54 protein-coding genes and 2 pseudogenes (1 of these 56 running past the window's edge) are annotated in these 57,671 nt (G+C 47.8%); 38 read left to right on the top strand and 18 right to left on the bottom strand.

The features are described from left to right. Positions 1 to 1,047, top strand: partial view of a complex I subunit 4 family protein gene (locus tag V7051_RS03125; RefSeq protein ID WP_333873432.1) — the 3' portion only. The gene continues 555 nt to the left of window position 1, outside the view; the window shows 1,047 of its 1,602 coding nt (coding positions 556-1,602); the start codon falls outside the window, past its left edge; it ends in the stop codon at positions 1,045 to 1,047. Next, positions 1,040 to 2,572 (top strand): complex I subunit 4 family protein, encoded by a 1,533-nt coding sequence (locus tag V7051_RS03120; protein WP_333873431.1) that lies wholly within the window; start codon positions 1,040 to 1,042, stop codon positions 2,570 to 2,572. The genes V7051_RS03125 and V7051_RS03120 overlap by 8 nt, the downstream gene beginning before the upstream one ends. 148 nt (positions 2,573 to 2,720) lie before the next feature. Here V7051_RS03120 and V7051_RS03115 read toward each other — a convergent pair whose 3' ends face one another. Then, positions 2,721 to 2,894, bottom strand: coding sequence for a hypothetical protein (locus tag V7051_RS03115; protein ID WP_333873430.1), 174 nt, complete (start codon positions 2,892 to 2,894; stop codon positions 2,721 to 2,723). A 127-nt stretch (positions 2,895 to 3,021) separates the two neighbouring features. After that, positions 3,022 to 3,228 carry a DUF2281 domain-containing protein gene (locus tag V7051_RS03110; protein ID WP_333873429.1) on the bottom strand — a complete coding sequence of 69 codons (207 nt, stop codon included), beginning with the start codon at positions 3,226 to 3,228 and terminating at the stop codon, positions 3,022 to 3,024. Positions 3,229 to 3,404: 176 nt separating this feature from the next. On the opposite strand from V7051_RS03110, the gene V7051_RS03105 reads away from it, so the two are divergent. Then, a complete protein-coding gene (locus V7051_RS03105; protein ID WP_333873428.1) occupies positions 3,405 to 3,749 on the top strand; it encodes a type II toxin-antitoxin system RelE/ParE family toxin in 345 nt (114 codons plus the stop codon). Then, the gene (locus V7051_RS03100; RefSeq protein ID WP_333873427.1) at positions 3,736 to 4,059 is read left to right on the top strand and encodes an addiction module antidote protein; all 324 of its coding nucleotides are present in this window, start codon (positions 3,736 to 3,738) and stop codon (positions 4,057 to 4,059) included. The genes V7051_RS03105 and V7051_RS03100 overlap by 14 nt, the downstream gene beginning before the upstream one ends. An 83-nt stretch (positions 4,060 to 4,142) precedes the next feature. Here V7051_RS03100 and V7051_RS03095 read toward each other — a convergent pair whose 3' ends face one another. Further along, positions 4,143 to 4,421, bottom strand: coding sequence for a hypothetical protein (locus tag V7051_RS03095; RefSeq protein ID WP_333873426.1), 279 nt, complete (start codon positions 4,419 to 4,421; stop codon positions 4,143 to 4,145). Positions 4,422 to 4,747: 326 nt separating this feature from the next. Between V7051_RS03095 and V7051_RS03090 the strand changes: the two genes are divergently transcribed. Next, a complete protein-coding gene (locus V7051_RS03090) occupies positions 4,748 to 4,912 on the top strand; it encodes a hypothetical protein (RefSeq protein WP_333873425.1) in 165 nt (54 codons plus the stop codon). 17 nt (positions 4,913 to 4,929) lie between these two features. Here V7051_RS03090 and V7051_RS03085 read toward each other — a convergent pair whose 3' ends face one another. From V7051_RS03085 to hemL, 7 genes are all read right to left on the bottom strand, one after another. Further along, positions 4,930 to 6,204 carry a hypothetical protein gene (locus tag V7051_RS03085; RefSeq protein WP_333873424.1) on the bottom strand — a complete coding sequence of 425 codons (1,275 nt, stop codon included), beginning with the start codon at positions 6,202 to 6,204 and terminating at the stop codon, positions 4,930 to 4,932. After that, positions 6,194 to 7,300, bottom strand: coding sequence for a nucleoid-associated protein (locus tag V7051_RS03080; RefSeq protein WP_333873423.1), 1,107 nt, complete (start codon positions 7,298 to 7,300; stop codon positions 6,194 to 6,196). Before V7051_RS03080 ends, V7051_RS03085 begins: the two co-directional genes overlap by 11 nt. 226 nt (positions 7,301 to 7,526) lie before the next feature. Next, positions 7,527 to 8,621, bottom strand: coding sequence for a 5-(carboxyamino)imidazole ribonucleotide synthase (locus V7051_RS03075; RefSeq protein WP_333873422.1), 1,095 nt, complete (start codon positions 8,619 to 8,621; stop codon positions 7,527 to 7,529). Beyond that, on the bottom strand, positions 8,618 to 9,118 hold the full coding sequence (gene purE / locus V7051_RS03070; RefSeq protein ID WP_333873421.1) for a 5-(carboxyamino)imidazole ribonucleotide mutase: 501 nt from the start codon (positions 9,116 to 9,118) through the stop codon (positions 8,618 to 8,620). Before purE ends, V7051_RS03075 begins: the two co-directional genes overlap by 4 nt. Before the next feature lie 212 nt (positions 9,119 to 9,330). Beyond that, positions 9,331 to 10,659: a DNA recombination protein RmuC gene (locus V7051_RS03065; protein WP_333873420.1), complete on the bottom strand. Its 1,329-nt coding sequence runs from the start codon at positions 10,657 to 10,659 to the stop codon at positions 9,331 to 9,333. 78 nt (positions 10,660 to 10,737) lie between these two features. Further along, positions 10,738 to 11,121 carry a YidH family protein gene (locus tag V7051_RS03060; RefSeq protein ID WP_333873419.1) on the bottom strand — a complete coding sequence of 128 codons (384 nt, stop codon included), beginning with the start codon at positions 11,119 to 11,121 and terminating at the stop codon, positions 10,738 to 10,740. 390 nt (positions 11,122 to 11,511) lie between these two features. Further along, positions 11,512 to 12,792 (bottom strand): glutamate-1-semialdehyde 2,1-aminomutase, encoded by a 1,281-nt coding sequence (hemL, locus tag V7051_RS03055; RefSeq protein WP_333873418.1) that lies wholly within the window; start codon positions 12,790 to 12,792, stop codon positions 11,512 to 11,514. A gap of 416 nt (positions 12,793 to 13,208) precedes the next feature. Here hemL and V7051_RS03050 point away from each other — a divergent pair, with 416 nt between their 5' ends. From V7051_RS03050 to ribA, 6 genes are all read left to right on the top strand, one after another. Then, positions 13,209 to 16,757: a response regulator gene (locus V7051_RS03050; RefSeq protein WP_333873417.1), complete on the top strand. Its 3,549-nt coding sequence runs from the start codon at positions 13,209 to 13,211 to the stop codon at positions 16,755 to 16,757. Continuing rightward, positions 16,754 to 18,613, top strand: coding sequence for a GGDEF domain-containing response regulator (locus tag V7051_RS03045; RefSeq protein ID WP_333873416.1), 1,860 nt, complete (start codon positions 16,754 to 16,756; stop codon positions 18,611 to 18,613). The genes V7051_RS03050 and V7051_RS03045 overlap by 4 nt, the downstream gene beginning before the upstream one ends. A 15-nt stretch (positions 18,614 to 18,628) precedes the next feature. Further along, on the top strand, positions 18,629 to 19,387 hold the full coding sequence (locus V7051_RS03040) for a ParA family protein (RefSeq protein WP_333873415.1): 759 nt from the start codon (positions 18,629 to 18,631) through the stop codon (positions 19,385 to 19,387). Positions 19,388 to 19,447: 60 nt separating this feature from the next. Further along, complete coding sequence (locus V7051_RS03035; RefSeq protein WP_333873414.1) at positions 19,448 to 21,958, top strand: glycogen/starch/alpha-glucan phosphorylase; 2,511 nt, start codon at positions 19,448 to 19,450, stop codon at positions 21,956 to 21,958. Positions 21,959 to 22,125: 167 nt separating this feature from the next. Next, complete coding sequence (locus V7051_RS03030) at positions 22,126 to 22,743, top strand: class I SAM-dependent methyltransferase (protein WP_333873413.1); 618 nt, start codon at positions 22,126 to 22,128, stop codon at positions 22,741 to 22,743. A gap of 75 nt (positions 22,744 to 22,818) precedes the next feature. Next, positions 22,819 to 23,427, top strand: a complete 609-nt coding sequence (gene ribA / locus V7051_RS03025) for a GTP cyclohydrolase II (protein ID WP_333873412.1) — start codon at positions 22,819 to 22,821, stop codon at positions 23,425 to 23,427. An 8-nt stretch (positions 23,428 to 23,435) separates the two neighbouring features. Here ribA and V7051_RS03020 read toward each other — a convergent pair whose 3' ends face one another. Further along, positions 23,436 to 24,620: a M20 aminoacylase family protein gene (locus V7051_RS03020; protein ID WP_333873411.1), complete on the bottom strand. Its 1,185-nt coding sequence runs from the start codon at positions 24,618 to 24,620 to the stop codon at positions 23,436 to 23,438. 522 nt (positions 24,621 to 25,142) lie between these two features. On the opposite strand from V7051_RS03020, the gene V7051_RS03015 reads away from it, so the two are divergent. From V7051_RS03015 to V7051_RS03000, 4 genes are all read left to right on the top strand, one after another. Continuing rightward, positions 25,143 to 25,928, top strand: coding sequence for a hypothetical protein (locus V7051_RS03015; protein WP_333873410.1), 786 nt, complete (start codon positions 25,143 to 25,145; stop codon positions 25,926 to 25,928). A gap of 495 nt (positions 25,929 to 26,423) precedes the next feature. After that, the gene (locus V7051_RS03010) at positions 26,424 to 27,221 is read left to right on the top strand and encodes a hypothetical protein (RefSeq protein ID WP_334181119.1); all 798 of its coding nucleotides are present in this window, start codon (positions 26,424 to 26,426) and stop codon (positions 27,219 to 27,221) included. 352 nt (positions 27,222 to 27,573) lie between these two features. Beyond that, complete coding sequence (locus tag V7051_RS03005; protein ID WP_333873408.1) at positions 27,574 to 28,242, top strand: hypothetical protein; 669 nt, start codon at positions 27,574 to 27,576, stop codon at positions 28,240 to 28,242. A gap of 393 nt (positions 28,243 to 28,635) precedes the next feature. Continuing rightward, positions 28,636 to 29,514, top strand: a complete 879-nt coding sequence (locus tag V7051_RS03000; RefSeq protein ID WP_334181118.1) for a hypothetical protein — start codon at positions 28,636 to 28,638, stop codon at positions 29,512 to 29,514. A 193-nt stretch (positions 29,515 to 29,707) separates the two neighbouring features. On the opposite strand, the gene V7051_RS02995 is transcribed toward V7051_RS03000, so the two are convergent. Beyond that, the gene (locus V7051_RS02995; RefSeq protein WP_333873406.1) at positions 29,708 to 30,445 is read right to left on the bottom strand and encodes a hypothetical protein; all 738 of its coding nucleotides are present in this window, start codon (positions 30,443 to 30,445) and stop codon (positions 29,708 to 29,710) included. A gap of 117 nt (positions 30,446 to 30,562) precedes the next feature. After that, positions 30,563 to 30,826, bottom strand: coding sequence for a hypothetical protein (locus tag V7051_RS02990; RefSeq protein ID WP_333873405.1), 264 nt, complete (start codon positions 30,824 to 30,826; stop codon positions 30,563 to 30,565). A gap of 779 nt (positions 30,827 to 31,605) precedes the next feature. Here V7051_RS02990 and V7051_RS02985 point away from each other — a divergent pair. The 8 genes from V7051_RS02985 to V7051_RS02950 all read left to right on the top strand — a co-directional run bounded on the left by V7051_RS02985 (position 31,606) and on the right by V7051_RS02950 (position 38,885). Further along, positions 31,606 to 31,878 carry a hypothetical protein gene (locus tag V7051_RS02985; protein ID WP_333873404.1) on the top strand — a complete coding sequence of 91 codons (273 nt, stop codon included), beginning with the start codon at positions 31,606 to 31,608 and terminating at the stop codon, positions 31,876 to 31,878. A 253-nt stretch (positions 31,879 to 32,131) separates the two neighbouring features. Next, a complete protein-coding gene (locus V7051_RS02980; RefSeq protein WP_333873403.1) occupies positions 32,132 to 33,340 on the top strand; it encodes a hypothetical protein in 1,209 nt (402 codons plus the stop codon). 38 nt (positions 33,341 to 33,378) lie between these two features. Then, entirely contained in the window at positions 33,379 to 34,344 is a 966-nt protein-coding gene (gene corA / locus V7051_RS02975; RefSeq protein WP_442919619.1) for a magnesium/cobalt transporter CorA, read from the top strand. Positions 34,345 to 34,488: 144 nt separating this feature from the next. Then, positions 34,489 to 35,388 carry an NAD(P)-dependent methylenetetrahydromethanopterin dehydrogenase gene (locus tag V7051_RS02970; RefSeq protein WP_333873401.1) on the top strand — a complete coding sequence of 300 codons (900 nt, stop codon included), beginning with the start codon at positions 34,489 to 34,491 and terminating at the stop codon, positions 35,386 to 35,388. 352 nt (positions 35,389 to 35,740) lie between these two features. After that, complete coding sequence (locus tag V7051_RS02965) at positions 35,741 to 36,103, top strand: IS110 family transposase (protein WP_333873400.1); 363 nt, start codon at positions 35,741 to 35,743, stop codon at positions 36,101 to 36,103. Positions 36,104 to 36,239: 136 nt separating this feature from the next. After that, positions 36,240 to 37,334, top strand: coding sequence for a sterol desaturase family protein (locus V7051_RS02960; RefSeq protein ID WP_333873399.1), 1,095 nt, complete (start codon positions 36,240 to 36,242; stop codon positions 37,332 to 37,334). After that, positions 37,276 to 38,241 carry a 4-hydroxy-tetrahydrodipicolinate synthase gene (gene dapA, locus V7051_RS02955; RefSeq protein WP_333873398.1) on the top strand — a complete coding sequence of 322 codons (966 nt, stop codon included), beginning with the start codon at positions 37,276 to 37,278 and terminating at the stop codon, positions 38,239 to 38,241. The genes V7051_RS02960 and dapA overlap by 59 nt, the downstream gene beginning before the upstream one ends. 2 nt (positions 38,242 to 38,243) lie before the next feature. After that, a complete protein-coding gene (locus V7051_RS02950; RefSeq protein WP_333873397.1) occupies positions 38,244 to 38,885 on the top strand; it encodes a MarC family protein in 642 nt (213 codons plus the stop codon). Positions 38,886 to 38,903: 18 nt separating this feature from the next. Here the strand turns inward: V7051_RS02950 and V7051_RS02945 are convergent. Further along, a pseudogene (locus tag V7051_RS02945) lies at positions 38,904 to 39,035 on the bottom strand (winged helix-turn-helix domain-containing protein); the annotation flags it as partial. Between the two features lie 64 nt (positions 39,036 to 39,099). Between V7051_RS02945 and V7051_RS02940 the strand changes: the two are divergent. From V7051_RS02940 to V7051_RS02880, 13 genes and pseudogenes are all read left to right on the top strand, one after another. After that, a complete protein-coding gene (locus V7051_RS02940; RefSeq protein WP_333873396.1) occupies positions 39,100 to 39,408 on the top strand; it encodes a transposase in 309 nt (102 codons plus the stop codon). After that, positions 39,345 to 40,274, top strand: coding sequence for an IS3 family transposase (locus V7051_RS02935; protein WP_333873520.1), 930 nt, complete (start codon positions 39,345 to 39,347; stop codon positions 40,272 to 40,274). The genes V7051_RS02940 and V7051_RS02935 overlap by 64 nt, the downstream gene beginning before the upstream one ends. 644 nt (positions 40,275 to 40,918) lie before the next feature. Continuing rightward, positions 40,919 to 41,269 carry a hypothetical protein gene (locus V7051_RS02930; RefSeq protein ID WP_333873395.1) on the top strand — a complete coding sequence of 117 codons (351 nt, stop codon included), beginning with the start codon at positions 40,919 to 40,921 and terminating at the stop codon, positions 41,267 to 41,269. A gap of 99 nt (positions 41,270 to 41,368) precedes the next feature. After that, complete coding sequence (locus V7051_RS02925) at positions 41,369 to 41,860, top strand: potassium channel family protein (protein ID WP_333873394.1); 492 nt, start codon at positions 41,369 to 41,371, stop codon at positions 41,858 to 41,860. A 165-nt stretch (positions 41,861 to 42,025) separates the two neighbouring features. Next, a pseudogene (gene corA / locus V7051_RS02920) lies at positions 42,026 to 42,985 on the top strand (magnesium/cobalt transporter CorA). 1,097 nt (positions 42,986 to 44,082) lie between these two features. Beyond that, positions 44,083 to 44,172 carry a K(+)-transporting ATPase subunit F gene (kdpF, locus tag V7051_RS02915; RefSeq protein ID WP_333873393.1) on the top strand — a complete coding sequence of 30 codons (90 nt, stop codon included), beginning with the start codon at positions 44,083 to 44,085 and terminating at the stop codon, positions 44,170 to 44,172. Then, positions 44,172 to 45,917 (top strand): potassium-transporting ATPase subunit KdpA, encoded by a 1,746-nt coding sequence (gene kdpA, locus V7051_RS02910; RefSeq protein ID WP_333873392.1) that lies wholly within the window; start codon positions 44,172 to 44,174, stop codon positions 45,915 to 45,917. The genes kdpF and kdpA overlap by 1 nt, the downstream gene beginning before the upstream one ends. 130 nt (positions 45,918 to 46,047) lie before the next feature. Next, positions 46,048 to 48,117, top strand: coding sequence for a potassium-transporting ATPase subunit KdpB (gene kdpB / locus V7051_RS02905; protein ID WP_333873391.1), 2,070 nt, complete (start codon positions 46,048 to 46,050; stop codon positions 48,115 to 48,117). A gap of 88 nt (positions 48,118 to 48,205) precedes the next feature. Further along, a complete protein-coding gene (gene kdpC / locus V7051_RS02900) occupies positions 48,206 to 48,781 on the top strand; it encodes a potassium-transporting ATPase subunit KdpC (RefSeq protein WP_333873390.1) in 576 nt (191 codons plus the stop codon). A gap of 121 nt (positions 48,782 to 48,902) precedes the next feature. Next, positions 48,903 to 50,273, top strand: coding sequence for a porin (locus V7051_RS02895; RefSeq protein WP_333873389.1), 1,371 nt, complete (start codon positions 48,903 to 48,905; stop codon positions 50,271 to 50,273). Between the two features lie 300 nt (positions 50,274 to 50,573). Beyond that, positions 50,574 to 51,482, top strand: a complete 909-nt coding sequence (locus V7051_RS02890; protein WP_333873388.1) for an MCP four helix bundle domain-containing protein — start codon at positions 50,574 to 50,576, stop codon at positions 51,480 to 51,482. 137 nt (positions 51,483 to 51,619) lie between these two features. Next, positions 51,620 to 54,364, top strand: coding sequence for a sensor histidine kinase KdpD (locus tag V7051_RS02885; RefSeq protein ID WP_333873387.1), 2,745 nt, complete (start codon positions 51,620 to 51,622; stop codon positions 54,362 to 54,364). Then, a complete protein-coding gene (locus tag V7051_RS02880) occupies positions 54,357 to 55,058 on the top strand; it encodes a response regulator (RefSeq protein ID WP_333873386.1) in 702 nt (233 codons plus the stop codon). The genes V7051_RS02885 and V7051_RS02880 overlap by 8 nt, the downstream gene beginning before the upstream one ends. A gap of 113 nt (positions 55,059 to 55,171) precedes the next feature. Here the strand turns inward: V7051_RS02880 and V7051_RS02875 are convergent, their stop codons facing one another. Further along, on the bottom strand, positions 55,172 to 55,486 hold the full coding sequence (locus V7051_RS02875) for a CcdB family protein (protein WP_333873385.1): 315 nt from the start codon (positions 55,484 to 55,486) through the stop codon (positions 55,172 to 55,174). Continuing rightward, on the bottom strand, positions 55,486 to 55,734 hold the full coding sequence (locus V7051_RS02870; protein ID WP_031437372.1) for a type II toxin-antitoxin system CcdA family antitoxin: 249 nt from the start codon (positions 55,732 to 55,734) through the stop codon (positions 55,486 to 55,488). Before V7051_RS02870 ends, V7051_RS02875 begins: the two co-directional genes overlap by 1 nt. A gap of 389 nt (positions 55,735 to 56,123) precedes the next feature. Here V7051_RS02870 and V7051_RS02865 point away from each other — a divergent pair, with 389 nt between their 5' ends. Next, complete coding sequence (locus tag V7051_RS02865; RefSeq protein WP_333873384.1) at positions 56,124 to 56,345, top strand: AbrB/MazE/SpoVT family DNA-binding domain-containing protein; 222 nt, start codon at positions 56,124 to 56,126, stop codon at positions 56,343 to 56,345. After that, on the top strand, positions 56,342 to 56,773 hold the full coding sequence (locus V7051_RS02860) for a putative toxin-antitoxin system toxin component, PIN family (protein ID WP_333873383.1): 432 nt from the start codon (positions 56,342 to 56,344) through the stop codon (positions 56,771 to 56,773). The genes V7051_RS02865 and V7051_RS02860 overlap by 4 nt, the downstream gene beginning before the upstream one ends. Positions 56,774 to 56,927: 154 nt before the next feature. Here the strand turns inward: V7051_RS02860 and V7051_RS02855 are convergent, their stop codons facing one another. After that, on the bottom strand, positions 56,928 to 57,164 hold the full coding sequence (locus tag V7051_RS02855) for a hypothetical protein (protein ID WP_333873382.1): 237 nt from the start codon (positions 57,162 to 57,164) through the stop codon (positions 56,928 to 56,930). Further along, positions 57,161 to 57,574, bottom strand: coding sequence for a hypothetical protein (locus V7051_RS02850; protein WP_333873381.1), 414 nt, complete (start codon positions 57,572 to 57,574; stop codon positions 57,161 to 57,163). The genes V7051_RS02855 and V7051_RS02850 overlap by 4 nt, the downstream gene beginning before the upstream one ends. Positions 57,575 to 57,671: the final 97 nt, after the last annotated feature.

Genomic DNA, 57,671 nt, shown 5'->3' with positions numbered 1-57,671 from the left:
GCCGGATTTTTGTTGCTGGCTTTCGGTTTAATCGATGCCGAACATGCGCTGACTTTCGATTGGCTGACGCTTAAACAGAATAATGCTTATCTGCATGATGAGGTCCTGATTTTTGTTTTGCTGTTTTTCGGCTTTGCGGTTCGCATGCCGTTATTCCCATTTCACGGCTGGTTGCCGGTATTGGCGGAACAAGGCACCGTCGCCAGTGCGGTCATTTATCTGGTGGGTTTGAAACTGGGCATTTATGCGGTTATTCGTTTCATTTTACCGATGGTGCCCGGTGTTGCCGAACAATGGGCCGGATTTGTGGTCACGCTGGGCTTGATCAGCATTTTTTACGGCGCGTTGCTGGCGCTGATGCAGATAAACATTCGCCGCTTATTGGCTTTTGCGGTCATCAGTCAAACAGGAATGCTGGTCATCGGCACATTCTGTTTTAACGAGAACGGCCTGGAAGGCAGCCTGTTGCTGTCAGTGGCATATGGTCTGGCGATGGCGGGCATGTTGTTCAGCGTCGGCCTGATTTATGAGCGCTGTAGAACCGCGTATCTGCCGCGTCTGGGCGGATTGTTCGATACCAACGGCACTCTGGCGTTGTTGTTTTTGATTTCTGCGCTGAGCACCATGGTCATGCCTGGTACGCCCGGATTCGATGCGGCGCATTTACTGGTTGAAGGGATTATTGAGGAAGACGGCTGGTTGCTTGCAATTGCAATTTTGGTTGGCAACGTTATGTCTGCGGGATTCCTGTTATGGGCATTCCAGCGAGTTTTCATGGCAAATCCCAAGCGTGCCAGACAGCCTTATAATTGCGCGCACCATCCGGTTTGGAAAGAACGCTTCATTACTGTGATGATTTGCCTGTTGCTGATCGGTACCGGTTTTTATACGACGCCGTGGCTGAATTTTATAGACCAGGATGCGGCCGCTATCGGCAAGCAATTTCCTATGCATGGCGCACAATCGCCTGTCGACGATAAAGAAGTTCAAGCTCCTCGCATACCTGCTGTAGGCGATACGAGTACTAAGGACGGCCAACATGAGTAATGCAAGTTTTCCCGTTTTAAGCCTGATTATTTGTCTGCCTTTATTAGGCGCATTTACTGTAGCCGTTACTCGTAACATCCGGCTGGCCAAGAACATTGCGCTGTTATTTGCCGGGCTGGAATTAATCGCAACAGGGGGAGTGGTGCGGTTGTTTAATGCCGATATCGGCAAGAGCTTTCAACTGGTCGAACGCTACGTCTGGATACCGAACCTGAATATCGAATACCTGATCGGCATCGACGGTATTTCAGCATTGTTTTTGCCGATGTCCGCGTTGTTGACGTTAATGGCGATCATCGCTTCATGGAATTCGGTGCAATATCTGACCCGTTTCCATTTTGCGCTATTACTGGCATTGGAAGGCATCACCATCGGCGTATTTTTGGCGTTGGATATGGCGCTGTTCTTTTTGTTCTGGGAACTGACCCTGCCGCCTATTTTCTTCTTGATCGGCTTATGGGGTATCGGTTCGGAACGGCGTAGCGCGGCAATGAAATACACCTTGTTTATGCTGTTTGGCGGCGTGCCGTTACTGTTTGCGATCATCATCTTGGCAGTCAATCACGCCACCGTAACGGGCGGCAGTATTCCGCAAGACCTGGCTTTCAGCCTGCCGGTATTATTGGAAACGCCATTGCCCGATAACCTGCAAACGTTGGTATTCTTGTTATTACTGCTCGGTTTTGCGGTTAAAGCGCCATTGGTGCCGTTTCATACCTGGTTGCCCACTGTCGCAATGGAAGGTCCGACGCAGTTAACCGCACTATTGACCGGCTTGAAACTCGGCGCTTTCGGCATCATCCGTTTTGCGATGCCGATGGTGCCTTCCGCTTCTGTCCAGTACAGCTGGGTGTTGGGCATATTCGGCGCGATAACGTTGGTGTACAGCGCATTGATTGCGTTACAACAAACCAACTTGCGCCGTTTATTGGCCTATGCCAGCGTCAGCCATGTCGGCCTGGTCATCGTCGGTATTGCATCCTTGAATATGCAGGGCATACAGGGAGCAATTTTTCAATTGCTGAACTTCACAATGGTTGCCGGTTCCCTAATGTTGGTGGCCGGTTTTATCCAGCATCGCTTGGGCAGTACCGAGGCCATCCATCTGGGCGGCTTGGCTAAAGTAATGCCGCGGCTGACCTGTTTTTATTTTTTGTTTGCGCTGGCCAGCATAGGCGTACCCGGAACCAGCGGTTTCCCGGCCGAATTATTGTTAATAGTCAGTACCATGCTGGCGCACCCCGGCATCAGCATCGCAGCCTTGGTTGGGGTAGTGCTCAGCGCGGCTTATATGCTGTCGTTTACCCGCCGCGCTTTCTTCGGTCCCGTCACCCAGGATAGCGTCAGGCAGGTGCAGGATTTGCGCCCGCGTGAATTAATGCTGCTTTGCATATCGGCATTGTTGATATTGGGTTTTGGCTTTTTTCCGAATAATGTACTGAAAATCAATCGGGCAACGGCAGAGGTTTGGTTAAGCCGGTTAACGGATCAGCCGGTAGTGGCTAACGGGGTTGAGCAGGATTAAATCTACTTATACTTGTGTAAAGCTTGGAAATGGCGGGTGCGAAAAGCATGCTTGCATAACTGCTTGGTTTACCAAAACAAATTTATATCGTAATGACGGAAGACAGTATCGGCACTGGCTAGATTTAGATTTTCCAATTTAGACTGAATTAACAGCAGTCTATCGAAAGGTCTTTATGGTGGGCAGGTAAATCAGTCAATGCAAAAATATGATGCGTTTCAATAGGTAATATTTGCAAACCATTATTAACGCGTTGCTCTTCAATTAAAGTGCTGAGCGGTAACGCAAGATCGAGTTTCCCTAATTGATGCTTAATTTGCATTTCCCAAATGCTAACGATGCTTAAAAATATATCGTTGTTTATGTCGTAATACGCCGCTAATACTTTTTCAGGGATTTTTCTGGCGCATTTCTAAGCTATAAAAAAGCATGAGTATCCAGCAAGATATTCATTTTTCACCTAGCCAAAAGTCATCGGCTAACGGTTCATCAAAATCATCATGAAGCACAATTTTATCTTTATATTCGCCTACGGTTCTTTTTTTAATGAACTGTTTTTGTTGTTGTTTGCGTAAAAAAGCAACAGAATCGGAGACTTGCTTTTGCAATTCCGGCGGTAAGATTTCAATTTCCTGTAATAGTTCTTGGCTGCGCATTAGCATTCTCCCGTTTATTTATTAATATAACCCATTGCGGTCTTTAATAGCCTATTTCAATTATTCTACATCGCCAAAGGCCCAGCTATCCTCTCAAATCTCCATTAAAAACAGCTTGCATTCAAAATTTCTGCGTACTAAAGTTCGCTTTGATATAAATCAAAGGGAATAAACCAGTGACCGGCGCAACAATGCCAAAGCGGGTTATCGTATATGCCAAGGAAAGCGGAAAGGAGCCTTTTACCGAGTGGCTTTATAGCTTGCGGGATGCCATTGTTCGAAAACGCGTCCTTGCTCGCGTTTCCCGTTTGCAACAAGGCAACTATGGAGATTGTGAGCCGGCCGGCGAAGGGGTTAGCGAATTGCGATTATTTTTCGGTTCCAGCTACAGAGTTTATTTCGGAGAACAGGATAACCAAATTGTCGTCCTGCTCTGCGGTGGCGACAAGGGAAGCCAAAGCAAAGACATTAATCAAGCCAAAATCTATTGGCAGGAGTATCTAAACCATGAGCACTTATAGAACGATTGGCGAAGTTGAAGAACAATACCTTCGCGACCATCCGGAGGAAGTGGACGATTATATTACCGTCCTCTTCGACGAATATGCTGAAAGCGGGGATACCGCTGCCTTGTTGTCCTCCCTGCGTGTGGTCAGTCGAGTAAAAGGGGTAAGCCGAGTTGCGGAAGTTTCCGGCTTAAGCCGCAAGGGTGTGCAAAAAGCCCTTTCAGAAAACGGCAATCCTCAATTTAGCAGCGTCAACGCCATTATGCATGCGATGGGCTACCGGCTGACTCCGCAAAAACTTCCTGCGGAGAATCATACTTCTTAATCTTTAAGGAACGTGTTGAATTTGTTCGTGCTGTTGAAGTTCGGTAGAAGGGGCGCGATGCGCCCTTTCACAGTCTGCTGAAATCATGCCACCTCACGCGCCGCCTCTTCAATAACGCTATCAGGTACACCAAGCTTTTTTAGTGCCGCAATCAACTTGGCTTCCTTGCTCAAGGCAAACTGCGCCTCGTCGCGGCGCAAACCCTCGCTGATGTATGACTTTAATAATGGCTGATAGCCGGAAAAGCCTTTGCAAGGTGCAATAACTTTCATGGATTCCACCACATCGACCGGAATGCGTAAAGTAATCGAAGTCATGGGGCGGTCTTTAGTTAAGCGTTTTTTAACTGTGTCAGAAATCATAAGCATTGCGCTCCGTTAGCGTGGTCTTGCGGGCCGAAATTATCCGGATAAACTCACCTTCAACCTCAATATGCACAACAAACAGCAAGCGGCCTTTTTCATCGTAGCCGATAACCGCACAAGCGATTCATGATTACGGACTGCATCAACCAGTTTTAAAAATGGGCCAAAGAAAGCTTCGGCAGCTTGGTCGAAAGTAATTCCAGCATATTTGATTGCATTCGCCGCGGCTTTGCGGGCATTCCAAACAAAGCTGACGCCGTTTTTCTCGTAGTGAACATCCATGTAAACAAGATTAATATAATGTATTGCCTTTGTAAATACAAATGGCGGATAGCTTGTTTGGTTTATCGAATTATGGAGATGGTGAAATCAACCAAATCCAGGCAATAGCTCTTCGTCAGCTGATTCTTTGGTGTTCCGTGATGGCAAGTTTGGAGTTCATCGCGCTATTGAAGTTTGAAAATGCCAAGCATAAAAAGCATGCCTGACCTACAGGACTACTTGGCTATCTCACTAATAGATAATGAATAACGCACATCCAATTTATTTGGGATTTTAATAGAATATATATTATTGCGACCCATAAAGGAATCCAAGATAACCGGCGATACAACTTTAGATCTTTCTTCAAAGTTAAATTTGTTTTTTCTAGCGACTCAATTACTTCTTTTAGTTCTTGCTTTATGCCGGAAAACTCTTCATTTCTTTCTTTGTAGTATTCTGAAAATGCCAAGTCACAACTTGACTTTATATTTAACAAATTCGTTTCTTGGGCTTTAATAGCTAACAACATTAAATAGGTAGTTAACCCGCTCCCGATGAAATAAAACCAGTTTGCAATCGATGAGTCTTGTTTTTCAAGCATCACAACTCCAGCAATAACAATCGGTAAGCTAAATAATTTGGCGCTTAAGCTGGCGACAACATCTGTCATTTTTTGAGAAAATGAGGCTTGTTTTTCTGCAATTTCTGTTTTTAGCTTTTGAAATGAGAATCCATTGATATAGTTTTCCCAAGATTTTCTGAAATTCTCTAGTACATCGTCCCAATGATGTACTAAATAATTAAAAGAATCTTTGTCAGTGGGGGATTTTTTGATAATTTCAGCAAGCGCTATACGAAATGTAGCGATACGCTCTAAAGCATGTAAGCGATTATTTGCTTGCTCATTGATGATGCTATCAATAATGCTAATATCGGGATTGAATCCCAGCATTTCAGTTGATAATCGTGTCTCCAATACTACAGGATAAAATGTCTTATCTTCGTTACTTGGAACAACAAACACTAGACGAAATGGGCCAGAAGTTATTTTTTCATCATGATAATGAGCGATTTCTCCTAGTTTATTAATTAAATTACAAATGGCTAAAACATTAGTTAATTCGACAGTGCTATCTGTATCGCCAACAAGTAAATCTTCTTTAATGAGATAGGTGTTTGATGTTAATGAACCACGTGATAATGATTCGGCTGTAGCAACCCATTGTTCGAGACTGTCATAGAATTTTCCATTCTCAGTTTGAGGTAAGCTAACAGTGATTGTTATAAGGGCATTAATGGTTATTTGTGGGAAGTCTTCATTTGATTCAGTTTCGTATACGTCTTTATCAATATCTATCCTCAAATCGAACTTTTTGCACTGCCATAATTCTTCAAGTAATGATTTAATTTTTTGTGAGCATCGTAATTCACCACTAAACTTTGAACCTGTAAATGTTGGTCGGTTCAGCAGGCGGTAAAGTGCTACTAGTTGTTTAAATTCATTATTAAGGGACATCGGAACGAGTCTCTAATACTTCGGTAATTTGTTTGATAAGATCATCTGAGCAGCGGATTGTTAATTTTCCTGTGTTTTTATCATAGAACAAATCACTGCTATCCTTTGTACCTACCGCATTCTTTTTGAAATTAATCTCCCAGTTATCAGTTTTAGAACGTATCCGAGTGTATTTTGATAAACCACTTTTACTGACATTAAATTCAGCTGGTATTTGCCAATCTTCGCTACTGGCAAACTCGATAAAATCATTTAGTAAAATATGATTATCCGCTGGAACAACCTTTCTGATTGAATGCTCAATCCCTGCCAATGTCGCGGTTTTTTCGCTGTCCAAACAGCTCTGAAAATATTCAACTAGCGAATCATTAACTTTTGCACTAAGTTGTTTTAACTCATCTTTACTTTTACAGTATGTTTTTGCACATTTAAATGCGTTATTAGTTGCAATAGTCGGTGATACCCCGTTTACACAATCCATTCCTCTAATAAAATAACCAGACACTTCATGATTAGAGCGGGGACTAACAAAACTCAGGTAATTTAAGGTTACGTCATCTTCAGAAATTAATGCTGAAATGGGTTGTTTTGATTTTTGAAATCGATCCAAGTTAATTCGCGCAGCTTGATGAATCTTTGAAAGATCAATTTCGATAATATCTTCTAATTTAAGTTGTTCATTAATCCGTATGGCTCCTTTATTCTTAATCATAGTGATTAATAAAAACTCTTGACCACTAGAATTAGAATAATCTGCAAATACTAAATATCCACCAGTTGCCGATTGCTGTCCCTTCGATTCACGAGCAATTTCATCAGCCCCTTGTTTGCTGAATCCAAAAAATGTAGATTCTATTTTATTATCAACAAACGAATCGGTATATTGAGCAAACTGATTGGTTGAGTCTTTTCTTGAAAATGTACCGTAAACAGCAGTATTTTCTTTTGTGCCATAAAGCTTGTCGAGTTCGCTTATTAATTTCACCACTATTTCGTCTGTGGCGGGCAAAAGAGTTGATGCAGGATTGACGGATGCTACAGTAGTGCCAGCAGTTTTAATAAGCTCATGAATTACGGCGTAATGTACTGTTATCATTTACATTCCTTTAAAGAATTGAGCATTAATAAGAAATATTTACTGGCTAGTCTTGCATAATACATGATGGGGCAAGTGTGGGTTTGATTAATTTTGATGACAAAATGAAGCGCGTAGTATGGGTAGAACGCCGTGAAATCCATCGTAATGGCATTGAATTATGATGGGTTTCGTTATCACTCTACCCATCCACCGTGCTTAAGCTTTTCTAACCGCTAAGCAGGTATTACGAATCATCAACCTGATCGGCCAACTCGGCCAATTTCTTAACCAACTCCGATAATTGCTGCTGACTCTCCGCACGTACCGTCGCATGAGCCACTTTGCGCCCTTTGCGCGGCGCTTTATCGTAAAGATGCAAATGCGCATGGGGAATTGCCAATAGTTCTTCAGTCTTCGGCAGTCCGCCGATGAAATTCACCATGGCCGCATTGCCTACCGGCGCTGTTGAGCCTAACGGCAGATCCAGAATCGCCCGCAGGTGATTTTCAAACTGGCTGGTTTCCGCGCCTTCAATCGTCCAATGGCCGGAGTTATGTACCCGTGGCGCGAACTCGTTGGCAACCAGCTTGCCGTCTACGTCAAATAACTCCAAAGCCAATACGCCGACATAATCCAGCGCTTCCAGCAAGCGGGACACATAAGTTTCGGCCTGTTGTTGCATCGGGTCGCCGGCGCGGCATTCGGAAATGCGCAGGATGCCGCCGCGATGCAGGTTTTCCGAGAGCGGGTAGAAAGCAACCTCGCCTGAAACGCTACGTACCGCGATGATCGATACTTCGCGGCTAAACGGCACGAAAGCTTCGACAACAGCCGGTACGCCTTGTAATAGTTCCCAAGCCTGCGTTAAATCATCGGCCGATTTGAGCAGCGACTGGCCTTTGCCGTCGTAGCCTTGGGTGCGGCTTTTTAAAATGGCCGGATAGCCGATGCTGGTCATGGCTTGTTGCAGGCTTTCAAGGCTGTCTACCGCTGCATAATTCGGCGTAGGGATATCGATGTCATGGAAAAAAGTTTTTTCGACTAATCGATCTTGGGCAACGGCTAAAGCTTTCGGAGAGGGATACACTTGGGTGTGGGAAGCGAGAAACCCGGCGACTTCAGACGGTACATTCTCAAATTCGTAAGTGACCACATCGGCGCGTTCCGCTAATTGGGCCAGTAATTGAGGGTCGTTGTAGTCGCCGATCAAGGGTTCGCCCAGCTTGTTGGCGCAGGCATCGGCGGATGGATCGAGAAAAATAAAATCCAACCCTAATGGCGTGCCCGCCAGCGCTATCATTCTGGCAAGCTGACCTGCGCCCAATACACCAACTTTCATAAATCGTCCTCTGCTCGTGGATCTGCGTGTGCAAGTACCGATTCGGTTTGCTCGCGTCTGAAATCGTTTAATGCGCCCTTATATTGGGCATGTTTGTTACTGATAATGGCCGCCGCCAACAAGGCTGCGTTGATCGCGCCCGCTTTGCCTATCGCCAAGGTACCGACCGGAATACCGGCGGGCATTTGTACGATGGATAACAGCGAATCCATGCCGTTCAGGGCTTTGGACTGTACCGGTACGCCCAACACAGGCACGGCGGTTTTTGCCGCAGTCATGCCGGGTAAATGCGCTGCTCCGCCCGCTCCGGCGATAATGACTTCCAGGCCTTTGGCTTCGGCTGTTTCGGCATAATCGAACAGTTTATCCGGGGTACGGTGCGCCGAAACGACTTCAACCTCATGCGGAATGCCGAGCCGTTCCAGCGTTTCCGCTGCAAAGCGCATGGTTTCCCAGTCAGAGGTCGAGCCCATGATGATGCCAACCAGTGCGGTCATGTGTAACTCCTTATTAAGCAGGTAATCATAAATTTCCAATAGCCATGTCGGCCTGAATAAGTCTGTTTGAGCGGGAGCGAAAACAGGCGTTTCCGGCGTATCGCAGAGCAAGCCGGAAACGCCTCCCTTGCGCTATGCTTGAGAAGGCCTAATGCCTTTACCGGGATAGCGGACGACAAAACGGCGTAGTATCTCATAAAAGCCGATAAATTCTAGTTCTCGTCAATGTCACTATCGAGTCCGGCCTGTTCGGTGATACTTTTGGAGAAGGTCTTTTTGACTTTAACGCCCAGCTCGACAAAGCTGCCGGCTTGACGGATCAGGTTGCCGTTGCCTTGGGTTAATTTATTCATCACGCCGTCATATGTGCTGTTGACGGTGCTTAACTGCTTGCCCAGCTTATCCAGATCGTCGACAAAGCCGCGGATTTTGTCGTAAACGATCCCTGCCTTATCGGCGATGGCGCGGGCATTCTCATTTTGGCGTTCATAGCGCCAGATGTTTTCAATGGTGCGTAGCGTCGCCAGCAAAGTAGTCGGGGTGACCACGATGATTTTATGCTCGAAGGCATCGGTAAATAAGCGTTCGTCGGCTTGAAAAGCGGCGATGAAGGCCGATTCAATCGGCATGAATAACAGTACAAAATCCAGCGACCTGAGGCCTTTCAAGCCGGAATAATCCTTGCTGCTCAAGCCTTTGATGTGGTCCCGCACCGCATCGGTATGCTGTTTTAATGCAGTGATCCGTTCCAGGTCATCTTCGGTCGAACAATAACGCTCATAAGCCAGCAAGGACACTTTGGAGTCGATCACCACATCTTTGTCCTCAGGCAGCCGGACGATTACATCCGGCTTGAACAGCCTGTTTTGTTCATCCCGGAACGCACCTTGCGTTTCGTATTCGATGCCTTTACGCAACCCCGATTTTTCCAGCACTTTTTCAAGTATCATTTCGCCCCAGTTGCCCTGGGCTTTTTTGTCGCCTTTCAAGGCGCGGGTCAGGTTAAGGGCTTCCTGGTTCATTTGCGCGGTATCGCGCCGCAATGAGACGATTTCTTCGCGCAGCGAAATGCGATCTTTGTTCTCGTTGTCGTAAACCGTTTCTATGCGTTGTTTGAACTCGCCGAGCTGTTCCCGTAGCGGCGTGACGATATGATCCAGGCTGGTTTTATGGTGTTCGGTGAACTGCTTGCTGCGGTCGTCGAAAATCTTGCCTGCCAGGTTTTCAAATTGGGTGTTCAGGCGTACTTCCGCATCCAGCAACAATTTTAATTTTTCCGCGGTATTTTTCGCCTGTTCATCCATGCGGGTCTGCAATTCGGCATTATGGGTTTTGGTTTCTATAAACAGTTGCTGCAGCTGTTTAAATTCGGTCTCGCGGCTTTGCAATTGTCTTAGTTTTTCTTCGGCGACAGCAAGATCGGTCGACAGTTGCCGGATCAGGGTTTTATCGTTACCGGATAGCAAGCGCATGATCAATGCGCCGAGCAATAGGCTGATTAACGTCAATACCAGCGGAGGAATGTTATTGATAAAACTCATGTGTACGGGTTTGGATTTGAACTGACGGCTTCAAGAAATAGTCTCAATTGAATCTGATAGGGTCTGGTTTAGGTTATATCAGTTTGAAGTAAACAGGAGGTAACCGGACAATGCAATTCCCAGAGACCCCACCATCAAGGAAAGAATGACTGCGATCTTCCTGGAGTATGCCGGCGGTAAGTCAGTAAGCGTAAGCGTCGCAATGAAGCGGGCATGCTGCACCGCAGCCACGAAAATAGCCAATGAACCCACGACGACAAAAGCAATACCTAGACCTGCTGAGAGCAGCGACGAAGTGCTGTGTTGATAGGGCTGAGTTTGCAGTGACAGTAGGCGAACGAAGAGGCCGAAGCGGGCAACAACAAAACCGATGGCTATGATTGTCAGACCGGTACGCAGCCACGCAAGGAGCGTGCGCTCGGCGGCGAAGAAGACGCGGGGATCGGAGTCTGAGATTGCCATGGTTTATAAGGCTTAACGTGATATATAAGGATTGCTGTCGTATAAAAAATATAATTTTTCGTATATCCCTTATAAATCCATCTAATGAATTGTTTTGATTGAATCGAGTTTAAACCAATAGAACAGAGTGTACAAACAAATACGTTATTACCTTAACGCCTATCAGCTTGTCATCCCTGACTTCCCTGCAACTGCTCCTGCGTCCATGCAATTGTGGATTCCGGCATAAATCTGTCTGGAACGGATTTGCAGTGACCCCGAACGGCGTCAGATAGGATAGACCCGTCAGAGTGCGTAGAGAATCCATGCCGGATGACATTTTGGGCATTCTTAATTATGAAAGCGTTGCTGCCAACGAATATCATCGGTCATGGTCATTTTTGCCCAAGGTTACAAACGCTTGAAGATGGCTTCTGCAATATTCAGGGTTTTATCCAGGATTTCATCGTCGTGCGCAGCCGAAACAAAACCGGCTTCAAAAGCTGATGGCGCCAAATAAACGCCCTGTTCCAGCATGGCATGGAAAAAACGTTTGAACAGGTTTTGATTGCACTGCATGACTTGGGCAAAGCTCGTTATTTGCTGTTCTGAGCTGAAAAACAGTCCGAACATGCCGCCAACGCTGTTCGTGGTCATAGCGATACCGGCTTGAGTGGCATGCGCTTTCAGGCCTGAAGTTAGTTTTTCGGTTTTTTCGGTTAAGGTCTGGTAAAAGCCGGGCCGGGCTATCAATTCCAGTGTTTTTAAGCCGGCAGCCATCGCGACAGGATTGCCGGACAGCGTACCGGCCTGATAAACCGGACCGAGCGGTGCAAGATATTCCATGATTTTACGCGAGCCGCCGAAAGCGCCGACCGGCATGCCGCCGCCGATGATTTTGCCCAGCGTGGTTAAATCGGGCTTAATGTTATAAAGCCCTTGCGCACCGTTTAAGCCCACTCTAAAACCGGTCATCACTTCATCGAAAATCAGCACGCTATTATATTGGTCGCAGACTTGACGCAAGCTTTCCAGAAAACCGGGCACAGGGGGAATGCAATTCATATTGCCGGCAACCGGCTCCACGATGATGCAGGCGATCTGCTCGCCCAGTTCGGCAAACAGCGCTTTGACCGACTCGCTGTCGTTGTAAGTCAAGGTGATGGTATTTTCAGCGACTGAGGCCGGAACGCCCGGCGAGCTGGGAACGCCAAACGTCAACGCGCCGGAACCGGCCTTGACCAGTAACGCATCGGAATGGCCGTGATAGCAGCCTTCGAATTTAACGATTTTATCCCGGCCGGTGTAGCCGCGGGCGAGTCGTATGGCGCTCATGGTCGCCTCTGTGCCGGAACTGACCATTCTGACCATATCAATGGACGGCATCAGCTCGCAAACCCGTTGGGCCATCAGCGTTTCAATTTCGGTCGGTGCGCCAAAACTCAGGCCCTTTTCGGCGGCTTGCTTGACCGCCGCAATGACTTCCGGATGGGCATGACCCAAAATCATCGGCCCCCAGGAACCGACATAATCAATATAACTATTGCCGATGCTGTCGTAGATGTAAGCGCCTTGGGCATGGTCGATAAAAACCGGGGTGCCGCCTACGCCGCTAAAAGAACGGACAGGCGAATTGACGCCGCCGGGAATTACAAGTTTTGCATCGGAAAATAACGCGGTTGCTTCAGTCATGGTTTCTTTATTTGATGATGTGGATGCCAAGCCTGCCGAGGGCCGGCAAGCCGAGGGTTGATTTTAATGGCGTAAAGAATAGGATAACTTAGCCGCGATTGAAAGCATATCGTTTCATATTCAACAATTGTATTGAAAAATAACGGTTTTAAAGCTACGCTCCAATCCTGATATTCGGAGAATATCGGAAAAGGTCGAAACTATTCAAATTATTTTCGATAACGGCCGGAATGCTATTTGCCCCTCGTTTTATAACTGGTTGGCTATCACCCTCAAGTTTAATAGCAGGCAAAAAATAATCGCGTCCTTACTTATAGGGCGTAGGCGAAGATGAAAACTTTGACCGAGAAATGGTGATGCGCTGATCAATCAGGCTCACTCGTTATTAACATAATAATAAAAATCAGAAGAAATTTATGTCAAGTTCATTGTCTCCACAATATCCGAAACGTAACTTTCTTTTTTTGTTAGGCGGTGTCATTGCCGTCATTGCTGTTTCCGAAACGCTGGTCATGTTGGTATTGGAGGTGATTCGGCGACAGGAAATTGTATTATCGCCATTGCAGGATGCTGTTTTTAATATTGCGCTGCTGACTGCGCTTAGTTCATTACTGTTATGGTTTCTGGTGATACGATCTCTGGCCGTGCAAGCTGTCCAGGATCAGGCGGCATCCAATAGGGAACTGCTGGAGGTTCTGGAGAATCATGTCCTGATCAGTATTGCCGATATTCAGGGGCGTATCGTCTACGCTAACGACATGTTTTGCAAAGTGTCCGGTTATACGCAGAATGAACTTGTCGGACAGGATCATCGTATTGTCAACTCCGGCTATCATGACCAGGATTACATTCACAACATGTGGCGCACTATCACCGCCGGCCAGGTATGGCACGGAGAGTTCTGCAATCGCCGTAAGGACGGGCAATTGTACTGGGTGGACAGCACTATCGCGCCTCTACTGGATAAGGCCGGTAAGCCTAAGCAATATATTTCGATACGTCGGGATATTACGGCGCAAAAAGCGAATGAACTAAAGTTGACGGCGCTCAAGCGTGCGCTGGATGCCAGCAGTGAGATGATACTGATCACCAATGCGGAAGGACTCATTCAATACGCCAACCCGGCGCTGTGCCTATTCACCGGCTGGTCGGAGGATGCGCTGATGGGACAAAAACCCTACGTGCTGGACAGTCCTACCACCGACCGTCAAGCCTTGACCGCGATGCAAAGCAGGCTTCATTCCAGTAAAGCCTGGTCGGGGCGGCTGCGGGGCCGCCGTCGAGGCAAGGCCCACTCTTCTCACCTACATTCGGCAGGCGATGTTTCCGTGCTTGAGCGTGAAAATGATAGCCGCGACTCCGGACAAGCCGAGGACGCTCTGGAATATTGGGCCAATATTAATATTACGCCGATTCTGACCGCAAACGGCACGTTGTCCGGTTATGTACAGATTCAGCATGATGTCAGCAAGCTGGTCGAACAGGAGGCGGCTTTGCAAATCGAAAGCGACGATACTGCCGCCCGCCTGACGATTTCCGAGACCCTGCATCAATCTCTGGCACTGGAGCAACGATTTGTTCAGGTTCTGGATATCCTGTTCGGCCTCAAGTCTTTCGATCTGCAACGCAAGGGTTGTGTGTTTCTCCAGGCACAGGATGATGATTATCTGGAGAGGTTCGTCGTACACGGCGAGCTTGACCACATGGAGCAACGCATAGCTTTTGGCGACGGTTTGTGTGGCCAAGTCGCTGTTTCAAGGAAACTGATCGTTATTGATAATTGCTCTCTAGAGGACGTAGGCGCGGGGCGTGAGCTTTGCTGCGAGCATCAGCCCCACGGCCACTACATTGTGCCTATCGCTTCCGGCGAGGACATTCTGGGCGTACTGTTTGTTTTTACTGATACCTACCCCGTGCAAAACGAGTCCCGCATCGCCATGCTCAAGGAAGTCGGCGAAATGATGTCGCTCGCATTGCTCCAGGATCAGGCCAATGCCTCGCTGGAAGCTGCGCGTGACGCCGCCTTGCAGGTCGCACATACCAAGACCGAATTTCTCGCCAATATGAGTCATGAGATTCGGACCCCGATGAACGGCGTATTGGGCATGCTGGATCTGTTGCAGGATACGCAATTGTCTCGTGAACAATGGGACTTGATCGAAATCGCGGCGAATTCGGCAGAATCCCTGTTAACGATCATTAATGATATCCTGGATTTTTCCAAACTGGAGGCGGGTAAAATCGAATTGGAGCTGATCGAGTTTAACCTGCCCGAATTGGTGGAAGAAGTTTGCACATTGCTGTCCAGCCGCGCTCACAGCAAGGGCCTGGAATTAAACTGCTTTCTGCCGGCAAATCTACTGCAACATTGGTATGGCGATCCCACCCGTATCCGTCAAGTGCTGACCAACCTGATCGGCAATGCCGTTAAATTTACCGAGAAAGGTGAAGTTTCGGTAAAAGTAAGCGTGCCTGAGCGGGACGATACCCGATTCTGTTTTGAAGTCATGGATACCGGTATCGGTATCAGCGCTGAGGCCCAAGCACGCCTGTTTCAGGCTTTCTCCCAGGCGGACAGTTCCACCTCCCGGCGATACGGCGGTACGGGATTGGGGCTATCCATCAGCAAAGATCTGGTTGTGCTTATGAACGGCAGCATCGGTGTTGAAAGTTCCCTGGGGCAGGGAGCAAATTTCTGGTTTACGCTGCCATTGTCTCCGGCAGATAACGATGATCCGATCCCGCAGGCTAACTTTATCGGCAAGCGGGCGCTGATAGTCGATGATAACGCGACCAATCGCATGATTCTGAATCATTACTTAAGCAGTTGGGGCTTTACTTTAAGCGAAGTCGACAGCGGACCGGCGGCACTCGTCGAACTCGAAGCCGCCGTGCTGCGAAACGAAGCTTACGATTTACTGCTGTCGGATATGCAAATGCCGGATATGGACGGTTTCGCACTGGCTCGCGCTATCGCCCAAAAACCGGCTATCGCCGGCATTCCTCGCATTCTTTTATCTTCAGGCGGCATCGGCTCGGAATCTGAAAGACTTGAGTCGGGGTTTACACAAAGTCTGTTAAAACCGGTACGGCAATCGCAGCTTTTTGATGCGATTATTGATGCATTACAGCTTTCCAGCCAGAAAACCGCTCAAGTGGATAGAGTAAAAGAGGTGTTGCTCGATTACAGTAACAAACGGGTGTTGGTGGTTGAAGATAACAAAGTTAATCAAAAAGTGATTATGTCCCAGCTCGCCAAGTTCCAGCTTAAGCCGGATTTGGCCAATAACGGGCAGGAGGCGCTGGACCGGTTGGAGCGTCAATCTTACGATTTAGTGTTTATGGACTGCCAAATGCCGGTCATGGACGGTTACGAAGCCACACGCATTTTACGCGAACGGGAAGACGGCAAGTCCCATACGCCAATCACCGCGCTTACTGCTCATGCCTCGGCAGGAGAGCGCGAAAAATGCCTGTCCGCAGGCATGGACGATTATCTTAGCAAGCCTGCCAGTCGCGCCGATCTGGCAGTGGTTTTGGCGTGCTGGCTGGACATGTCTTTCGACTCCGCGCACAGTGAGTTCGCCGATTCCGCTCAGGTTTTTCCGTTTCAAGCGGAATCGGGGAGTTGGGATGAATCCGCCGCACTCAAACGCCTGGATGGCGATAATGATTTGTTGATTGAGATGATAGATTTATTTCTCGAAGAAGCGCCTGTGTCTGTGGCAGAATTGGAAACAGCTCTGTCTCGATCCGATCTTTTGGCGCTGGCCGATGCAGCCCATGCGATTAAAGGTATGGCCGGGCATTTTTGTGCCGAACAAATAATCGGTCTTGCGGTAAACTTGGAACATGCCGCCCGTAAAGCCACAGATGCGGATTTTCAGTTGATGACCCATAGCTTGATCCAGGCCACGAGGGATTTAGTCGAAAATCTGCTAAAAAGAAAAGAACAAAATCAATGAATGCCGAATTTAATCTTAACGAACTGAAAATTGCCGATCGCCTGCCTTCCCCTTCGGGAACGGCATTGGCTATTATGCAACTCGTGCAACAAAGCGATGCCACCGTGCAACAGGTAAGCCAACTGGTTAAAGTCGATCCTGCTCTCAGCGGGCGTATTTTGCGCTTTGCCAATTCGGCGGCTTTCGGAGCCAGACGCCCGATTGCCGATGTTCAAACGGCAGTCATGATGATGGGCATGCAAACGGTACGCAACTTTGCACTGAGCCTTTCCCTGATTAGCAATAGCAGCAAAGGCCATTGTCAGCGCTTTGATTACGAAGCCTACTGGTCGAGATCTTTGGCTATGTCGGTATCGATCGCGGCGATCACTGCCCGGGAAACTACTGTGGTACCTGCGGAATCGTTTACGTTGGGATTGCTGAGCGACATAGGCAGTCTCGCCATGGCAACCGCTTGGGCGGATCTTTATGATGAATGTCTTAATGTGGCAGAGGGTGAGCAGCTTCTTGCCCTGGAGGGTGAGCGTTTCGCTATCGATCATAACGCCTTGAGTTTAATATTGCTGGCTGATTGGGGATTCCCATCGATATTTCTGGATGCCTTGAAACTGAGCTTTAAGAAGAAAGTATCAGGGCTTGACCGGACTGCGCATTTTGCCCGGCAACTGATTTTGGCCAGATTGATTGGAAACTACTGCGTCGCCGATGAGGCCTATCGTGCCGAACTGTTGCCGGATTTAAAACTGGAGGGATACCTCCATGCTCTGGACGAACCGTCCCTGCTCGCGTTTATCGATGAAACCATTGAGCTTTGGCATGAGTGGGGCAAATTAATTGACGTAAAAACAGAGGTGCGCCAACCTTTGCTAAAAACGGTTACCGCCATGGAATCGGTACCGGGTTTGGACCTATTACTGGTCGATGATGATCCGATGATGCTGGCGCGTCTTTCCAAACAGCTTGCGGCGGCGGGTAATCAGGTTGCAGTATGCCGCAACGGCGAGTCTGCGTTGAAATATGTCATTGAGCACGGGCCGCAATTGGTCATTACCGATTGGCGTATGAAGCCCATGGATGGCCTGGCCCTTTGTAAAGCCTTACGCGCATCGACGTTCGGTAAAAATATTTACCTGATTATGCTGACTTCGACGGAAGAAGAGGATGCTCTGGTTGAAGCTTTCGATGCAGGTATCGATGATTATGTAACCAAGCCGATCAGCCTGCGCGTACTGCTGGCGCGTCTACGGGCCGGTCAGCGCATTATTACGCTGCAAAATGAACTGGAAAAAGAGAGCAGGGACATCCAGCGCTATACTGCCGAGCTGGCGGCAGCGAACCGCCGTCTTAAACTGATGGCGAATACGGACATTCTGACCGGCTTACCTAACCGGCGTTATGCGCTGAACCGTCTGGAACAGGAGGCGGCGACTGCGCTACGCGGTAATCAGCCTTTGAGTGTTTTAATGCTGGATTTGGATCATTTCAAATCTGTCAATGACACGTTGGGCCATGATGTCGGCGATCAGGTGCTGATCCATGCGGCCAGCCTGATGCGAACAACTGCGCGCACTAACGATGTTGTCTGCCGGCTGGGTGGCGAAGAGTTTCTGATCATCGCCCCCAATACTGACGGTACCACAGCCTTGTTATTGGCCGAGCGCATTCGCAATTCCCTCGAACGAAACCAGCCCGAGGGACTGGTATTGCGTTACCCGGTTACGGTCAGTATCGGCGTGGCGGGCTCTATGGGCGCCAAGCCCAGTTGGAAAGAATTGATGAAAAGATCGGATGACGCGTTATATCTTGTCAAACAAGGCAATCGCAATGGTGTACAGCTTGCCCCACCATCAGCATAATCACGAGACCATATAATGAATGTATTAGCTGTCTATAGCATCAAGGGGGGCGTTGGCAAAACCTCAAGCGCGGTTAACCTGGCCCACACAGCCGCTCGGACCGGTTACCGTACTTTGGTTTGGGATCTTGATCCGCAAGGAGCCAGTAGTTATTATTTTCGGATCAAGCCCAAGATTAAAGGCGGCAGCAAAGACTTGATCGCCGGAAAACGCGAATTGGACGGCCTGATTAAAGGCACTGATTTTGAAAACCTGGATTTACTTCCGGCCGATTTTTCGTTCAGAAACCTGGATTTGGTTCTGGATGCCAAGAAAAAGCCGACTCAGCAACTGAAAAAACTTCTGAAGCCGTTGGCGGAAGAATACGATTTTATCTTCCTGGATTGCCCGCCCAACATTTCACTGTTATCCGAAGCGGTATTTGAGGCGGCCGATATATTACTGTCGCCGATAATCCCCACCACATTGTCGTTAAGGACATTCGAACAACTGCAAAAGTTTATCGAAGATAATGATTTGAATAAGCTGGTGCTTATCCCGTTTTTCTCGATGGTCGACCGGCGCAAAAAAATGCACCGCGATATTGTGGACGATCTGCTGGCGACGCATCCCGATATTTTAACGACGGCCATTCCATACGCCAGCGATATCGAACGTATGGGGCTGGAGCGTATGCCATTGGGAGGCTATATCAAGAAAAGCCAATCTACGGTTGCTTACAATGCATTGTGGCTGGAAATCCTGGCCCGTATTACCAACAAAAATAAAATATGACAGGCAATAATGGAACACCGCTTAAATTAATACCTTATCCGTATAGCTCTTGGAGTAACCATGCCTAATAAACGATTTGTTATGAGCAAGCCAATATCCTCAATCACAGATGTCGCCACATTGGGAGTAACAAAAGAGGATTTTATTGATGATTTTAAACAATATTATGTTCATTCATTGGGGCGGGATGAGAATTTTCGTTCATCGCCTTTCTATGCCTGTGAAGCACTGTCATTATCCATTCGCGACCGGTTGATGGAGCGCTGGAAAACCACTTATAAAACCTACAACAAAATGGATAGCAGGAAGGTGTACTACCTTTCAATGGAATTTTTGATGGGCAGAACCTTGAGTAATGCGATGCTTAATTTGGGCATTATTGATCCGGCGACTCAGGCTATGCATGATTTGGGTATTGAAATCGAAGAGCTGATTGACAGGGAACTCGATGCCGGACTGGGTAATGGCGGATTGGGGCGGTTGGCCGCCTGTTTTATCGACAGTTGCGCGACATTGCAATTGCCGGCGATAGGTTATGGTTTGCGTTATGAATACGGCATGTTTACCCAAAAAATCGTCAATGGTGAGCAGGTCGAAAAACCGGATCACTGGCTGCGCTACGGCAATGTCTGGGAAGTCGAGCGGCTGGAATATTCACTACGTATCAAGCTTGGCGGCCATACCGAAATTCAGACCGATGAACAGGGCAATCAGAGGGTATGCTGGATTAGCACTAATGATGTGTTGGCCGTCCCTTTTGACACGCCGATACCGGGTTATCAAAACAATACCGTCAACACGTTGCGATTATGGAAAGCCGTGGCGACCGAGGAGTTTAACCTGGATGAGTTTAACGCAGGCGATTATGCCGAATCGGTAGCCGCAAAAGTCATTGCAGAGCACATTACCATGGTGCTGTATCCCAATGACGCCAATGAAAACGGCAAGGAATTGAGGCTGCGGCAACAGTATTTTCTCGCTTCAGCCAGCTTGCAGGACGTTCTCTCTCATTGGACCAGACAGCACGGCCATGATTTCAGCAATTTTGCCAAAAAAAGCTGTTTTCAGTTAAACGATACCCATCCGAGCATAGCCATTGCCGAATTGATGCGGCTGTTAATGGATGTGTATGGCCTGTCATGGACTACCGCCTGGGGAATTACCCGGCAAACCATGGCTTACACCAATCATACCCTGTTGCCTGAAGCACTGGAAAAATGGTCGGTCAAGCTTATGCAAAGATTGTTGCCAAGATTGATGGAGGTTATTTTTGAAATCAATGCCCACTTTATGTCGGAAGTCGCAGCGCATTGGCCCGGCGACAGAGCCAGATTGGGCAGAATGTCGATTATCGAGGAAGGCGAAGAGCAGCAGGTACGCATGGCTTATCTCGCGATAGTCGGCAGTTTTTCGGTCAATGGCGTCGCCCAATTGCATTCGCAGTTATTGCAGCAGGGCTTGTTTCGCGATTTTTATGAATTATGGCCGCACAAGTTTAACAATAAAACCAACGGCGTAACCCCACGTCGCTGGCTGGCTTCTTGTAATCCCGAGTTAGCTGCGCTGATAACCGAAACTATCGGCGACGGCTGGATAACCCATCTGGACGAATTAAAAAAGCTGGCGCCTTTTGCCGAGGATGTCACATTCAGGAATCGTTGGCGCGCGATAAAACAACGCGCAAAGCAGCGCCTGATTGCGCACAGAAAGCAGCAAAATGAGGGACCTGATTTAAATCCTGATGCACTGTTCGATATACAGGTTAAACGCATCCACGAATACAAGCGTCAGATCTTAAATGTCCTGCACGTGATTCATCTTTATGACCGCATTAAACGCGGCGAGACGCTGAACTGGGTTGCGCGTTGCGTATTGATAGGCGGTAAGGCCGCACCCGGTTATGCGATGGCAAAAAGAACCATTAAATTAATCAATAACGTCGCCCAAGTCATTAATTCGGACCCCGATGTCGGCGATAAGTTAACCCTATATTTTTTACCCGATTACCGGGTTTCAGGGATGGAGATGATCTGCCCTGCGGCCGACCTTTCCGAGCAGATTTCTACCGCAGGCAAAGAAGCTTCCGGTACCGGCAATATGAAACTGATGATGAACGGCGCGCTCACTATCGGAACACTGGATGGCGCTAATATTGAAATAAGGGAAGAAGTCGGCGATGAAAATTTTTTCCTGTTCGGGCTGACCGAAGAGCAAATCGAAACCAGGCGGCAGCATTACGATCCCGTTGCGATCATTGATCAGGATGACGATTTGCAACGGGTGATGAACCTGCTGGAAAGCGCGCATTTTAATCAGTTTGAACCGGGAATTTTCGACGACCTTATCGCATCCGTTAAAAGCAAGTATGATCCGTGGATGACGATTGCAGATTTTAGAAGTTATATCGATGCGCAAAAACGCGTGGAAGCCGCCTATCAGGATAAAGACCATTGGACTCGTATGAGCATATTGAATTGTGCAAACAGTGGCAAATTTTCTACGGACAGGACCATCAACGACTATAACAAAGATATCTGGAAACTGGAGCCAGTGCCTGTGCAATATCCCTAAAATATTGCTCTAGCCGAAGCTCTATCAGTGCAAGACAAGAAAAGCAACGATAAAAACTTCGTGTCTTTGTGGTGCATTAATCAATCTATTTACACTCATATTATTGTTGATGACAATCAAGCCTGCGCTGTACTATGCAGCACCCGATTAATTACCTTGAAACTATTATGAAGACAGACAGTACCGCCATTAAAAAACGATATGACCGCATTGCTCCGTATTTCGAGGGTATGGAAGCGGTCATGGAAGGGTTGTTTTTTAAAAGCTGGCGGGAAAAATTATGGGCCAAAGTTGAGGGCCATCATGTTCTTGAAGTCGGCGTGGGGACGGGCAAGAATTTTGACTATTATCCCAAGGACGCCAGGATAACCGCGATTGATTTTAGCGAACAAATGCTAAAGCAGGCGGAGCAGAAACGGGACAGGAAAAACGCCAATGTTGAGCTGGAGTTAATGGATATCCAGTCTTTATATTTTGCCGATAACAGTTTCGATACGGTGATTTGTTCCTTTGTTTTTTGTTCGGTACCGTCGGCGGCAAAAGGATTGAAAGAGCTTTACCGGGTATGCAAACCGGGCGGACAAGTTTTATTACTGGAACATGTGTTAAGCTCAAATCCGGTAATTGCGGCTGTCATGAACCTGCTTAACCCTGTGGTTGTCGCGCTGGTTGGAGCAAACATTAACAGGAATACCGTCAAAAACGTTAAAGCCTGCGCTTTTACCTCGGTGCATGTTGATCAACGCAGCAGTGATATTATCAAGCTGATTGAAGCCAGAAAATAACGGATATTAAACTTTTTAACTGGATAGTTGCCAAATTGGGTAAAATACAATGAATTTTTGGATTAGTTTATTTAAGTGAAGCCACAATTAGAAAATCTGGTACAGACGCCGATCCCAACCAAACACGGCGAATTTATCCTGCATTATTACAGCAATACCATCGATGACAAAGAGCATGTCGCCTTGGTTAAAGGCGATGTTGCGGGCAAAGAACATGTGCCGGTACGCATTCATTCCGAATGTTTTACCGGTGACGTCTTAGGTTCAAGGCGTTGCGATTGCGGCGAACAGCTGGATATGGCGCTGCAAATTATCGATAAAGCCGGTTTCGGTATCTTGATTTATCTGCGTCAGGAAGGACGCGGCATCGGCTTGTTGAAAAAACTACAGGCTTATAATTTACAGGATCAGGGTATGGATACGGTTGATGCGAATATCCATTTGGGCCATCTTGCCGACGAAAGGGAATACAATATTGCCGCTTTGATGCTGGAAAACCTGAACGTAAAATCGATCGAGCTGATCACCAACAACCCCAAGAAAATAGAAGAGCTGAAAAAACTCGGTATTAACGTGGCAGGCCGTATTCCGGTTGAGTCCGTGGCTCACGATGACAACGTCGGTTATTTAAAAACCAAAGCAAAAAAAATGGCGCACATGCTGTTCGAGTCCAAAAAAGACTAAAGTAGCGTCTAGCGATTTGACTCGCCTAACACCGTTTCAACCAGTTTTACCCAATAAGCTGTGCCGATCGCCAATATCTCATCATTAAAATCATAATGCGGATTATGCAGCAGACAGCTGTTTTCGGAAGAGCCATTGCCTATCCAGGCATAGCAGCCGGGTTTTTCCTGCAACATAAATGCAAAATCTTCCGAACCCATGCAGGGTGACGGTTGACGATCGACACAATCATCACCGGCTACAGCCAGTGCTGCTTGCAGCGCCAGTTCCGTTTCAGCTTCCGCATTAAAAGTCACCGGGTAGCCTGGATTTTCCGGGTTGAATTTGATCTCTGCGCTGACTTCAAAACCCTCGCAAGTTGCATTGACCAGCCGGGTGATTTTATCGGCAATGGTTTTTTGAGTTTCGCTGCTAAAGCAACGGAAAGTGCCTCTTAACAGAACCGATTCCGGTAGCGCATTCCAGGTATTGCCTGCATGGACCTGGGTAATGCTGACCACTGCCGGATCGGCCGGATTAACAGTTCGACTGACAATAGTCTGTAACGAGGTAATCAACTGGGCCGACGCGACTATTGCATCATTGCCCAAATGCGGCATTGCGGCATGGGTCGCTTGTCCGCTGATAATGATTTCAAAGCAATCGAATGACGCCATCATCGCGCCGGATTTAACCGCAAAATGCCCTGGTGGAATATCGGGGAAATTATGCAGCCCGAAAACGCAGTCGGCCGGAAATTTTTCAAACAAGCCGTCATTAATCATCCGTTCGGCTCCGGCGCGGCCTTCTTCGGCAGGTTGGAAAATAAAATACACTGTGCCGTTAAAGTTGCGATGTTCGGCTAAATAACTTGCCGCACCCAGCAGCATCGCCGAATGGCCGTCATGGCCACAGGCATGCATTTTGCCGTCATGGCGGGATTTGTAGGCAAAAGTATTCTTCTCCTGAATGAACAAGGCATCCATATCGGCGCGCAAAGCTATTTTCTTAGCGCCGTTCCCGGCAGTCAGCGTTGCGACAACGCCAGTTTCGCCTAATCCCTGATGAACTTCCAAGCCGAAACTCGCCAGCTTATCGGCAATAAATTCAGCGGTTTGTATTTCCTCAAAAGCGGTTTCAGGAAATTGATGCAGATGCTGCCGCCACTGTCGCATTTGTGCATGCAGCTGCTGGATATCGTTTGCGATAGACATGGAAACTCACGTGAACTTGATGATGGCTACTATGCTACAACTAAGTTTTGATAAACCGTAAGGATTTTTAGCAAGGCGCTTCGTGATCCATAAGCTCGATACTGAAATGCCATGCTGCGTCTTATGTTTGAACAAGCGTAGTTCAGGAATCCCGTCCTTTTTTAATTTCAACTTTATATCTGCTGACAAGTTTTTACGGAAGAGCATAGGGTTATTTTCTCGTACAATACGGCAAGATGGGAGAGTTTTACAAAGCTAGGAAACTAAGGTGGTTTTAACAACTATCTGAATTATATTCATCGAAGTTCATATCATACATGGCTGGTTACGGCGAGGATTGCCGACTGGCCGCATTCGTGTTTTCATCGATTTGTGGAACAGGGTGTTTACCCGGTTAACTGCTGCCGTTTTGGCGATTTCAGTATTCATGCAAGCAAATGACTTAAAGGATGCATTTCATTCCGCAGAATACGCTGTCCGGGTAGCATGTGATAAGCGTGATGGGTTGTAGGAACGAACATCATGACCTCGATGAAGAAAGAGGCGGATGATGCCGCTATTCCAGCGGACCAGGTTCAAGCAGCTCTTGAGACGATTTTGGCAAGTAGGGTATTTATTAATGCCCCGCGCATGTGCCGTTTGTTGCGCTTTTTGGTCGAGAAGGCGATCTCCGGCGCTGTCCGGGATACCAGCGAATATGCTATTGGCATAGAGGTCTTTGACCACGATCCATCTGCTTATAGCACCAGTGAAGATCCTGTTGTCCGGGTTCAGGTTGGTCGTTTGCGCAAAAAGCTTAAAGTTTATTATGCAATCTTGGGAGCCGACTCCAGCATCGAAATATCTATTCCGATAGGCAGTTACATGCCGGTTATTCAACGCAAAAGTGTTCTGGATATCGCTCCCAAGCAATCCGGCATATTGGCAATCCACCCATTTAAATGTATTTCGCATCATCAGGATGCCGTAAATTTCACGCAAGGTTTGAATGAGGAACTTATGCATCAGTTATTTAAAGCATTTGGGAAAATAATTGTAACATATTCATTTGTCACATCCGGCGATGCCGACTATGAAAGCTGGATTTTAAAAGATATTTACGGTGCCGGCGTAAAGCACTTACTCGAAGGAAGCATCCAAATTGACGAAGAACATCTTCGAGCTTCAATTCGTTTGATTGATGTTTCAGCTGGGTGCATAGCTTGGACAGAACAATTTGATCGACGTGTTTTTTTTGCCATTTCACATCAGGAAGAACTTGCCTTATCTATTTGCAGGGCATTAAAGCGTTTTTTTTGTCACCAGTAACGGTGTCTCGCGGGCATTGTATTTCAAAGTCACGCAGCCTCATCAAGCTTGATCAAACCGTTTACGCGGTGATGTTACGGTAACACTGATAGAGCGTTACCGTAACGATACTTACGTTAGACGCCATTATAGCGTTATTGTTTGGCGCGTGATTTTAATTACTAATGTTGTTGAGCTTATTATTTATAGTAAGTTATTGTAAATAACGAGATAAATTCTATTTTCTTATGCGCAGATTGCGTGTATTTACTTGAAATGATGATATTTACTTATACGCCTCTTAAATAAGCTGGGGTAATAACCCCAGCTTATTTTTTATTACATCAATATTCATGAAAAGTAGGCTGTTTTTTTAAAACAGCATGTCAGATTTAATGGCTGGCTCAAATGAATCCAAAATTTTAGATAATTATTAAATGCACTAATTATGAGTATCGTATTTAGAAGTATAAAAGCACGATTAGGTCTGCATTTCATAAACGTGATGGGCCGGTAATGAGCATCATGACTGCAATGAAAAACGGGAAGAATGATGTCAATGCCATTCCTGCGGGTGAGGTTCGGACCGCTCTTGAGACGATTTTGGCAAGCAGTGTGTTTATTAATGCGCCACGCATGTGTCGTTTGTTGAGCTTTCTTGTCGAGAAGGCAATCTCCGGGGCTGTGCGCGACACCAGTGAATATGCTATCGGCATAGAGGTTTTTGATAGAGATCCGGCTGCTTATAGTGTCAGTGAAGATCCTGTAGTCCGGGTTCAGGTCGGCCGATTGCGTGAAAAGCTTAAAGTTTATTATGCGACGTTGGGGTCTGGTTCAGGCATCGAAATATCCATCCCAATAGGTAGTTACATGCCGGTTATCAGGGCTATGAATGCGGTGGATATTGATTTCAAGCAGTGCTGCATGTTGGTAATCCATCCCTTTAAATGTATTTCGTATCATGGAGATAACGTCCATTTCACGCAAGGCTTGAATGAGGAACTTATGCATCAGTTATTTAAAGCATTTGGGAAGATAATTGTACCGCATTCTTTTTTCACGTCAGGCGATACCGATACTGAAAGCCGGACATTAAAAAATGTTTCCAACGCTGGAGCAAACCATCGACTTGAAGGAAGCGTACAAATCGACGCAGAAAGCATTAGAGCCTCAATTCGCGTGGTAGATGTTTCGGTGGGTTGCATTACTTGGTCAGAACAATTTGATCGAGATGCTTTTTTTGCGATTACGCTTCAGGAAGAGCTTGCCTCATCTATTTGCGGCTCATTAAAGAGCTTCTTCGGGCACGAGTAACGGCATCTTCGTTCAAACTAAGCCGTCTTATGCATAGAGGGCCTGTAACATAAAGATTCATTTATTAAGCCGCTGATATTAAATGTTACTGTAACGATACTTATGTTAGAGTCGCTAAGGCTTTATTGTTTAGCCGTGTGATCTTAATTACTGAATACCGGTAACGATGTCACACACAGTAAGTTGACCTGGATAGCTTGAAAATAAACACATACCGATCCTGCTTAGCTTGCAAATTTATTTACATTTACTTTGCCGTTATATTGGGCTGACCTTGAGCACTTGCCAGCCACCAGTGAATATTAGCGACATTAATGAAGTAAAAAACTCAACTTTAATTTTGGAGATAACAATGGCAACACCATACGGCGTCACAATCACTATGAGTGCAAGTACCGTTACAAATCTTATAAACGGCAATTTCAATCTATATGGCTTCAAGGCAGTACAAACTACTCAATCGGGGGGCGCGCCGCTCGTTTGGTTTAAAACGTTAAATTATTCAACCACCACTGCCGTTTCCTGGCAGGAACAGTATCAAGCCTACACGTCTAACAGCAGTATCATTGCAAATGGCCAAATCATAGCAAGCAACTCTAACAATATTAACCTTGGTCAAACCATGAATGTTGCTACGGGCGGGATAGGTACCGTGGTTAATGACGGCACTGATTTAGCCATTTCAATTTTAAACCAAACAACAACCCAATACACATGCGGTATTTCACAAACAGCGACTGACGGTTCGATGAATCCGCTCTGTGCATTTCCGCTGTATGGCGGCAACATGGATGTTATAGCGCCCATCGAGAAAATTTTACTTATGTTCTCCTCTAATCAGATCAACACCGGAACGGTAATCCAAAAAGCTTACAGCCCCGGTATTTTTATCGATCTGACGGCTAATAATAACGTAAATGTGGCATATGATCTTAACGCAGGTTGGTCGTGGGGCGGATATTCATGGGCGCAGTCAGTTACGGCTAACGCATCAATGTCTCCATTGCTCATCCAATCATAGTAGACCGGTTACGCAAAAAATCTCTTTAATATTTCGTATAAATATTGAAGAGAATCATGTGTGTCGGTCGGCTATGTTGAAGTAAGAAATTGAGTCTGGTACAAATCCAGTTCGATTGATTTTGCTCCTCTACCCCCTCATAGCGTACGTCGCCATGAGGGGGTTTCCTTATTCGGTTTTATCGCGCAAAATACATGTCCATAACTTTCTCTGCGTAAGTTGTAATCGGCTGGCGCATTATTTGATTTATTTTTAATGCGTTACATCAAACGGTTGTACAACCTGGCTTGGCGGATATGTGCGGATACGGCGAGTGCTGTGGCGGCAGGAGGGAACCGCTGTTTTTGTAAAAGCTTGTGTTGGACAACCCCGTTAAAAACCACGCAGCCGTTAATGCTTACGACGCCCCAGTCGTCCGGCTTCCACAAAACTGACGACCAATTAACCCGCCGCGATTTCGTAAAGCTTTGCATTTTAGCAACGCAAAAAACGTTGCGTGTTAACTCTCAGCCTTATCTCTTCTGGGGACTACTCGATTTCAGTCCAGCAGTACGTGCCATGTCGAGCCCGGCATATAATGCGACGATTACTATAAATATGAATGCGGATACCATTCAAAAGCTACTCGCAGGCCAATACATTTTATACGGATATAAAGCAGTACAAAGTACGGACAAAGCGGGTAGGCCGTTGGTATGGTTTGATACGCAAAGCTATTCAACGACAACTGTCGTCAGTTGTTCTGATACGTATCGAGTTTACACCTCCAGCAGTCCTATCGTGTCGGGGGAGCAAATAACCGTCGGCTTTTCAACGGATATTTTGTGCGGACAAACATTGCAAGTTATTGATGGAGGGGTTGGGGCGGTTGTCAACATGGGAAATCCTAGCGATGTCTCTATTGCCAACCAAACGACAACAGAATTTACCTGCGGCATAATGCAGGAACAAACTATCAATGGAAATCCTTCGGCTTTTGTACCCTATTGCGCCTTTCCATTGAATGGATTAAATCTCCAGGAAATACGACCTCTTAATAAAATTCTTCTGATGTTCTCTACGGCAAAGACAAATAACGGTACGGTAGTCGTAGATAGCGCAGATAGTACTGCTCTTGCCGGAGCTAATGGGCCGGGGATAATCATAGATTTTAGCGCGATGCCCTCGTGTACGGTCACATACGACGTGAATCTGGGCTGGGACTGGGGCAACTATGCCTGGGCACAACAGATTCCAGCAAATGAGAACCTGACTCCGTGGCTAATCGAATAACACCCACATCTGCCTAATAACGCTTAGATTCAACTCATCAGTGCAAGCGGCACTGATCGGAAAGACAAAGATTAGCCGGGACAACGCAAAACCCAGCGTATTTGTGATGATGGTTGTGGGTTTCAGCTCTCGCCTCGACCCACTATCAAATCCGTTGATGAACTCAAAATACAGCGACAGGAAGCGAAGATTATTACGCAGGTATTAGTACGCCGGGTGCTAAAGGATTTACTTGCCATGGAAACGCATAAAAGCCCGCACCGGCAATGAGTTGAGCCGCAAGCGTCGCAGAACATGCACTTAGGAAAGCTTCTATTACGGCAGCATTATTCGGATTATTTATGACGTTCTGTATGGCTATCAGACACGCTGGGTCGGCTAAATTATTCGCATCCAAATAAGTGAATACCTGTACGTCAACTGCATTACCGGGATAGTTGCCTCGTTGGGCATCTACAGGCGCTCTACAGATATTAACGGGATTCCAGGTCATGATTGAGAAAAAGCCCCCGACTCTCGTTTCCGCATTAGCCGCATCATTGAGTATAACTGGCGTCCCCCAATCAAAAAAGGCGGCTTCCGGTGCGGCAATAGGAAGAGCTTGAAGAGCATTTACATAATTCAGGACCTGTTGAAGCCAAGGCCGAGGAGGGATTTGGTTGTTAATAAAATTAACCACGTCTCCAGCATTGTTACATGCTTCTGACATTGCAATCATTAAAGGATCCAACACGATATTGAGTATGTTTTGAGGAACGATGTGACCTTGATGATCTAATACATTAGTTCCCTCCACCAGTCGGTAATTAAAATTACCCGGGCGACCATAGTTAAACAAAAATGAATCGAAATTGTTGCCTGGTAGCGGATACGGATCCCTATCGCGATAAAGCGGATTCCATCCGTGTATGTTGTCAGTATTGCCAGCCATAATTTAAGCCTCTAAAAAGTTTTAATATTTAATGAAACAAGCACCAGATACGAAACCACAGGCCTGGTGGAGCGGGAAAGGTGGCGGGTACAACTCTGCCATTTTGCTAATTTGAGCTTATGCTGTTTGTACGCTTATGGTATCGGCATTGACTGTGATATTGAGTGTCGTAGGATAACCCCTTGCTTCCACCGTTATTGCTATTTGGGTAGGTTGGGTTGTCTTGTAGACAGTTAATAATGAGTTCCCATCAGCTACATTTTGTGCCGTACCAAAGTTAGCCGTGCCGTTTAGCCCCCACCTGACATCGCCGATTGTCACCGCAGTGGTATTTTGAGCATCGGTTCCGCCAACTATGTTTACTATTACACTTGTTACCATTTCTGTTCCTCACTGAGTGTTATGAGCGGCCATTTAAAAGCCACATTCTGAAATACGGAACACCCATGTCAATTTCAATAAAAACAAGAATCCAGCAAATCAATAAGGTGCAATGGGTCAGACTCGATTGACCTGCGGTAGATTCGGGTTCATTCCTCACATGGTGGTGATTCGTAAGACTTTGAGTTGCGACGAGTCAACCTGAAATGATTTTTGTCTAATCGTTCGCGCTGCTGTCAATCTCGCGTTAAACAATAATGCCTTACCGACTTTAAGGTAAGTATCGTTACGGTAACAGTCTTTAGACGCTAGCGAGGACCCCGTGCGACAAGCGAAGCATAGCAAGGTGAGGGCTGCATATGCTGGCCTAACATAAATAGTCATTCCATTGTTTCAGACTGCCTGCCATAACCTGAACCCTTCCGGAAACCCTGATTTTTCGCCCAGATGTACATCCTGCCATTGGCTGCGCTAACGCGTTTTGATTCCCAAAATTTATATTTTCTTTATAAAATTGAACTTAATCTTTACGGCTTTCTTAAGGCATTTTTATTAACATGTAACTAATTTTTTGATGGCCGGTTTCACCTAAGCGGCTGTTTTTAAAAACCAATAAAACACCGGTTGCCGGAATTAACTCAAGCGTTTTCCTTGCAAGTTGTTACGAGGCGCTTTTATGAATATCAAATTTATTAAAGTTCTTTTGATCATGGTATCGAGCTTTTACGGTTCGGGCTGCATTTTCAAACACATTTCATTCAGTGGATACGCTATCGGGATTGGATACAGATAAGGAGGCCGCCGGCGCGAATGCGAACACTATCGATCGCTATCCGCTACCTTCAAGTAAGGTTTACATCGGATTTTGCCAACGAGAAGGATTGCTTCGGCATCCCGGAGTGATTGCCAAACAACAAATATTACATCGCTACGGAGATTTCTGGGTGCGCTTTGAGATACAGGCGCGTGGCGGTTCGGAGTGGCTTGTGCAGTGTAGCCTGGAAACCGGGAAAATCATCCGTGAGCAGAAGTTGCTCGATGCTTCATCCTGACAGATCGGTGCTGTTGAGCCATAGACGTTCTATCCGTACCTGATACCGAACGGCGACTTGATATTCAATCAAATAACGCACTAAATTAAGCGGATAAAATTTATACGTTGATTAGTAGTTGGCTATAGAACTTTAATGTCAGCATCGATTGATGCGACGAGGTAGCGAAGGACATCGGCAACAATTAAAATCTAATTGAGTTTTACTGCCTGTAGAATGCAAACTTAATTTTTGCCAAATTCAATGGAACGACATGATTTTTAATCTCTACCAGTCGGTAGTGCTAACCAAGACCGTTGCAAGACGGCTGACGATACTGGCTTTATGCGGCCTGCAAGGCTGTTTTTCACCCTTGGCGTTGGATCGCGCGGTAATCGAGTACGACAAGGCCACCGCTGATATTCTGTCCAAACAACTGCTGTTAAATATTGCCCGTTCCCATCAGCATCAGCCCATGCATTTCACCGGCGTTTCCAATATTGCCGCGACGTTTAATTTTCAATTCAATGCCGGGGCGACACCTGCGTTTACCGGTGAAACCGGCTCGTTACTGACGCCGGTGTTTGGCGGCACGATGTCTGAGAATCCGACTATCAGCATCGTGCCCATTGAGGGCGAGGAATTTACCCGCCGGTTGTTAACGCCATTTCAGGAAAACAAATTGACCATGCTGTTGCGGCAGGGCGCTGATGTGGACTTGATTCTGCGCCTGTTGGCCGGTGAGTTGCGGATTTACAGCAACGGCCAGAGCGGCGTCTATCTAAATAGACCCGCCGATGCCGAAGGCTACCGGTTGTTTCGGCAAGCCGTACTGCATTTATCGGCTATCCAGGACAGACACAAGCTGTTTGTCGAGCCGTTGATGTTTGATCAGCATTGGACCGTGCCGGCCGACTCGTTGACGGCGGAACAAGTGGCTGCGCTGCAAAAAGAATTCAAGGTCGAATATCAGGTTGAGAGCAAGATGGTTACATTAAGTAAGCGGGTGACCGGGCATATCCTGTTGACCAATTACGACCCGACGACGCTAAGCAACGAGGAGCGGATGCATTTGCAGGAAGAAGCCGATCAAGGTGCAGTTAATGATGTCAATGTCGATATCCGGCCCGGTTATCCGGGCGGCGAATGGCCGATACACGGGGTTTTTCGCTTGCGCAGCTTTCATAATGTGCTGAATTTTATCGGTCAGTCCATCAGTGACGAGCCGGAATATACCGTCGCCAAGCACCCGCAAACGCCTAACGTCAGCGAGAATCCGGTGAACACCATGGCTTTGCTGGTTAGCGATAGCGAACCGGCCGCCGATATCAGCGTACAGTTTGGCGACTGGCATTACGCGCTCAAGGATGAAATCGGCTACCAATGGAACCGCGAAGGTTTTCGGTTGTTATGCCAGATTTTTCAAATGACCATGACCGACTTGGCGCAGCAAGGCGCGCCGTCTATTACCATTGCTAAATAACACAGGAGAAACTTTTGACTGGGCAAATCGACAACAGCATGGTCATGAAATGCGTGGCCTATCAAAACGGCGTCAGTATCGGCGATGTGACCATCGAAGACATCAGCGAGGTGCTGAAACGGGAAAATACCTTTGTCTGGCTGGGTTTGCGCGAGGCAAACAGCGAACTGTTAGCCAAAATCCAGGAGGAATTCGGACTGCATGATTTGGCTATCGAAGATGCCTGCGCAGCGCATCAGCGCCCGAAAATCGAGGAGTACGGCGACTCGCTGTTCATGGTGTTGCACACCGCCCATCTTGCGGAAAACCAGGTCGAGTTTGGCGAAACCCATATTTTCCTGGGGCCGCGCTTTATGGTGACGGTCAGGCACGGCGCTTCGCGCAGCCACAGCAAAATCAGAGAGCGTTGCGAGGCTATGCCGCAGCAACTGGCCAAAGGGCCTGGATTTGCGTTGTATTCGGTCATGGATTTTATCGTCGATAACTATGTGCCGGTTATCGACGGTCTACAGAAACGGTTCGATGTGCTGGAGGAGGCGATTTTTCAATACCGGCCCAGTCGGCAAACCATAGAAGGCCTTTACGAGCTAAAGCGCGAGTTATTGCAGTTGGAAAGCGCGATTAATCCGGTCATCGATATTTGCAACGAGCTGATGCGCTTTCACAGCGGCGTTATTCCCAAAGATGTCGGCGTGTATTTTCGCGATATTGCCGATCACATCAAACGTATCGATCAGGCGATTCACGGCATGCGCGAAATGTTGGTCGCAGCGATGCAGGTTCACCTGACTTTCGAATCGGTGCGGCAGAACGAAGTCGTCAAAGGCTTGGCCGGTTGGGGGGCGATCCTGGCGATACCGACCATGGTCTTCAGCTGGTATGGCATGAATTTTAAATACATGCCGGAACTGAATTGGGAATACAGCTATCCGGTAGTGATCGGCGGCGTGGCGTTGTGCAGTCTGCTGCTGTATTTGCGCCTTAAAAGGGCAGGATGGCTGTAATTTTAAAATATAGCCACGATGCCTTAGACTATCACCATGGACAGCATTATCCTTGCTCCGCGTTGAGCGAAGCGGGTCATTTTGGTAGGGAGAGAGTCCTTGCCTCGTATTCAAACATCTAACAATAATCATAAGAGAATATTCATGACAAAACGAATCCTGTACTTTTTGACGCCAGGTGAAAACATCAGCCCATTTGATGTGACGCTCGCCGCCGATGCCGGTTTTGATATGGTGGTGCCGCTGACTAAAATTGAAGCTAAGAATGTAGCGGCCGTCGTTCAGGATGCCATTTTCTGTCGCCCACCGAAACGTTTCAACGACACCGGTATCTTTATCGGCGGACGCGACGTTCATATGGCGACAGATATGTTTCAGAGCGCCAAAAAGGCGATGGTCGATCCTTTTCAAGTCGGTGTATTTGCCGATCCCAACGGCGCTTATACCACCTCAGCGAGTGTAGTCGCGCTGGTTGCCAAGGTTCTTAAAGAACATCACAGCATGGATTTAAACGGACGCAAGATTGCGGTGTTCGGCACCGGGCCGGTCGGTATTTGTACTGCAATTCTTGCCGCCAAACAGGGTGCAAGCGTCAAACTGTGCCAGTTGCTTGCCGATGATGACAGACGGGCCGCGGAAAATTTTTGCCAGCGTTATGAGACCGATGTCGAATGGGTTTCGGCCCAGACTAACAAAGAAAAAACGGACGAAGTGGGCGATGCCGAAGTCATTATTTGTGCGGCAAGAGCCGGCGTGCGTATTTTGGAAGGCTCATTGAACAATGCCAAAAACTTGCTGGCGGCGGCGGATACCAATGCTGTGCCTCCCAGCGGGGTATTGGGGATAGGTTTGCATGATATGGGCGCGTCTGTCGAATATGCTCACGGCAGCTTCCGCAGTATCGGGCCTCTGGCTATCGGCAACCTGAAATATAAAACGCAATTCGGTTTGTTTGAAGAAATCCAAAAATCAAGTAAAGCGGCGCTGATTGATTTCCCCGAAGCTTATGCATTTGCGTTGTCTTTGCTTGAGAAGCAGGCGTAAAAATTATCGGATTGGTCTCTTAGGGACGCGCTGAACAAATCGATTCCGTTCATGGTTCGACAAGCTTACCACGAACGGAATCAACAGCTTACCGTTCGTCCTGAGCCTGTCGAAGAAATTGATTCGCGTGGCCAGCGGTCAAGCCATAACATTTTCTGACAAGAATCGATCTTTCAGGCCTGCCCCAAATTCAGCGCATTATCTTTCAAGCGATCAAAATATCCATTTCCTTACGCCCGCCTCTCGTCTATTTTTATAAAATCTTTATATGTTCACCCTAACGCTTTAGGTAAATTTTATAGGGGATTAAATAAGATAGATCCCGTCTTAACAACAAGGTGAAAAACATTCCATGACACTTCAAACCTATTTTGGTCTTGATAATGATGAAAATTCATGGCTGCTCGTTCAGCGTAGCGAGGGAGCAACCGTATTTATACGGCGATTCAAAAATACGGTGGATGGACTTGATCAGCTTTCGAAGTTCATAAAAAGCCGATGTGAGAAGCCGAGAATTTATATTAAATCGACCGGCTGTGTTGCATTGGGTCTTTTGAAATATCTGTGTGTCATTCCCGGTATTGAGGTCGTATTTATTTCTCCGGCAGGCTTTAAACAGTACCAAACCTGTTTGCCGAAAAGCATCATCAGAAATTCTAAAGCCACCTCCTTTGAAGCGGAGATACTTGCCGATTGTGCTGAACGCATGATCTAAGCGGCACTGTTCTGAAGCTTCGATTACCCAAGAGCCGATGCCAATTGCCCGGTTCTTTGGCGAATCATGATGAAATATTGGTCACTGCGCTTACTGGCACCAAAGTTCGCGCAGTTTTGTAGCAAGGAAAAATACAATGTTTAGCGAAATAACGTCACTGATCACCTTTGTTGAAGCCAATTTAACAGGGTTCTCAAGCATCTTGGGAGACTTGGCGACATTTATCCTGCTGATTGCTTTTGTCGTACTGTCGGCCCTTGAGTTTAGCTTTCCCAAACGCAGATTACCTGTTGAACAGTTGCGTCAGTCTTATCAAACCAATGCGGGCCTGTTTATTTTTAACAGTTTTATTATCTCGGCGACGCTGGCGCCTTTGTTGATGGTGGCCGACCGCTATTCAGGCTGGGGGCTGCTGAGTTATATCGACAATCCAGCCTGGAAAGTCCTGCTGTCATTTGTATTGCTCGATTTGCTACTCTATGGCTGGCACAGGATTAGCCACAGTTTTGATAGCCTGTGGATGTTCCATAAAGTGCATCATAACGATCCTTATTTAAATGTCTCGACCGCATTTCGGTTGCATAGTGTCGAGCTGATGATCATTACCGTACTGAAATCGGCTTACGTTGTTCTGCTCGGCGTAGATAAAACAATGGTAGTTACTAATGAAATCCTATTGACCTTGTTCGTCATGTTCCATCACAGCAATATTTCATTTCGCGGTGAGAAGCGTTTGGGACAGGTTTTTATCACGCCCTATTTGCACCGCACGCACCATTCGACGGAACGCAACGAGCATGACACCAACTACGGCGCGGTTTTCTCAATATGGGATCGTTTGTTCTGCACATTCGCAGAACGGGAGCCTCTGGAAATAGGTATTAAAAACAGCTCGCCGCAAACCGTTTTCGGCTTGGTAAAGTTCGGCTTTACCCCGGCAAATCCAGCGTCGGTACCGGCATGCGAGCTGGAAGCGATGATTGCCGAAGCGGCCTATTACAAAGCCGAAAAACGCGCGTTTGCGCCTGGAAATGAGCTTCGCGACTGGCTGGAAGCAAAAAGGGAAATCATCAGGATGGTTTATGGCGACCGGCCGGGCAGGCGGCCGCAACCATTTGAATCTTATGCACTTGCGGTTTCATCAATACCGTTTATCCGGAATGGAAAATACCATGAAATTATTGAAAGGTTCTATAGCAGCGCTTATTACCCCCTTTACCGACGATGCTGAACAATCCGTCGACAGGGAAAAACTCGCCGGACTGGTCAAGCTGCACGCCGACAGCAAAACCGCAGCGGTTGTACCTTGCGGAACAACCGGCGAATCGCCGACCTTGCTAAAAGAGGAATGGAACGCTGTCCTGTCGACAACGATCGAGGCGGCCCGGGATACAACGCTCAAAGTTATTCCCGGAACCGGCTCGAACAGCACGCGGGAGGCGCTTAGATTGACCGAGCGTGCGGCCGAACTGGGCGCCGATGCCTGCCTGGTGGTAACGCCTTATTACAACAGGCCCAGTCCGGAAGGCATACTCGCGCATTTTCAGGAACTGGACAAAGTGGGCATACCGCTGATTCTATATAACATACCCAGCCGAACCGGTATCGATCTTGGCGCCGACCTGATTATCGAGCTGTGCGAAAAATGTCCGTCCATAGCCGGGCTAAAAGCATCTAACAGCGATCTTGATCAAATTACCGAAGTTATTTACCGGTCTGCCCAACTTGACCGGCCTTTCTCGGTATTTTCCGGCGATGATTCGCTGATCTTGCCCATTCTTTCGGTGGGAGGAGTCGGTGTGATTTCGGTGGCGGCCAACATTATGCCGCGGGTGATGGACGAACTGGTCGCCAGTTTCATGCGCTCGGATTTGAATCAGTCCAGGACTATCATGCATGCTATTCATGGTTTTTGCCGCGCCTTGCTAAAATCGGGTTCAAATCCGGCGCCCATTAAATCGATCATGAACCGTACCGGTATGAAAGTAGGCTCATGCCGAAAACCCTTGGTGGATTTATCGGAGGACAAAGCGGAAGCGCTTGTTCATGAGCTACAGATGATGCTTGCCAAGCTTTCCGGGCATCATATCCCTTACGATGAAGTCCTAAGTAAAATTGTTGACACTGCCACGGAATAACGATGACGGAGTTAGACGAATTCATCAAATTGCTGGCGGGGTTGCTGTCGGTGGTGGACCCTATCGGCGCGATCCCGTTATTCATCAGCCTGACCGAGCATCGAAGTTCCGAGGAGCGGCGGCATATCGCCTGGGTTTGCGCAATGTCGGTGGGTGCCGTGCTGATGTTTTCATTGTTCGGCGGCAAGTCTATGCTGGAGTTATTCGGTATCGGTATTCCCTCGTTCCAGATTGCGGGCGGTATTGTCATTTTGTTAATGGGGATTTCGATGCTCAAGGCTTCGCATGACCGCTCCCGGAACACGCCTGAAGAACGGGCCGAGTCGGTCGATAAAGCATCCATCGCCGTGGTGCCGATGGCAATTCCGCTGCTCAGCGGTCCCGGCGCGATGAGTAGCGTGATTGTTTACCATAACCTGAATCCGTCCTGGAACCATGATTTTCTGGCCAGTTGCGTTATTACTACGGTGGCGTCGCTAGTGTTGATCTGTTTGCTGATGGCGGAAAAAATTGCCGATTGGTTGGGTACAACCGGCATGAATGTGATCACGCGCGTATTCGGTTTGATTATTTTATCCATCGCGGTGGAATTTATTACTAAAGGCTTGGCGGCTGTTTTTCCTATGCTGGGGCAAGCTCCGTGACCGGCACATTCTATCAAGCTAATTTTCTTCAGTGTTAAGACGATACCCCACCCCCGCTTCAGTCAATAAATAGTGTGGCCTGGTCGGATCGGCCTCTATCTTGTGGCGCAGCTGTCCCATGTAAATCCTCAAGTAGTGACTATGTTCGACTGAAATGGTCTAATTAAACCGGACACTTCTAAAGACAGATTTATAATGTCAACAGAGGTGAAAAATGAACGAACAAAATAAACATAAACGTTCCAAATACACTCTTGAATTTAAACAAGATGCGGCAAAGTTGGTTAACGAAAAAGGCTATACGCACAAGCAAGCAGCGGATAATTTAGGCGTATCGCTGGGCGCTATTGGACGTTGGGTAAGAGCCGAAAAAGGGCCAACGGTATCTCCAACTAAGAAGAATATTCTGAACTTAACTGACCAGTCGGAATTAATGCGCTTACGTAAAGAAGTTGAACAATTGCGGATGGAGCGCGAAATATTAAAAAAGGCCGCAGTCTTCTTTGCGCAAGAACTCCAATAAAATACGGATTTATTAGAGAGCAACAGAAGACTTTTCCCGTTACCGTGTTGTGCAAAGTCATGCTGGTCAGTACCAGCGCCTTTTATGCGTGGGCTAAAACGCCTGAAGATACTGATAAAAAAGTTCTGCAAAAACAGCTTGAAGTTAAAGCAATTCAGTTATTTGAGGAGAATAAGAAAACTTATGGTTCCCGCCGTTTATCCGAAGCCTTCATAAAAGAAGATATTCAGGTCGGACGCTATAAAGCGAAACAATTGATGAACAAATTGGGCTTGAAACCGCGCTATCCAAAACGATTCAAAGTCACCACCGACAGCGATCATAATGATGCAATTTCCCCTAACCTATTAAATAGGCAATTTGATGTCACTGCTCCCAACAAGGTCTGGACGACCGACATTACTTACGTCTGGACGCTTGAGGGTTGGCTCTATGCCGCGATAGTTATCGACTTGTTTTCCAGGCAAGTGGTGGGCTGGTCGATTGACGATCATATGCGGACTTCGCTATGTGTCAATGCCTTGCAGATGGCATTTTGGAGGAGAAAGCCAGAGCCTGGCCTACAGCATCATTCTGATCGAGGCAGCCAATACGCAAGCCACGAATACCGAGGGCACTTGGGGATAATGAAGATGCAACAAAGTATGAGCCGTAAAGGTGACTGCTGGGACAATTCGCCGACAGAGCGATTTTTCCGAAGCTTAAAGCACGAGCAACTTAACTATGAAAAATTCAGGACTAAAGAGTCGGCAAAGCTGAGCATTATTGATTATTTGGCTTTTTATAATGGTAAACGCATGCACTCAAAACTAAGCTATCAGTCCCTGCTGGAATTTGAGCGGGAATTCTATAGGAAGACTGCTTAAGAAAGTGTCCTGTTTTAGTTGACCATTACAAATGCTCATGAGTGATACTTCAAAACTTCACAGTCTTTCATCAGAGTTCAAATCAAAACAGGAAATAACGGAGATAAAGCAAGGTAGGAAATGTCCATCGGTAAATCCTTCAATAGGGTGTCAACGACGGCTTTATAGTAAGTTTTTCAAAATAAAGATTTCGTAAAGGCGAGTTTACTAATAAGAAACAGATCGTTTCACTTATCGGCACAATTGATGGCTATGATTTGAATCCAGTCAGGCGATTATTTGAGTAAGTCGCAGTATTTATCGACCGAATCAGACGTAGAGCTTATGCGTCAAGTTAGAAACTTAAGTTCACTAGATATTAAGGGCATGGACTAAGTTACTGTCTCTAAAAATATTTTTCTCATTTTTATCTTTCCATTTAAACACATTATCCTTTCCCTTGATTAACAAGGAACCTTTGCTTGATAGCTACGGCGGCTCATGTTAGCCAGAAAAAAATCAATAATTTTTACGACTTTTTTATAGCGTTTTTTATATCGTGTAACCCATTGGTTGATGACCGGTTTTGCCTAAACGATATAAAACATCAATCGGGCCGGGATTAATTCAAGCGAATTTCCTACAAGTTTTTGTGAGGCGCTTTCATGAATAACAAGTTGATTAAAAAAGTTTTGATCTTAGTGTTGAGCCTTATGGTTCAAGCTGCATTTTCAAACTTAGCTCATTCAGCAGATGCTCTATCCGGGGTGAAGTCCGGAACGGCCGGTAGCGCGGATACGAATATTAACGACCGTTACGCATTGCCGCCCAGTAAGGTCAACATCGAACTGTGCAAACGGGAGGCGTTGCTTCTGCATCCGGGACTGATTGAGAAACAACGAATGCTGCATCGGCACGGAGATTTTAAGGTTCGATTTCAGATACAGGGGAATGACGGTTTGGAGTGGTTTATGTTATGCGACTTGGCAACCGGGAAAGTCACTGATTCATTTTGATGTGTTTCCACTGATTGGCTTGGATCAGTCTCTGCGATGCAGAGCGGATCATTTGTAATTGCAATTAATCGAGTAACAAATTAGAGAAGGACAAAATATATGTATTGGTTAACCGAATGTCATAATGCGATTCAATGGGGAAACAGCCTCAGGGGCGATCTCTTCAGGTCCAAGCAACTGTCTTATCTGGTCTTGCTTGCGGCCTTGGTGACTTTGGTTGTCGGATTAATGCTTTTCCTGGTTGATCCCAATATCAAATCGCTCTTTGACGGCATTTGGTCCGCCTGGGTGACAATGACCCATGTGGGCTTTGGCGATGTGGTTCCGGTCTCCTTTTTCGGGCGTTTGCTCGCAGCGGGATTGATTTTGTTTGGTCTGGTGTTGTTTTCACTGTTCACAGCCGTGGTTTCGGTGGCCCTGATCGGCAGGAACATGCATGCCTTAGAGATGGATATTGAGCAAATCGGACAGAAGGCCGGTCGCATTCAAACCGGAGAAGACCGGATTCTCGATGAGTTGGCGAGATTGCATAAGCGTATGGAAGCGTTGGAGAAGCAGTTGCTATCGAACACCGAGACAACAACTGACTAGTTCCGGCCTTCAATGAAGAGTCAGCATAAAAAATTCAACTCATATCCGGCATCTGGAGCAAAACCTGCCTTGGTAGTCTCTTTTAAAAGACCTGAAATTATCGGCGAGACTCCGTCCTTGAAGCGTGAGAAGCTTTTGAACGGACAAATCGACAGTAGCCGGGTCATGAGATGTGTAGCCTATCAAAACGGCGTCAGTATCGGCGATGTGAGCATTGCAGGCATCAGCGAAGTGCTGCAACAGGAACACACTTTTGTTTGGCTGGGTTTGCGCGAGGCAAACGGCGAGCTGTTAGCCAAAATACAACAGGAATTCGGGTTGCATGATTTGGCTATCGAAGATGCCTGCACCGCGCATCAGCGCCCGAAAATCGAGGAATACGGCGAATCGCTGTTTATGGTGTTGCATACCGCCCATCTCGCCGAAGATTAGGTCGAGTTTGGTGAAACCCACATTTTCCTGGGGCCGCGTTTTTTGGTGACGGTCAGGCACGGCGCTTCGCGCAGTCACAGCAAGATCAGGGAGCGTTGCGAAGCCATGCCGCAGCAATTGGCCAAAGGGCCTGGATTTGCGTTGTACTCGATCATGGATTTTATCGTCGATAACTATGTGCCGGTTATCGACGGCTTGCAGGAACGGTTCGAGGAGCTGGAGTCGGCAATACTTGAATACCGGCCCAGCCGGCACACTATAGAAGGCCTTTACGAATTAAAACGCGAGTTGTTGCAGCTGGAAAGCGCGATTAATCCGGTCATCAATATTTGCAACGAGCTGATGCGTTTTCATAGCGGAGTCATTCCCAAAGATGTCGGCGTATATTTTCGCGATATTGCCGACCACATCAAACGTATCGATCAGGCGATTCACGGCATGCGCGAAATGTTATTCGCTGCGATGCAGGTGCATCTGACCTTTGAAACGGTGCGGCAGAATGAGGTCGTTAAGCGCTTGGCCGGGTGGGGTGCGATCCTGGCGATACCGACCATGGTCTTCAGCTGGTATGGCATGAATTTCAAGTACATGCCGGAACTGGATTGGAAATACAGCTATCCGGCGGTTATCGGTGGCGTAACGTTATGCAGTTTGCTGCTGTATTTGCGCTTGAGAAGGGCCGGTTGGCTGTAAAGTTAAAATGCTCAGGCGATGCGCTAGGGTAATCGGCCGTAAATCGTTTACGGTCGCTGTCTATCATAAAAAGACTTTACCTAAATTCTGCACAGCAGAATTTAGGTTTTATATTTTCTTTATATTGAAGTCCTAAATTTATACGGAATATTTTTTACTGATTTTTATATAAATTGAAATATTAACTGATGTTACGCACGGACCGTATTTCTCCCGTTTGCCGCGCCGAGCACCGGAGCTTTTATCGAGAACAGCCCGTTAGGGGTGCGGCAGGGAGGCCGCACGTCAGCAGAGGGGCAGGAGCCCCTTCTGCTGACCCTCGATAAAAGCGAGGAGCGCAGGAAGCAAGCGGCAACCGGGCCGCCTTTTCTTTGGTTACTTTCTTTTGGCGGAGCAAAAGAAAGTAACTCGCCTTCGGGTGCGACAAACCCGATTCAAATAACCGTCGCGCTAGCGACACTTTTAATAAAATTGTTAGACAGTCTTCTAAATTCGAATAACTGCGTAACATCAGATATTAAGATTTAAGTTTATTCCGAGGTAAATTCTATGGATCCAAAATCTGTCCTCACCGCTGCGATTGTCTTTGCCGTCGAAATTATTCTTTTCTATGTAGTGCTGGCTAAGTTATCAATCGATTGAAGCCTGTGTTGCTCGTAAAGTCATTACGAAGGTGGTTGTTATGGTCATACACTTGGTATTGACGATGCTGTTTTTGAGCGGGCTCCCAATTTGGAGATTAGGAACCGGCTCAAACCAGTGTCGGTATAGCAATTAAGAAAATTTTGCCCTTTGTCGAAGCAACAACTCCAATACTTACAGCACCACAACATGCAAACATCTGTATATAGAACTTATCCGGACATCTAGTAGGTGGCGGTACGGATTTATCATGATCCGCGAACGGGGGATACTCCCAACGTTTCGATTACTCGACAAGACTCTCCTAATTCTAGAGATTCCACCAAAGTAAACGCTACTCAACAGCCGAATTCGACGATTTGGGCGTTATAACGATATATAACTATTTTTACAGTTTTTTTATAACAACAACGCTACATTACATATTCGGAATATCCATAAAAAAAGAGGTAACTATGACTTTTATCTACGGCTTGAGCGGCTTGCTCGCATTCGCTTTATTCATTTATCTGCTGGTGGTGTTATTTTACCCGGAGAAATTCTAATGATTACAAACGGTTTATTGCAAATCATTTTATATTTTGTCGTCCTGTTGCTGTTGGCTAAGCCTTTGGGCGTTTATATGGCGGCGGTGTATGAAAATCGTCCGCTAGTTCTTAAACGTATCTTGGGACCCTTGGAAACAGGGTTTTATCGTTTGAGCGGCGTTAACCCGGAACACGAGATGGGCTGGAAAAATTATGCGGCCGCGTTGCTCTGGTTTAACTTATTCGGCGGGCTGTTTGTATTTGCACTGCAAGTGCTGCAAGCTCATTTGCCGCTGAACCCGCAACAAATGGCTAATGTAACGGTTGACTCGTCATTTAACACGGCGGTCAGTTTTATCACTAACACTAATTGGCAAGGTTACAGCGGCGAAGCGACGATGAGTTATCTGACTCAAATGCTGGGACTGGGCGTACAAAATTTTCTCTCGGCCGCCACCGGCATGGCGGTTTTGGTCGCCTTGATACGCGGCTTTCAGCGCACTCATGCGGACGGCATCGGCAACTTCTGGGCGGACCTGACCCGCGGCACTCTGTATATCTTGCTGCCGCTGTCGTTATTGATAGCGGTGGTGCTGGTTGGTCAAGGCGTGGTGCAAACCTTCAAGCCTTACCAAACTGTTCCATTAGTTGAGCAGGTCAGCACGGCAACGGAAACTGCGACGCAAACCTTGGCAGTGGGGCCTGCCGCCTCGCAAATCGCGATTAAACAACTGGGTACCAACGGCGGCGGTTTTTTTAACGTTAACTCGGCTCATCCTTACGAAAATCCAACGCCGTTGACCAATTTCCTGGAAATGCTGTTATTGATACTGATCCCGTCAGCGCTGTGCCATACCTTTGGCACGATGGTCGGCGACACGCGCCAGGGGTGGGCTATTTTGGCTGCGATGACGCTGGTGCTGGTCGGTTTGATATTCGTCACTGTCGGTTATGAGCAAGGCGGCAATCCGGCGCTGACTGCGCTTGGCGTCGAGCAAAGCGTTAGTGTCGGCCAGTCCGGCGGCAATATGGAAGGCAAGGAAACGCGTTTCGGTATCGTCAATTCGGCGTTATGGGCGACGGCGACGACAGCGGCGTCCAACGGATCGGTCAATTCCATGCACGATTCTTATACCCCGATAGGTGGCTTGGTTCCGATGTGGCTGATTCAATTGGGCGAAGTCATTTTCGGCGGTGTCGGTTCCGGTCTTTACGGGATGCTGATTTTTGTTTTGATTGCGGTATTTGTCGCCGGTCTGATGATAGGCCGCACACCGGAATATCTCGGCAAAAAAATTGAATCTTTCGAGATGAAAATGTCGGCTGTCGTTATTTTAATTCCAGCCTTGTTTATTCTGGGCGGGACATCCTTGGCGATTATGGTGGAGGCCGGTAAATCAGCGGTCGCCAATCCCGGCGCGCACGGTTTTAGCGAAATTCTTTATGCATTTTCTTCCTGTGCCGGCAACAACGGCAGCGCTTTTGCCGGTCTCAGCGCCAACGCTCCGTTTTATAACACGGCTTTGGGTATCACGATGCTGTTCGGACGCTACGGGATCATTATTCCTGTGCTGGCTATTGCCGGTTCATTGGCTGCAAAAAAGACCGTACCAACCACCGTCGGCACTTTACCTACGCATACGCCGCTGTTTGTGATGCTGCTTATCGGCACCGTGGTTTTGGTCGGAGCGTTGACTTACGTGCCCGCCTTGGCTTTAGGTCCGGTAGTCGAGCATTTAATGATGAACGCATCGGCACATTAAGAATTAACCACATAACGCACAAAGAGTTGTCATTCATGTATGGAATCCATTTCGATTTACCTATCTGGAAACTCTGTATTTTTAACTACTTCGTGGTTTATATGAATTTAAGCAAAGAGAGAAACAGTCGATGATCAATCAAAATCATACGCAACAGCTATTTACCAGCCAGATCCTATGGGATGCGTCAGGCGACGCCTTGCGCAAATTGGCGCCTCAACAACAATGGAAAAATCCGGTCATGTTCGTGGTCTATATCGGCAGTTTGCTGACCACCGGGCTCTGGCTGTGGGAGTTATTTTCTGGAGATCATACGCAAACCGGCTTCATGTTCGCCGTGACTTTCTGGCTGTGGTTCACGGTGTTGTTTGCCAACTTCGCGGAAAGCGTCGCCGAAGGCCGCAGCAAAGCGCAGGCCGCATCGTTGCGTAATGCCAAACGGGACATCATGGCGAAGAAACTGGATAAACCGTGTTACAGCATCGATTACGCTAAAGTCACCAGCACCTCATTACGGCGCGGCGACATTGTGCTGATTGAAGCGGGCGATTTTGTCCCCGCCGACGGCGAAGTCATCGAAGGCGCGGCCAGTGTCGATGAAAGCGCGATCACCGGCGAAAGCGCACCGGTCATTCGCGAATCGGGCGGCGATTTCAGCTCCATAACCGGCGGTACGCGGGTATTGTCCGATTGGCTGGTGGCCCGAGTCGTGGTCAACCCCGGCGAAGCCTTTCTGGATCGGATGATTGCGATGGTGGAAAGCGCATCGCGGCAAAAAACGCCCAATGAAATTGCGTTGACTATTTTACTGGTGGCATTGACGCTGATTTTTCTGTTGACTACCGTGACCCTGTTGCCGTTTTCTATCTACAGTGTGGAAGTCGCCAAAGCCGGTACGCCGGTGTCGATCACCGTGCTGGTAGCGTTGCTGGTTTGTTTGATTCCTACCACCATAGGCGCTTTGCTGTCCGCTATCGGTGTTGCCGGTATCGGGCGGATGATGCAGAAAAACGTCATCGCGACTTCGGGACGAGCCATTGAAGCGGCCGGGGATGTCGATGTGCTGCTACTCGACAAAACCGGTACGATTACCTTGGGCAACCGTCAAGCTTCGGCATTTTTACCGATCGGCTTGGTCAGCGAAAAAGAATTGGCCGACGCCGCGCAACTGGCGACGCTGGCCGACGAAACGCCGGAAGGGCGCAGCATTATTATTCTTGCCAAGCAGAAATTTGCGATCAGGGAACGTAATATTCACGATCTGAACGCCACGTTTGTCGCTTTTAGCGCGCAAACCCGAATGAGCGGCATCAATATCGGCGAGCGCCAGATTCGTAAAGGCGCTGTCGATGCGATACGCGGCTATGTGGAAAGCCAAAATGCGAAATTTCCCGAGGAAGCTGTACGAATTGCCGATATTGTTGCGCGCCGCGGCAGTACGCCGCTACTGGTTGTCGACGCCGGACAGGTATTGGGTGTCATTGAGCTGAAAGATACGGTCAAGGGCGGCATCAAGGAGCGTTTTGGCGAACTGCGCAATATGGGCATAAAAACCATCATGATCACCGGCGATAACCGTTTGACCGCGGCGGCGATTGCGGCCGAAGCCGGCGTCGACGACTTTTTAGCCGAGGCGACGCCGGAAGCCAAGCTTAAGCTGATCCGCGAGCATCAAGCGGAAGGCCGCTTGGTGGCGATGACCGGCGACGGCACCAACGACGCACCTGCTTTGGCTCAGGCCGATGTGGCGGTGGCGATGAATTCGGGCACCCAGGCGGCCAAGGAAGCCGGCAACATGGTCGATCTCGACTCCAACCCCACCAAGCTGATCGAAATCGTTGAAACCGGCAAACAAATGCTGATGACGCGCGGTGCGTTGACCACGTTCAGTCTGGCTAATGATCTGGCCAAATATTTCGCGATTATTCCCGCAGCGTTTGCCAGCACTTATCCGGAACTGGGCGTGCTTAATATCATGGGCCTTAGCAGCCCGAACAACGCGATACTTTCGGCGGTTATCTTCAACGCCTTGATTATTGTCGCCTTGATTCCGTTGGCCTTGAAAGGTGTTAAGTACCGGCCGCAAAATGCGGATGCATTGCTGCGTAATAACTTGCTGGTATACGGTGTCGGCGGCGTTATCGTGCCGTTTATAGGCATTAAGTTGATTGATCTTGGCTTAACTGCGTTATCGTTTTAACTAAGAAAGCCCTCTCCAAAGGGAGAGGGTTGGGTGAGGGGAAAGTTCAGTACCTTCGCGCTATTAAGAGACAAACAAAGGATTCATCATGACCAACCATATTAAACCGGCAATAATGATGCTATTGCTTTTCACTGTGTTGACCGGTATTGCCTATCCATTGGCAGTCACATTCATTGCACAGATTGTATTCCCCACTCAGGCAAACGGCAGTTTGCTCGGCAGTAACGAACAGCCACTCGGCTCTGAATTAATCGGCCAAGCGTTTACTCGCCCCGAGTATTTTTGGGGACGGCCTTCAGCGACTTCGCCTGCTTCCTATAACGGCGGAGCATCCAGTGGTTCCAATCAAGGTCCTATCAATCCTGCGCTGATAGACGCCGTTCAGGGTCGCATTAAAGCGTTACGCGATGCCGACCCCACCCATTTGGAAGCGGTGCCCGTGGATTTGGTAACCGCCTCGGCCAGCGGGCTTGATCCTCACATCAGTCCTGCGGCCGCCGCTTATCAAGTCAACCGTGTTGCCAAAGCCAGACATATGTCGCCGGACAGCGTAGGTGAGTTTGTTGAGCGTTATACCGAAGGTCGGCAGTGGGGCGTTTTGGGCGAACCTCGAGTGAATGTACTAAAATTAAACTTGGCGTTGGATCAGCGTCTTAAGTAAGGAATAGCGACGTCCTGGAACTTGGGAGCTAGCGAAGACCTATAACATACACACAGCAGAAATCTTACTTGCTTTCGGTTGTAAAGCAGGCATTCTGCTTTAAATTTAAGGACCTAATAATATGAAAAATGATCTAAATAATAACTTCAAACTAAAGCCGTTGGCTTTGGGAATAGCGCTGGTTTCTGTTTTTGGTGTGGCACAGGCGAAGAGTTTGACCGAAGCCAGCACTTTGCTTGAAACGGTAGGTGATCCTAACGAAAGCCAGTTCATGAAAAATCTTGGATTGAAAATCGGTGGCTGGGCTAACGCCGGAGTCACCTACAACGCGGCAAGCCCTGATAATAATTTCAATGGGCCGGTTACCTTCGGTGATCGTTCTGCCGAATTCCAGTTAAATCAATTAAATATATTCGTACAACGTGCCGTAGCAGCAGAAGGCAACGCATGGGATTTCGGCGGACGTTTTGATGCGATGTTCGGTACGGATTCTATTTTTACCCAAGCTTATGGTGTTCCCGCATTTGATGTGAATACCGGGCAGCCTTTGAACCGGAACCATTGGGATCTTAATATGATCAACGGCAATGATAACCGCTTTTACGATATCGCACTGCCCCAGGCCTATGCCGAGGCTTATGCACCTATCGGCAATGGCTTGAATATCAAGGCCGGTCACTTCTATACGCCAATCGGCTACGAGACAGTTCCTGCGCCTGATAACTTTTTCTATACCCATGCTTACACCATGCAATATGGCGAACCGTTCACCCATACCGGCGTGATGGGAAATTATACGGTTGATAAAAACTGGGCCGTCATGGGCGGTGCCACTACCGGCAGTGCTACCGGCGGTTGGGATGGCGGTTTTGACAAACAGCTGGGTAACTGGGGCGGCTTGGCAGGTGCTACCTGGACCAGCGACGACAAGGATACTTCAGCCAATATCAGTGGTACCTACGGCGGCACATCGGAACACAGCAGCCAATCCTGGGGGCTATACAGTATGGTGTTGAAGCATAATATCACGGCTAAAACCCATCTGGTTTTGCAACATGATCATGGTTATGCCAATGGCGTTCTGACTTCTGTTCCGAATGTCGATGCCGAATGGTATGGCATCAACTCTCATTTAACTTACGATATTAAAGATAACCTGACCGCGGGTGTTCGGGCTGAATGGTTCCGCGATCAAAACGGTTTCAGGGTTTGCTCTCCTGGTCGCGTCGCTGCAGCAACCAATGGTGCGGGCAGTAGTTTTGCCGCGGCCGGTAATTTTACCTCTACCTGTAATGCCGGCAATGGCGCCAGTTACTATGGAATTACCGCGGGTGTGAACTGGAAGCCGATGAAATGGCTGAATATTCGCCCAAATGTCCGCTATGACTGGGTTGATGGCAGAAATGCTGCCACAGGCGGTCAGTACCGTCCTTTCGGTAATAACAAGCAGGATCAATTTCTGTTCTCTACCGATTTCGGAGTCAATTTCTAATCCACGACTCTATAAAGTTAAGCCAAGCCGTATTCTTGAAATTGCGCGGGTTCCCAATCTCCGGAGACTGTGAAAGTATTTTTGAAAATATGACGCATACTATTTTAGTGACTTCTAAGTCATTGTTTTATTGATCGTGGGAGGGGCTTTAGCCCCGAAAGTCGGGGCTAAAGCCCCTCCCACATGAATACTTTCACAGTCTCTCCGGATTGGGAACCCAGGCTGCGAATATTCTGTTAGGAGGAGACTCTACAAAATATATTTGTAGAGCGAGCTTAAACAAAGGCGAGAGACTAAAGTATGGAACCAAATACAACGAAAAGCGCCTATGCTTTTTTGCCATGGGTACTGACTTTTGCTCTGTTGGGAGCATTAACAGTGTTTAGCTATTATAGAGAAAGTGACAATCCGTTCGAGATGGAGTTTAAGAAGGCTGATTTGCTCTCAACGATGAGAATTCACCTTCTCGAAGCCATTGAGGCAGAGAAGAATGCCGTCATGGCCACTACGGATGAGGCATCGGAAAGTTTTGCCGTCCGATCTCGCCAGGCTGCTGATAAGGTAGAGAGCAACCGGAAGGAAATCGAATCCATCATCGACCAGCAGAAACTCCCCCGAGAGATAGAGATTCTAAATAACTTCAATATTTGTTGGGCACAATTTAGAAAACTGGACGAAACCATTTTGGCTCTTGCAACCCAGAACACCAATCTAAAAGCTCAAAAGATCTCCGCGACTCAAGGTGCGCAGGAAATGGAGCGTTTTGAACAGAGCTTGAACCGTCTCATCCATCGAAACGCCGGCAATAACCGGTGTAACACGACCGTTATGCTCTCGTATGAGGCCCTCACTGCCGGCCTGAAAATATTTTCCGTTCACCAGTCCCATATCGAAGAAGCGGATGATCAAGAGATGGATAAAATCGAGCTAAGCATCAAGTCATATGACATATCGGCCAGAAAAGCTCTTGGATCTCTTAGTAACATAACCGGTCTAAAAGACAGTGAAGACCTGAAGAATGCCGAGACGGCATACGAACAATTTATGAACCTGACTGATGAAGTCTTGAGACTTTCCCGGATGAACACCAATATCAAATCAGCCGAACTATCATTGGGAGGAAATGAATTGATTTCTTCCCAATGCCAGGAGATCCTCGCCGACCTCCAGGAGACCATTCAAGCTCGGCAGTTTAAAGCGACCAGATAGGGACGCCTCGCAAAACGAAAAGTTAGAAACCTTCGATTGGTTCAGGACTGGCTTCCAAACCGAATTCCCAAGCGCTTAGCGTGGGAACTCGCGAATAATGATCTACACATTACTTTTAGCAACGACCGGACTCGCTTATGACCGATACCAGACCAAACCCTGACACCTTGCTAGCCCGTGTAGAGCTTGAGGAAAACCGGCGACGGCGCGGGAGACTCAAGGTTTTTTTCGGCGCGGCGGCGGGTGTTGGTAAAACTTACGCGATGTTATTGGCGGCTCAGGCCAAACGGGCTGAGGGCGTTGATGTGGTGGTTGGACTGGTAGAGACCCATGATCGGCAAGAAACCGTTGCCGTATTAAAAGGCCTGGATGTGCTGCCGCCCAAGCTGGTCAAACATCGAGGCACAGTGCGCCGCGAGTTCGATCTGGACGGCACGCTGAAACGCCGCCCGTGTCTGGTCTTGGTGGACGAGTTGGCGCACAGCAATGCCGCCGGCTGCCGTCACCCCAAACGCTGGCAGGATATAGAAGAATTATTGAATGCCGGTATTGATGTTTACACCACGCTGAACGTCCAGCATTTGGAAAGCCTCAACGACGATGTCAGCCAGGTAACCGGGATTCAAATTAAGGAAACCGTGCCGGACACGGTATTCGAGCTGGCCGACGAAGTCGAATTGATTGACCTGCCGCCCGATGAATTGTTACTGCGGCTCAAGGAAGGCAAAGTCTATTTGCCGCAGCAGGCGGAGCGTGCGATGCGCAACTTTTTCCGCAAAGGCAACCTGATTGCGTTGCGGGAGTTGTCCCTGCGTCTGACCGCCGATCGGGTCGATGCGCAAATGCAAGATTACAGGGACAACCATGCGATCAGCGATGTTTGGCCGGTCGGCGACAGGATATTGGTATGCATTGGCCCCAATGTCCTTGCCGAGCGACTGGTGCGCGCCGCCAAACGGCTCGCTACCAGTCTTCATGCGCAATGGATCGTGACCTATGTGGAAACGCCGGAGCTGCAACGCTTGCCTGCCGAACGCCGCGACGAGGTGCTGCGGATATTACGCTTTGCCGAACAGCTGGGCGCAGAAACGGTGACCTTATCAGGCCCGGACATGAGTAAAGAAATCCTGGGCTTCGCCAAAAGCCGCAACGTCACCAAAATCGTGTTGGGCAAACCCCGCCGTCGAGGCTGGAAGCGCTGGGTGCTGGGTTCGGTCGTCGATACCTTGATCACTGAAGCGCATAACATCAATGTCTATTTGCTGGGTAGCCCGCGCGGCAAAGGTAGCGCAGACGAGAAATCGCCTAAAGAAATACCGCTGGCAAAGGTGTTGCGCCCCAATTACCCTTGGGGACGAGCCAAGCGGCGCTGGATAAATTGGGGCTGGGCGGTGGGTATGACCGGTTGCACCAGTTTACTTGCCTGGGTAATGTCCGGGAAATTCGAATTGGCTAACCTGATCATGGTCTATTTGCTGGGCGTGGTTTTTATGGCGGCCCGCTTTGGCCGCGAAGCATCCGTTTTGACCTCGGTGCTGAGCGTTGTCGCATTCGATTTTTTCTTTGTAAATCCGATTCATACTTTTGCGGTTGCAGATGCGCAGTATATAGTGACATTCTTAATTATGCTGTTGGTGGGATTGATCATCAGCCACCTGACCAGCAATATGCGCTCTCAGGCGAAAGTTGCCTCGCATCGGGAGCGGCGCGCCAATGTCCTTTATGCGCTGAGTGAAGATCTGGCGACCAGCCGCAGCGTAGCGGAAACAGCCAGAGTCGCGGCGCGCCATATTCAGGATGAGTATGGCGGTGCCAGCGTCTTGCTGTTTCCCGACGACGATGGACGAATAGCCTATCCTTTAGATCCGCCCGTCCCGGAGTCCCTGCGCAATTGCGATCTCAGCGTGGCGCAGTGGGTTTTCGATCACGGCCAGATAGCCGGACAAGGCACCGATACTTTGCCCGGAGCCGACGCGGTGTTTTTTCCTATGTCCGGTTTTCGCGGCGTGATCGGTGTGCTGGTATTGCGCGCCGCCAATTTGCGCCGGGTGTTTCTGCCCGAACAGCGCCGACTGCTGGACACCTTTATCAGCCAGATTGCTCAAACCGTTGAACGGGTGCGTTTCGCCGACGAGGCGCAACAGACGCAACTGCGCATGGAATCCGAAAGTTTGCGCAATTCCTTGCTCAGCGCGATTTCCCATGATTTGCGCACCCCGTTGGCATCCATTGTCGGAGCGGCCAGTACGCTGGTCGAAGAAGACGCGCAACTTGCCCCTCAGGATCGGCAGGAGTTGAGCCTGACCATTTATGACGAAGCGCTACGGATGTCGAACCTGACCAATAATATTCTGGATATGGCCCGCCTGGATGCGGGACAGGCATCGCTGAACCGGCAATGGTATCTGCTGGATGAAATTATCGGCGGAACAATGACGCGAATGCAGAAGCGGCTCAAAGGGCGCACTGTTAATACCAAGCTGCCGGATGAACTTTGTCTGGTACGGGTTGATGCGGTGCTGATCGAACAAGTGCTGATCAACCTGCTGGAAAATGCCTGTAAATATACCCCACCGGGCAGCCCCATCGACATTATCTCCGAGCTCTCCGCCCATATGCTCAAAGTAACGGTGGCGGATCGCGGCCCAGGCATACCGCCGGGAGAAGAGGAAAAACTGTTCGACAAATTTTACCGCCTGCATCGGGAAGGCACGCAAAGCGGCGTCGGCCTGGGCTTGGCCATTTGCAAGGCCATCATTATCGCGCACGGCGGCGTTATCGGCGTAACCAATCGGCAAGGCGGCGGTGCGCAATTCTTTTTCCTGTTGCCGGTAGACGAAGCGCCGCCGCAACTGGCCGCGGAGCAATTGCCAGATGAATAACGCCAAACCCGTCATTGTGGTCATCGAGGATGACCCGCAAATCCGCCGTTTTTTGCGCACCAGCCTGGGTGTGCAGGGGTTTCAGGTGATTGAGGCCGGAACCGGCGAACGAGGCGTCGTTGAAATCGGCACCCGTAAACCGGAGCTGGTCATACTCGACCTGGGCTTGCCGGGCATGGATGGCATAGCGGTGATCCGCAAGGTTCGCGAGTGGTCCGCGGTGCCGATCATCGTGCTGTCGGCCCGAAGCCAGGAGAGCAACAAGATTGCCGCGCTGGATGCCGGAGCGGACGATTACCTGACCAAACCGTTCAGCATCGGCGAGCTGCTGGCGCGCATCCGCGTATCGCTTCGCCACGCCTCACAGCTGGCCGGGGACAGCGTCGAAACGCTGTTTTGCGTCGGCGATTTGCAGGTTGATTTGACCCGGCGCAGTGTGCACATCGGCGAGCAGGAAATTCATCTGACCCCGATCGAATACAGGCTGCTGACCGTGTTGATCCGTCATGCGGGCAAGGTGCTGACGCATCGGCAGTTGTTGCTGGATGTTTGGGGACCTGCCTACGTGGAGCATGCCCACTATGTGCGGATTTACATGGGGCAGTTACGCCGGAAACTTGAAGCAGATCCTACTCAGCCGCGTTACTTGCTGACCGAAGCGGGCGTGGGGTATCGGTTGGCGGGTGGGGAATGAATTGAAAAATTTTTATCGTTCCCACGCTCCAGCGTGGGAACGCAGTTCCAGGCGCTCGGCGTCATCCTGCAAGATTAGGTGGAGTAATTGCCGAACAAACCGCCAGTTAATGTTCAGAAGCCGGTGAATAGAAAATCAAGTGCAGAAATAATTTCATGACGTTGGCCTCTTAGTGAGCCGACTTTTTCACCGATAGACCAAACTGGAATGCCAGCCAATTCCGCTGTAGACATATGCACAGCGGTATTTCTTATTGTGAATTCAGGATTAAGATGTTTGATCGCTTTATTCATAGCCGAAGCGGATAAGAGGGGTACGACTACCCGTGTTGAAAGGGTATCGAGCAAGTCAGACTGAACATCGAGTAGATAAGGAATCGTCTGATTTGTGGCTTTATTTGGGTTTTCAAAGACATCGAACTGCGCCATCAAAATTTCCTTAAACCGTCGCTGAACACGCCGTCTGTTTCAATGCGCCGATTGTAAGCGTCAATGGCTTCGCGATTTTCCTCGCGCCATTCCCTGCGTTTTTCTTCCAGCAGCATTTCGACAAGGCGTTGCTCTAATGCCTTGGAAAGATTGATGTGCAGAGCTTTTGCTTTTTGAAGTAGGTCGCTGTTGATGCTGAGATTTGTAGGTTTTTTCGAGGCATGAGTGTCATAGAAACTTTCTTGCATGATACGCTCTATATATGAATTTATGATGCGCATATTGTGTCAGTCAGAGTGCGCATTGGAAAGCGGTTTTAATGCGCTCTCTGCCCTTTGGTTATTATATGTCCATATAAACGGCGGCGGAGAATAACGGAAGGAGGTTTCGCGTCAGCAAACCGCCAATCAATACAAAATATCCAATACAATCGGGCATAAAAAATCCCCGCATGTTAAAATCATTAGCGTTGAATCAGCCTTACAGCGATCAAAAACTGGGAGCGCATTAAGCCACATAATTTATTCGGTTTAAAGAAGGAAGCATATATCGACATTAGCCAAAAATGGTATGGCAAAAATCAACACACACTCTCCTTGTTAGCATATAATCTTACTTCCTTACTTTGGAGGTTGCCATGCTAGCGAAATTAACCAGTAAAAACCAACTGACCTTGCCTAAATCGGTGGTGCAGTCGGTAGGCAAGGCGGAATATTATGATGTAGCGGTGGAATCGGGGCGAATTGTTCTGACGCCCGTTCGAATTCAGCAAGCGGATGCGGTTCGGGCTAAGTTGGAAGCCTTGGGTATTGATGAGCAGGATGTGAATGATGCGATTGCGTGGGCAAGGCGCGAATGAGTCGACGGGTTGTACTGGATACCAATTGCGTGATTTCGGCGTTGTTATTTTCTCAGCAAAAAATGGCGCGGTTACGGCATAGTTGGCAAAACGCAGAGATTATTCCGATGGCAAGCAAAGACACGGTAAGCGAGTTGATTTGTGTGTTGGCTTATCCTAAATTCAAGCTCAGTAAAGCGGAACAGGGCTTATTGCTTGCGGATTTTCTGCCTTATGCGGAAACGGTAGTGATTGAACGAGTTCCCGAGGGTTTACCAATCATTCGCGATACAGCGGATCAGATGTTTTTAATTCTCGCTGTCGTTGGCGGGGCGGAAGCTTTGGTGACGGGCGATGCCGATATTCTTGAGATTAAGGCAGATTTTCATATGCTACCGATTGTGACGCTGGCCGAGTGTAAGGATTGGTTGGAATCAACGGGAGTTTAAATCCGATAGTGCGGTAGTCGGGTCGGACAACAGCTTTTCGTTATCCGATATTCGTGTGTTCGACGATGCGGAAGCGATGAACAAAATCAAAAACCATCGTCATTTGGAGCATGGAAATGTCGGGCATAAAGCAGCCCGACTTACATGACTGCAACTAAAAATCTGGAATGTTTTTCCAATATTTTCTGCCATGCTGCTCCACAATTCCCGCTCTAGATATTTGATCTAAGTATGCATTTACTAGCATTGCATCAACAGCTTGACGGTGGTTGGTTTGAATTGTTTCTACGACTTCACTTATAGTAAAGGATCTTCCCATTTCAAACACTGTTTGGCGGATTATGTCAGTCCCAGTTGTAATATTATGATTTGGATTCATCAATTGACTCATAGGTTTGACTCATAGGTTAAATTAGGTTTTTGTTGTTCAGGTTGGATTTCGACTTTTTTCTTAATATTCGTCAAGAATTTTTCTGCGAATATTTTACCAAACGATTCCAACAGTTCTTTTCGATCAATAGGATCAGTCGTATTTTTAGGAAGAATAAAAGAAAAGAAAGCCGGCCAGCTATCAGATCTTCTTTTTAGCTCATCAGGGAGATGAGAAACGCTCCCAAATGGCAGAACGTCTTGTCCGCTTACAACGAGAAAGTTTGGAGTAACACCTGCTTTCATATATTTCGGCACTAATACACAGTCTCTTAGCTCGTTATCTTCAATAAATTTCTTCCCAACCTCCTCCAAGAAAACAGTAAAGCCTATAAGAAGCGGCTCCAGTAGGTAAAAAATTTTGTGTATCATACCTAAGTTACTTTGCGATTCGCCTGCTTGGCTTTTACTAATGCCTAGTAGTCAGTCATATTGAAGCGAAGCGATAATTTGTGATATAGCTATTGGC

Source organism: Methylobacter sp. (assembly GCF_036845245.1).
In the GTDB taxonomy this organism is placed as follows: Bacteria; Pseudomonadota; Gammaproteobacteria; order Methylococcales; family Methylomonadaceae; genus Methylobacter_A.
Note: the sequence above shows the minus strand (reverse complement) of the source record. Positions and strands in the feature narration are given on the sequence as shown.

Coding starts and splice junctions, on each gene's coding strand:
- V7051_RS03120 (WP_333873431.1), top strand. CDS start 1,040: ATGAGTAATGCAAGTTTTCCCGTTTTAAGCCTGATTATTTGTCTGCCT.
- V7051_RS03115 (WP_333873430.1), bottom strand. CDS start 2,894: ATGCAAATTAAGCATCAATTAGGGAAACTCGATCTTGCGTTACCGCTC.
- V7051_RS03110 (WP_333873429.1), bottom strand. CDS start 3,228: ATGCGCAGCCAAGAACTATTACAGGAAATTGAAATCTTACCGCCGGAA.
- V7051_RS03100 (WP_333873427.1), top strand. CDS start 3,736: ATGAGCACTTATAGAACGATTGGCGAAGTTGAAGAACAATACCTTCGC.
- V7051_RS03095 (WP_333873426.1), bottom strand. CDS start 4,421: ATGATTTCTGACACAGTTAAAAAACGCTTAACTAAAGACCGCCCCATG.
- V7051_RS03090 (WP_333873425.1), top strand. CDS start 4,748: ATGGCGGATAGCTTGTTTGGTTTATCGAATTATGGAGATGGTGAAATC.
- V7051_RS03085 (WP_333873424.1), bottom strand. CDS start 6,204: ATGTCCCTTAATAATGAATTTAAACAACTAGTAGCACTTTACCGCCTG.
- V7051_RS03080 (WP_333873423.1), bottom strand. CDS start 7,300: ATGATAACAGTACATTACGCCGTAATTCATGAGCTTATTAAAACTGCT.
- V7051_RS03075 (WP_333873422.1), bottom strand. CDS start 8,621: ATGAAAGTTGGTGTATTGGGCGCAGGTCAGCTTGCCAGAATGATAGCG.
- purE (WP_333873421.1), bottom strand. CDS start 9,118: ATGACCGCACTGGTTGGCATCATCATGGGCTCGACCTCTGACTGGGAA.
- V7051_RS03065 (WP_333873420.1), bottom strand. CDS start 10,659: ATGAGTTTTATCAATAACATTCCTCCGCTGGTATTGACGTTAATCAGC.
- V7051_RS03060 (WP_333873419.1), bottom strand. CDS start 11,121: ATGGCAATCTCAGACTCCGATCCCCGCGTCTTCTTCGCCGCCGAGCGC.
- hemL (WP_333873418.1), bottom strand. CDS start 12,792: ATGACTGAAGCAACCGCGTTATTTTCCGATGCAAAACTTGTAATTCCC.
- V7051_RS03050 (WP_333873417.1), top strand. CDS start 13,209: ATGTCAAGTTCATTGTCTCCACAATATCCGAAACGTAACTTTCTTTTT.
- V7051_RS03045 (WP_333873416.1), top strand. CDS start 16,754: ATGAATGCCGAATTTAATCTTAACGAACTGAAAATTGCCGATCGCCTG.
- V7051_RS03040 (WP_333873415.1), top strand. CDS start 18,629: ATGAATGTATTAGCTGTCTATAGCATCAAGGGGGGCGTTGGCAAAACC.
- V7051_RS03035 (WP_333873414.1), top strand. CDS start 19,448: ATGCCTAATAAACGATTTGTTATGAGCAAGCCAATATCCTCAATCACA.
- V7051_RS03030 (WP_333873413.1), top strand. CDS start 22,126: ATGAAGACAGACAGTACCGCCATTAAAAAACGATATGACCGCATTGCT.
- V7051_RS03020 (WP_333873411.1), bottom strand. CDS start 24,620: ATGTCTATCGCAAACGATATCCAGCAGCTGCATGCACAAATGCGACAG.
- V7051_RS03015 (WP_333873410.1), top strand. CDS start 25,143: ATGACCTCGATGAAGAAAGAGGCGGATGATGCCGCTATTCCAGCGGAC.
- V7051_RS03010 (WP_334181119.1), top strand. CDS start 26,424: ATGAGCATCATGACTGCAATGAAAAACGGGAAGAATGATGTCAATGCC.
- V7051_RS03005 (WP_333873408.1), top strand. CDS start 27,574: ATGGCAACACCATACGGCGTCACAATCACTATGAGTGCAAGTACCGTT.
- V7051_RS03000 (WP_334181118.1), top strand. CDS start 28,636: ATGCTTACGACGCCCCAGTCGTCCGGCTTCCACAAAACTGACGACCAA.
- V7051_RS02995 (WP_333873406.1), bottom strand. CDS start 30,445: ATGGCTGGCAATACTGACAACATACACGGATGGAATCCGCTTTATCGC.
- V7051_RS02990 (WP_333873405.1), bottom strand. CDS start 30,826: ATGGTAACAAGTGTAATAGTAAACATAGTTGGCGGAACCGATGCTCAA.
- V7051_RS02980 (WP_333873403.1), top strand. CDS start 32,132: ATGATTTTTAATCTCTACCAGTCGGTAGTGCTAACCAAGACCGTTGCA.
- corA (WP_442919619.1), top strand. CDS start 33,379: ATGGTCATGAAATGCGTGGCCTATCAAAACGGCGTCAGTATCGGCGAT.
- V7051_RS02970 (WP_333873401.1), top strand. CDS start 34,489: ATGACAAAACGAATCCTGTACTTTTTGACGCCAGGTGAAAACATCAGC.
- V7051_RS02965 (WP_333873400.1), top strand. CDS start 35,741: ATGACACTTCAAACCTATTTTGGTCTTGATAATGATGAAAATTCATGG.
- V7051_RS02960 (WP_333873399.1), top strand. CDS start 36,240: ATGTTTAGCGAAATAACGTCACTGATCACCTTTGTTGAAGCCAATTTA.
- dapA (WP_333873398.1), top strand. CDS start 37,276: ATGAAATTATTGAAAGGTTCTATAGCAGCGCTTATTACCCCCTTTACC.
- V7051_RS02950 (WP_333873397.1), top strand. CDS start 38,244: ATGACGGAGTTAGACGAATTCATCAAATTGCTGGCGGGGTTGCTGTCG.
- V7051_RS02940 (WP_333873396.1), top strand. CDS start 39,100: ATGAACGAACAAAATAAACATAAACGTTCCAAATACACTCTTGAATTT.
- V7051_RS02930 (WP_333873395.1), top strand. CDS start 40,919: ATGAATAACAAGTTGATTAAAAAAGTTTTGATCTTAGTGTTGAGCCTT.
- V7051_RS02925 (WP_333873394.1), top strand. CDS start 41,369: ATGTATTGGTTAACCGAATGTCATAATGCGATTCAATGGGGAAACAGC.
- kdpF (WP_333873393.1), top strand. CDS start 44,083: ATGACTTTTATCTACGGCTTGAGCGGCTTGCTCGCATTCGCTTTATTC.
- kdpA (WP_333873392.1), top strand. CDS start 44,172: ATGATTACAAACGGTTTATTGCAAATCATTTTATATTTTGTCGTCCTG.
- kdpB (WP_333873391.1), top strand. CDS start 46,048: ATGATCAATCAAAATCATACGCAACAGCTATTTACCAGCCAGATCCTA.
- kdpC (WP_333873390.1), top strand. CDS start 48,206: ATGACCAACCATATTAAACCGGCAATAATGATGCTATTGCTTTTCACT.
- V7051_RS02895 (WP_333873389.1), top strand. CDS start 48,903: ATGAAAAATGATCTAAATAATAACTTCAAACTAAAGCCGTTGGCTTTG.
- V7051_RS02890 (WP_333873388.1), top strand. CDS start 50,574: ATGGAACCAAATACAACGAAAAGCGCCTATGCTTTTTTGCCATGGGTA.
- V7051_RS02885 (WP_333873387.1), top strand. CDS start 51,620: ATGACCGATACCAGACCAAACCCTGACACCTTGCTAGCCCGTGTAGAG.
- V7051_RS02880 (WP_333873386.1), top strand. CDS start 54,357: ATGAATAACGCCAAACCCGTCATTGTGGTCATCGAGGATGACCCGCAA.
- V7051_RS02875 (WP_333873385.1), bottom strand. CDS start 55,486: ATGGCGCAGTTCGATGTCTTTGAAAACCCAAATAAAGCCACAAATCAG.
- V7051_RS02870 (WP_031437372.1), bottom strand. CDS start 55,734: ATGCAAGAAAGTTTCTATGACACTCATGCCTCGAAAAAACCTACAAAT.
- V7051_RS02865 (WP_333873384.1), top strand. CDS start 56,124: ATGCTAGCGAAATTAACCAGTAAAAACCAACTGACCTTGCCTAAATCG.
- V7051_RS02860 (WP_333873383.1), top strand. CDS start 56,342: ATGAGTCGACGGGTTGTACTGGATACCAATTGCGTGATTTCGGCGTTG.
- V7051_RS02855 (WP_333873382.1), bottom strand. CDS start 57,164: ATGAGTCAATTGATGAATCCAAATCATAATATTACAACTGGGACTGAC.
- V7051_RS02850 (WP_333873381.1), bottom strand. CDS start 57,574: ATGATACACAAAATTTTTTACCTACTGGAGCCGCTTCTTATAGGCTTT.